A 57,671-nucleotide genomic window follows, 5' to 3' on the forward strand; every position below is an offset into this window, starting at 1 on the left:
TGTCCGTGCGTGCGGTCGTGCCGCCGTCCCGACGCTCGTAGAAAAGCGCGTTGCGCCGGACATAGCCGCGCCGGAACCGTTCGGTCGGACCGCGCCCTGCCGACGTTTCGGCAGAAGCCGACACGACCGGGAAAGACCCGGCGGACAAGGCGGTGATGGTGAAGCGGCCCGCGGCATTCGCCTGCCACGCCTCGCATCCGCGCACTTCTTCGCCATTCGCGACCGACACGTCGAGGATCGCGCCGGGCACCGGCCGCCCGTTTTCGTCACGCACCCGGCCCTCGAGGATCACGACCGACAGACCGCCGATCTTGTCGGCGAGGTCCAGATACGTCTCCATCGCGTCGCCGCCGCGTTGCACACCGGGGCCGAAGCCGCCCTCGAATGCGACGGAGGAGGCGGCGATGACCTTGGCCAGACTGTCGCCTCCGACCGCGAGGGGGCGGACCAGCGCCTCGGGCGTCTCACCCACCGCCGCGGCGGCGGCACCGACGATCTGGTCGAGCGAACAGCGTTCGCCGGGTGCGACGAGGGTGCGCAGCGCAGCCATACCACCCTCGATCTCGTCGACGATATCGCGCGCCTCCTCCATCAGGGCCAGCGGGCCACCGGGCGGCGAGGTGTTGTAGACCGACCCGATCAGGTTCACGTGACCGTCCGGGTCGCGCACGATGGGATAGCCAAGCTCGGCACCGGCGTCGATCAGGTCCATCGCCGCGAGAACGCCCGCGCGCCCCGTGCCGTTCGTGCCTTCGAGGAACGTCGTGCCGTTGTAGAAATAGTAGGTGGCGTCCTGCGCGCCCTGCGTGACGTAGATGTGCTTGAACGGCCATGTGCCGTATTTCATCGGGCAGGCGAGCAGGCCCTTGTCGTTGAAATACTGCGCCTTTGGGTCGCGCGACGGCACGCCGACCCCAAGGCAGAAGCCGTTGCGCTGGTTGATCTTCTGTTCGAGCGCCAGTGTGGCGGCCAGCAATTGCTCGGCCGCATCCACATAGGCGATGACGATGTCGCCCATGAACTGCGTCAGCGGCCCGCCGACGGTGCCGGCCACTTCGCCCCCGATCCGCATGAGGCCGAGAAAGCCCTGAACCTGACTGACCGGCTCGTTCGTGCCCACGGCGGAATAGATGACCGCCGCCGCTTGACCGAGCTGATAGGTCTCGTTGATCGCGCGCAATTGCCCTTCGTTCGCCTTGAACCGGTCCATCCATTCGCCGGACAGCCCGACCTTTTGCAAGGCGTCGGCGGTGGGCGTGTCTGGGGGCGAGGCGTCCAGTTCCTGCCCGGCGCGCAGCAGTTGGTTCACGCGGGTCTGCGCGGTATCCGCCAGACCGCGTAGCCCCGCGATGATTTCGGCGGACTGGCCGTTCGTCAGGTCGACATAGGTTTTCCATGCCGACAACAGCCATGCCCGGTCTTCTCCGGTCGTGAAATAGGCCAGCGCATAGGCCTGCGCTTCCGCCGGGGCGTCGTTCAGCCACTCGACCGCCATCGCGTCCATCTCGGGCGACCCCGGCGCGTATTTCGCCTGCGCCTCGGGCGGGAGGATCGCGTAGAGCTGTTCCGCGACGAATTTCCAGAACCCGCCGGTCAGTTCGGCCACCTGACGGTCGACGGACGCGTTGATCTGGGTCTGGACGTCGGTGATGGGGCCAGTGACGGCGTCGGTGATCTGGCCGACCCATTCGTCCTTCTTCTCGTTGCAGAAATGCAGGAAGAACGGCTCGGTATCCAGAACGCCGCCGTCGAACCGAAGCTCGGTCTCGGCCAGTCGCGACGACAGCGCGGCATACAAGTCGCCGCAGGGATCGACGGGGTAGCTGATCTTGACCGCGTTCGGTCGGCCCACGCCCTCCAGCACGCTCGCGAAACGGGTCTGCGCGGTCGCGGGCAGGCTTGCGCACAGGGACACCGCGAAGATGACGCAGGCAAACGCCGCCCGGATGACCGACCTAGAAATCATCGAGGCTACCTGCCCCCAGCAGGTCGTCGGCTTTGGTGTTGACGGTCGCGGCAGGCGCAGGGGTCGGTGCGGGTGTCGGCGTGGCTGCGGGCGGCGTGCCGCCGGGCGGTCCGATCATGTCGTTCATATCGATCAGATCCGCCGGGTTCGCGGCAGGGCGCGTCGCGGCGATGCGGCGGATCGCGGCCTGCGTGCCGCTGCCGATGATCCCGTCGATGGCCCCGGTGTAAAGGCCCATGCGCCTGAGCTCCATCTGGATGCCCTTGCAGAACTCGACCATATCGCGGCACTCCCCCCGTGCGGCACGCCCCTCGCCCGCCTGCGCGAGGATCGTGGGATCGGCCACGCGCTCATAGGCGCGCACGGCAAGGAACCCAGCGAAATGATCGAAGACGGGCTGGTTTCGGCGCTGGCCCTCGATCCGGAAAGAGCGGAGCAACTGCTGGGTCTGAAGCACATCGCCGTTCGACACCCGGTAGAGATACCAGTCCATCACGCCGGGGCGCTGATAGAAGGTGTCGTCGTCCAACGGCGCGCCGAGCGACTGCGCGACGCGGCGGATTTCGCCTTCGTCGTAGATCGCCGCGCTCGCCTGACCGGTCGCCGCGCCGGGGGCCGGATCGCCACCGAACCCCACGCAGTCGATGATGTCGTTCTCGAGCGCCATGTCGAGCATGTCGGGCGGCAGGAGTTGCGCTTGCCGGGAGGTGATCGACGTGAAGAACGACAGCGCGCGCGAGTTGTTGCGCGCCGCGACGACACGCCCCTGCATCTCGGATTTCGCACCCACGTAGTCCTTGCAATAGGCCACATAGGGCGTATTGCCCTGCCCCGCGTCGAACAGGATCCAGAACATCTGCCGGGTCGGCAGATACTGTTTGATCGCGGCCCGCGCGTCGCTCAACCCGGGGAAATCGCTGGGTTTGTTCTGTGCAACAAGCGGTGTCGAAAGCGTAAGGGCCCACGCCGCGACGACGAATGGCAAATGCCGAAGAACGGACGTCATACAATAATCCCCCTCGAGTCCCGACCCGAACCGTGAAAACGCACGGCAGGTTCAGGTTAGCACGGGATCGTTAAATGACGAAATCCGACGTAGGATTATCCGGGCACGGGGGCTGGCCCGGTCGTTGAAACCATAGGCAGGGCATCAGTTGAATAGGCGCAGGCGCGTTCCGGTCGCGACCAAAGGCCCCTATCCACGCCGGGCGAGCACCGCACGCAGAAGGCTGGTCTGACCGCCGCCCGCACCGAAATCGCGGAACCGTTTCAGGCGCTCGACGACCGTCGTGACGACGAAATCGTAAAGGCCATCGGTGATGTCGTACTCCACCTTGCCGGCGATCAGGTCTTCGATCAGCCGCGCATACCCCCGGATCTTGAGCCGGTTTATCATGGACGGATCCTCGAGATAGGCCAGCGGCAGGGATGCCATATGGTCCTCGACCGGATCGGACGGCAGGGGCGTTCCGTCGAGCGTCGTCGGCTGATACCAGCCCGACGGGTCTTGCGGAAAGCCAAGGACATGGCCGGTGCCTTCGCCGTCGAAGCCGGGATCGTTGGAAACCCATCCCGTCGTGCCGCTGACCGAGATGACCCCGTTGCCGTAGTCGCGCGGCATGATCGTGACGCAGCGCACGCCGTTGCCGGTCACGATGTCATAGGCGGCCTTGCCGTTCTTCGTGGTCGCTTTCATGGAGCGAAACCAGCGCGACCCCGCAAGCGCCCGCAACGTCGCAAGCCCGTGGTACCGATAACTCATCCTATCGAGCGTGATCCGTTTCGGGTCACCGATCGCGCCGCTGGCGACAAGATCGCGGATGGCGAGGATCGGCGACAGCTTGATCCAGTCTTCCCCGACAATGACCGATTTGAAGCCCCGGAACATGCGCGACTTGACGAGATCGGACAACCGCAGGGGCGGCGTGTCCATGACGACGGACATGGTCTTTTTCCCCGGCACCGCGTTCAAGGCGTCCAGCACATTTCGGATCGCTGCCGGTTTGACGGCGACGATGACGATATCGACGCCGTCGAAGTGTTTCGCCTCCAGCGACGTGATCGTCTGCACCTCGCTGCCGTCCGGCAGGGGCACGGCCCGCGGCTTGCGGGAATGGATGCCGGCCAACTCGACCATGTCGCCCAGCGCGAGAATGGCGGGAAGAACCGTCGACCTGACGCGCGTGCCTGCGCCCACGATAGCGATTTTCGGTGTCATAACAGCTTTTCCTTGAGGCGGTCCGCCAAACGAATGGACAGGGCCACGATTGTGAATGTCGGGTTGCCGAAGCCGCCGGTCGGAAACACCGAAGACCCGGCGATATGCAGGTTCGAAATACCATGCACGCGGCAATCCGGATCGACAACCGAGGTTTCGGGCCGCGCGCCCATCCGCGTCGTGCCCATGTGATGCGATGCACTCGAATAGGGCAGGTCCGCGGCCTCGGGCCTTTGCCCCGCCGTCCAGATGAGCGTACCCGCGCCGGTCTCCGCAAGCAGGGCCTGAAGCTCGTCGTGCAGTTCGAGGACCGAGTGCAATTCGACCTCAGACGCCTTCCACCGGACTTTCGCAAGGGGATGCCCGAGCGGATCGGGGGTGTCCGACAGCGTGACCCGGTTTTCGGGGTCCGGTGCCATTTCGATGTGATAATTGATCTGAAAGGTCCGGTCCGGCCCCCTGAGCCCCGCTTTCTTCGTCAGGAGGAACCAGAGATACCGCACCGCAAGGCCCTTTGGCACCTTGAAGACATCGCGCAAAAGCTCGCGATAGAGTTTCATCTGCGTCGGGCGATGGCGGATCAGCACGAGCGTGGAGAACAGCTTTCGGATATCGTCGGTCGGCACCACGTCGAGCGCCGGTCGCCAGACGAAATAGGCATTCACGAGCCGCCCCTTCTCGCGAATGCGCCGCGCCATGTAGGAGCCGATGTCCATCCGGTCGCGGCCATTCGACGGGATCGCCATGCCGAGATCGTCGGGAAAGGTCTTGCCAGGGGCCAGAACGACTTTCGCGACATTCCCGCTGGGGTGGTCCATGTAGAAGCGTCCCACGTTGTCGTGGGCATTCCCGACCCCGCCTTCGATCTGGCTTTTGGACGCCAGCAGAAGCCTTGCGTTTTCGATACCGCCCGATGCCAGAACATAATCGCGCGCAATCACCTGAAACGCGGTCTTGCCGTGCAGGGTCTGGGCCTTGAGCGCGGCGACACCCGAATGATCGTCGGTCAGAACGATTTCCGTCGCCGTGCAGTTCAGATAGACCGCGATCGTTTCGCTGTTCGCGGCGACCTTGCCGACGGTCTGGCCGAAATCGAGCTGGTTCTTCCCAAGCCAATAGACCGAAGCGGGCTTCAGCCGCCGCGCGTCCGCTTCGCCGTCAGTCGGGGCGGTCCATTGCGCGAAGTCCTCGGGCGCCGGACCCTTGTGACGGCGCGAGGCGCGCTCGTAATAGGGGGCCAACTCCTCCGGCGTGATTGGCCAGCCGCTCCGCTCGATCCACGCGGCACCTTTCAGGTCTTCGGGCATCAACGGAAGCCACTTGCCGGACCAGGCAGTCGTCGATCCGCCGAACTGCCGTATCCGCGCGTTGCGCGGCACGGCTTTCTCGACGCTTTCCGTATCCGAAAAGACCTGCGCGTCCTTGTCGCGGCCTATATCCCCCGTTTCGAGAATGGCGATCTTCAGGCCCGTCCCGGCAAGCTCGTCCGCTAGGGTCAGGCCCGCCGCGCCCGCTCCGACGATACAAAGGTCAACTTCGATGCTGGCCGGAACGTCGGCGGTGCTGGCTTGAAATATCATTGCAGGATCGGTTTTAGGTATGTTCCGGTTTCGGTCAACGGGGAAAACGTCGCGCTCGCCGGGACGCGTGCGGTCGCCGGCGTGGCAGGTGCGCAAGTGATGCCCGCGCAGGCAATCGCCCACCGGACAGGCGACGCTTGCATCCACGCAGAGCGCGCAAGTCCGGAACACGGGGCGCGCTGACTGATCTTTTACCCCCGGCAAACCGTCAGGCGTTCCGGCGACCGCTTGCTTGATCGAACCCGGTTATCGGGCCATAGTTACCGGATTGTTTCAGGCTATTGGAACGGAGCATTCGAGCCGGGGGGCCTATTGTCAGATTTAACGAGCCTGCGGGCTTTCGATACATTCGACATTTCATTTTCGAGCCTGGGGGGCGGCAACCTGTTCGCGGCACTGTCCGAGGCGGAATACAGGTTGGGTCTGGCCGACCTCATCGACCCGAGCTTCGATCTGTTCGACATCCCCGAAGGGTCCGGCCTCGTCAGCGGGTCCGCCACGGCCAGCTTCGATACCGGCGTCGTCTATACCCCGGCCTCGGCCCTGAACACGGGCGCCGTGAGTTACGACCTCAACCTGTTCTACCTCGGTGACCATGAACGGCTGAACGACGCCGATGTCACCTTCGCCTTCGGCAGCAACACCGCGGCGGCGCAGTTCACGGGCGAGGTGTTCACCTCGGATCTCAAGGCCGAACTCTACCTCGACGGTCAGGTCGATTATACCGACGTGAAGGCCCACCTCCCGTGGTTCGAGAACGGCGAAAGCTACGACATCGGCTCCGGCTCGGTCAGCCTTGCCGATGCGACCGGCAAGGAGTGGCGGCTGACGCTGTTCGACACCGCCGATTACCTGCCCGACATGGCCAGCAACACGCAGATCGTGGCGGTCGATGGGCTGATCGACATCATTCTGAACCCGCTCAACGCGACGCCGGTCGATGTAGCCTACGCACCGGGCGAGAGTGCCGGGACGTCGGGCGGCGCACCCGTCATCGACCTGACGGTCAAGTCCGGCCCGCTGATCGACGCGCAATTCGACCTCGACGCCCTCGCGCAGACCCTTGGCGCCTTCGTCGCCGCCACCGTGCCGACCGGCGGTATCGGGGGCGAGGCGCTGGCGAAATACGTGGAGCTTTTCGGGTTCATCGACGTGCTGGAGGTCGACGTCTTCGACACGACCCTCAGGCACCTCGCCATACCCGCGCGACTTCGCGACAAACTCAAGGACGCCTACGACGCCCTGCCGCTGGCCCCGAATGCCGAGGTGGTGGTCTTCGATTCCACCTTCAACCTCGGGCTGGAGCTGTTGCAGGATATCCGGTTCGAACCGGGCGAGATCGAGTATCAGGTGACGGTCGGTGACGTGACGCGGATCGCGACCCTGTCGGACCCGATGACCTTCACCGATGCTGAACTCGACGCGCTCGAACCCGGCGAACGCCCGACCGTGCAATTTAGCATGACGGGGACATTCACCAGCGATCTAAGGCTGGCCCCGGTCATGTCGCTAAGCGCGACCGCCGGGCAGGCGAAGTTCCAGATCAAGACGGTCTCGCTCAGTAACCCCGGCGAGGTGTTCTCGCCCGACGCCGTCATCTCGAACTTCGTCTCCGAGGCGCTCTGGGCCGAGCAGGTGCCGGACGGTGGACTGAACTTCCTCGACGTCATCAAGCTCGACAGTCAGAGCCGCGAGGTCACGCTGACGACCGGCCCGTTCGACCTGCCCTACCAGCTGACACTGATCCGGGAGGTGCCGGTGCCGGAGGGGTCGCCCGTGCTCGTCACGCTGGCCGACCCGGATGCGGAAGGCACGCCCGGAAATGACGAGATTCGGGTGCTCGGCGGCGATTTCTCGGGCTTCACGGCGGGCGACACGATCACCATGCGCGGCGGGCAAGGCGACGACATCCTGCGCGAAGCACCGGCGGTCGCGACCGTCGTGCAGGACGGCGGACCCGGCAACGATTACATCGAGGCGATCGGGACCGTGACCGGCGGCACGGGCGACGACACGATCGAGGTGGTGTTCCATAGCGCGGGCGCCATCGTGGACACGGGCGAGGACAACGACCGCGTGTTCACCGCGCTGTCAGGCGGCGGCACCGTCACAACGTTGCGCACCGGGGCGGGGTCAGACCGGGTGGAGGACGTGGGCGCGCCGATCTCATCCACGCCTTTCGATCCAATCAGCGGTGTCGGCCTCGTCGATCTGGGCGCGGACGACGACCGGATGCAGGGCGGCGGGGCGATGATGCTGGTCCTCGGCGACGGTGACGACATCGTGGCGCGCGGCACCAACGGGCTCACCGAAATCGGATGGGGACTGCTCGCGGGCGACGGCGACGATTCCGCGACCGTGCGCATCGCCGACAACGGGGTTTCGGGCAAGACGATCTCGGGCGGGATCGGGAACGACTGGCTCGAAGTCGTCGGAGATTTCTTCGACTTCCTACCGCCCGCCCAGCGCGGCGTGTCGATCTTCGGCGAGACCGGAAACGACATCCTCAAACTCACGCAATTCACCGGCGAGGCCTTTGGCGGTGACGGCGACGACGAGCTGATCGGTCAGGCCTTCTCGCGTCTGGACGGGGGCGCGGACGACGACCGGATCACGGTGAGCGAGGCGATCTGGCTCGACATTTTCCAGCCCGACTATGCCGCCGCCGTGGCGGCCTCGGCCCTGACCGAAGTCGCGGGCGGCACCGGGCATGACGTGATCCGCGTCGAATTGAGCGACGTGAACCTCGGACGGCAACGCGCGAGCGTCTGGGCCGAGGGCGGCGACGGCGAAGACATCATCATCGACCACTACTTCCGCGCCCATGACACCGCCTCGGGCTTCGACTTCATCGCCCAAAGCGACGACATGTTCGACGGGGGGGACGGCGACGATATCGTGGCCGCGGGCACGGGTGACGATACGGTCGACGGAGGAGCCGGCGCGGACCTGCTGACCAAGCTCGCGGGCAACCTGACGCTCGACGCGGGCGACGGCGACGACATCATCCATATCGCCACCAACAGGTATCTCGACCCGCAGAACTTCACCTCGGACGCGGTGATCGCCAATCGGGGCGGCATGGTCACGGGGCGCGTCGAAGGCGGCGCAGACACCGATACGCTGCGCGTCGATCTGAGCGGCCTCTTCCGCGCGTCACCGGATTTCATCGCCCCCGGCGATGTTCGGTCCGGCCTGCGCGACTATCTGTTCGCGGACGAGTTGGACAGCGGCGTTCGGGTCATTCCGGCACGCCTGAACGTGGTGTTCGACACCGAGACCGACGGCCGGATCGAGTATCTCGACACGGGCGGCGGCATCATCGGCACCCTCGAATTCGCGAGCATCGAGTCCTTCGTGTTCGAAGGCATGGGCGAGGATGGGGTGCATCGCTTTCTGTCGCGCGGTGCGGTCGATTTCGACTTTTCGGCACTGGGCGCGGTGGATGTCGCCGAAACCGCAAGCACGGTACGCAACGTCACGAGTTACTTCGACCCCAACTTCGGCGTGTCCGGCGCGCGCGGCGAACTCGTCAGCACGCTGCGCGACGTCGATCTCGTCGTCTCGGACAGCGCAGGCGCGATCCCACTCGACATATCTCTGCAAGACCTCGTCGTTCGCGAGCATCGCATCGCCTCGTCACAGATCCACGGCGCGACCGAGACCGAAACCGACTTCGACCCGGTGGGCACGAACCCCGCGCCGCGCCCTGCCCCGGACACGCTGACCCCGACCGTCACCGACCATGTCACGGCACCCGTGCTGGGGGCCGGGTCGGCAGCGGTCGGCGTGCTGGCGAACACCGGCATCATTCTGAGCGTCGGCGACATTCCCGTAACCGACAGCGACAGCGCGCCCGAGGACGTGTTTCTGCGCGTGGCGAACCGGCCCGAGATCGGGTTCATCGCCCTCGGCACCACGCTTCTGGATCAGGGCAGCGTCTTCAGCCTTGCCGATCTCGCCGCCGGACGGGTCGCCTATGTCCACACCTCGGGCAGCGCCGCGACCACGGATCAGGTGCGGTTGGAGGTCTACGACCGGGACCGCCAGTTCGCCCGATCCGACTTCGGCGAGGCGGGGATTTTCCTACTCGACGTGACGGTGGATCGTTCCCGCGCCGTGGGCGGCGTTTTGAGCAGCCCGGCGCCCGGGGTTTATGAGACCGGCGACACGCTCCTCGAAATCGTGCTGACGACGGACGCGCCCTCCGTGGGTCCGCAATTCGTCGATCTCGCCTTCACCGGGGCCGCCGCCCCTGCGTTCGACGACCTGTTCGCCCGCATCCACATCGCCCACGGCGAGACGGAAGGACGGGTCTACCTGCCGCCGGAACAGGCCATGTCGGTGGCTCAGGGCGCGCTGACGGTTGCGGTCGCCCATACCTCGCTCGGGATAGCGACGGGCGGTATCGCCGATCTGGTGCTCGACGTGGTGGCAGGGGACGGGCCGGCCAACCGGGTCGCGACCGCCAGCGAGGTCGAGAGCCTGACCCTCCTGCCGGGGCGCAACCTGATCGCGGGCACACTGGACACGCTGCTGGGCGACACGATCCCCGGCTTCGGCGCGGACGACGCCATCCTCATCACCGACCGCGCGTTCACCCGTGCGAACGTGTCGGTGGATATCGACGGCACCCTCATTATCGACGTCGATAGGGACGGGACACCCGAAGGGCGCATCACGCTCCCTCCGCTCGCGGATGGCGATTTTCTTGTCTCACGCGGCGCTGACGGCACCACGATCACCTTCGAGGCGCACCTTCCCGACCTGTCGGAAGGCGCGAGGGTGGACCCTGACGACATCAACGGCGTGACGGCCCCGGCGTTCTTTTCCGGGCACAATATCGGCGGCATGACGGTCACGTTCGAGGCGGGGGCGCTGTCCTCGGCCCGTAACAGCGTGGGCATCTACGAAATCGATCCGTCCGGCAATCTCGGCCATGTCGCAATTCTGGCCCGCGATGCCTGGACGGCCACCGGGCCGATTGCCCTGTCCGTCAGCACGCCCGAGAACGACATCGGGTTTTTCCTCGTCAAGGACGGCGCACGCCAGATCGAGGCCAGCGTGTTCGATGCCGACGCCTTCTCGTTCCAGCTAGATGGGTCGGGCGGCTTCCATCTTGCCAGTAACGGTGCCGCGCTCGACGGCCTTCGGGTGTTCTTCAGCCACGACCCGACGCTCAACCCGGATGGCGCGCACCATGTCGTCTCCGGCATTTCGTCGGATGGGCGGGGCGCGATCCGGATCGGCTTCGAAGATCAGCTGCGGCTGGGGTCGAGCGACGACGATTTTCAGGACGTCGTGCTCTACCTCGACATCGACCCGCTGTGAGCCCCGGCATCGGGTATCAGCCCGGCCCTCAAGCCTCGTCGCAGGTGACCCGGTCCACGAGAAGTTCGGCCCCGCCAAACACCACATGGCCGAAGAAATTCTTCGGATAGATCACGCCGGTCAATGTCACGGTCAACACCGGATCGCCCGGCACCGAACTGTCAACAGCGACGGAGGCCAGCGCGCCGTCGAAATCGACGCCGTCGACCTGATGCATGTCGCTGACGGACAGAAACCGGCCGTTCACCGACAGGTTCGCGCTGCCCCCCGCATCCACGCAGCGAAACGCGAGCCGGCTCAAGGTCACGTGGCGTGGCGCGGTGTAGACGAAGGCGAACCGGTTCGCTTCGGCATACTGGCCCTGCATCGACGGGTGATGCCCTGCCGGATGCATCTCTGCCTGCCCGTTCGTCACCGTCGTCCCGTTGCTGTCCACGAACCCGGTTCCGAAAACGGCCCCCTTGCCGGTCTTGTCCCAGATGTTCGCGGGGCTGCTGGACAGCATGAAATTGGTCAGCACCGATCCCGGTGCCCAGTCTGTGAAATCGAAGTCGTATGTCATTTTCGCCCCTACTCGGTCAGATAGAACCAGCTTTTGAAATCGCAGCTCGTCGCCGCATCGCCTGCCGCGATGTTCCCGTCCTCGTCGAGCCGGAAGCCGTGCCGCGCAGGGCTTCCGGTGAGTTCGGTCGACACCGACCCGTTCATATGCCGGGGCGCCGTCCCGGTCTTGTCGCTGGCATAGATGGTGGAGGCGTCGAGTTGCACGAGAACCCGGAACGAATTGGTTCCGGCGACCCATTCGAACCCGGCCTCTTTCATGACGCTTTCAAGGTTCGCCGCGTCCGCCTTGGGCGTCCAGATCAGAACGTGGCGGTCGATCTTTTCATGCGTCTCCTCGTCCTCCTTTTTCAGAAAGGCGAGTTCCCCGACCATGACGACTTCGAGCATCGGGGGCGCGCCGGTGCCTTGGGCGGCGTCGTTCGCCATCACGAGTTTCACCCAGCACGCGTATTGCGCTTCCACGCAGTTGCGGTCGAGCCGCTCGTTGAAGGTGAACCGAAGGCCGTCGTCCATGAAATCCTTGATCGTGACGAACCCGTCGTTGGGCCAGTTCACCGCGATGACGCGGGGAAGGTCCGGCGCGGCGACCGCGCGCTGACACAGGGCATCGATGGCCTCCTGCACCGTGCGCAGACCTTTTAGGTCCGGGCACACGGCATCGTCGTTACGGTAGAGCGTGCGTGCGGCGGTGTTCACATCGGCGGTGAACATCACCGACTGGCCCGGCCCCGCGCCGCCGTCCAAGGTGGCGCGCAGACCGTGCGGTTTTTCCGCGGCCCCGATGTCGAGGCTCCAAGTCACCTCCACCCGCCCCTGTTTATCGGCATAGGTCACCGCCGGGTCCGAGGGCTTGATACCCTGACCTTCGATCTGCCCGGCCGAGAAATCGTCGACCGACGACCACTCGATCCGGGCACCCGGCACTGGCTGCTCGCCGCGCATCACGGCAAGGCGCAGCTTGCCCGGTAAGGGCTGGAACCTGTCCTCGGTCTCGGGAAACAGGCTTTGGCCGTCACCGCCTTGATAGGCCAGTATCCGGTCGGACAGGGTCGGAAGGATGATCCGGCAATCCTCGACCTTGAAGGTGGGGTGGCCACTTCCGAAGATCCCGATCGGCGCATACTTGCGCCACGGGCCGTGCGGCACCTCGAACGCGCCTTCGGGCCAGTCGATACTGCCGTCCGCCCGTGCGGTGAAGGTCCAGAAATCGCCGCGCCGGAACACCGCATCCTCGCCCCCACCAAGGGTCAGCGACAGGCCGAGGCCGATGTCCAGCGGCTTGGACCGCCCGTCATTGTCGATATCTTCGACAACGACCACGCCCGCACCGTCCGGCATACGGTCCCAGAGCCTGAGGAACCAGTCGCCGTTGCCCAGCGCCCCGGTCGCCGCGATGTCGGCAGGGGTGGCGGCCAGCGTCACCCGATCCTCGGTCGCGCGCGTCACCGCGAAGAGCCGCCCGGCCCCACCCTCGACCGCCTGCGCGGCGGTCGGGTCGATGTCGTCCTGCGGCGTGACGATCTCGGCATAGGTGCCCGGCGCGAACCACGTCCTCGGGTCGCGGGCGGGCGGCGACACACGCAGTTCGGCCCCGGACATCTCGTCGATCCGCACGAGGGTCGAGGCATTGCGCCGGGACACTTTCAGCTTCAGCCCCTTCAGACCGTAAACCCGCCCGTCATCCGGCGCATGTTCGGCCAAGGGTTCGCCGCCATGCACCTCCACCCGGTACATCAGGTTCTCAAGCCCGGAAAAACCGCCCTCCGGCAGGATCGTGCAGGGGTCCGCCACCGTCGCCGCAGCGGCCACATCGACGGAAAGCCGCCCGGTGGAATGGCTCGCCATGCCGCGCCAGACGTCGGTGTGCATCAGACTGGCGCATTGTGTCTTGTCGGGCAGCGGCAGGATCAGGATCTGCCAGTCCTGCATCGCGCGCCCGGCGGCCTCGGCATCGCCAAGCGCCTTGTCGGCATAGGCCGCGTCCTCGACCGGATCGACGTAACGCTCCACCGTCTTGAGCACATAGGCGAAGGTATCGCCGGGGGCGGATTGCAGGTCGACAGGGTTCGGCTGCCCGCCAAGCGTGACGTCGTCGGGGTTCTCGATCCGCGTGCCGGCCAGATAGGCCGCGCCGCGCGAAAACTCTATGGACTGCCCCGACTTGCGCGGCTCGAACGCCCGCCCCGTCACCAAGAGCCGGTCATCGGGGCCCAGCGTCTCGGCCGTCTCCCGTTCGATCCTGTAGAGCGGCAACTCGGCGCTGTGCGACAGGTCGGTGTCCAGAAGCACCTGACCCTGACGCGGGACGACCCGGCGCGGGGCGCGCTTGTCCTCGGGCCGGAACAGGTGACGCGAAGCATCGTTGCGAATGGTCATGGGCGATGTCTCCAATACATTGCGGAGCTGGAAAGGCTGTCGTCGAAAATCTCGGCTTCGGCGCCGAAGGGCAGGTAACTGTCAAGCGCGCGGGTCAGGTTCGCGCGCCGGATCGGGGTGCCGGTCGGCGCAAAGGCCCCCATTTCCGTGTCCGCTTCGCCCCCCGCACGGATACCGGGGTCGGTCAACGGATGCAGAACCCCCACCATCGGTTCGCAAAGATCGGTGTCATAGAACACGGGCGCCAGCCCCAGCGCGATGGCCTCGGCCTGTGCTGCCGACACCGGCCCCTCGGATCGCGCCGCCTGTAACGCAAGGTCGGGCTGGCAAAGGAACCGTTTTGGAAGCGCCTGCGAGGTGGCGGAGTAGGAATACCGCATACAGCCGACCTGATGGCGGATCACCTTCAGGCTCCCCGCAAAGATCGTATTCGTCGCGTCCAGCGTGCCGACCTCGACATGGCCCAGAATCGTCGCGTCGCAGACCGTCACGTCGGCCTGAGGCGCTTTCAAATGTAGCGACTTCTCCGGCGAGCCCCCGACGATGGAACGCCGCAGCGTGAGCCGGCTCCCACGCGCATCGCCGTATTTGCTGGAGCTCCAGACGCGGGCATGGTCTATGAGCGAGTCCTCGATGGTCACGGAAATCGGCTGGCCCGGCCGAACATTCAGCGCGGCGCGCGTCGGTTTTGCCCGGATGCTGCAATGACGCAGGGCGAGCGCACTGACGGAATGCGGCGCGGTGGTGATGCCGCGTGTAAAGGCGATCCCGTCAAGCGTCAGTGTCCCGATTTCTTCCGCGTCGGAGCGGGTCGTGCCGGGCGCGCGGCTTGGCTCGACCTGAATGGCGGCGGCCAGCGTGAACATCCGCTCCCGCCGCACGAGATAGCCGTGGCGGTTCGCCTCCACCGGCACGCCGGGGCGCGCCACCTGCGGTCGCCATTGGGCGGCGACCAGCGTCAGTTCGGTGCCGGGGTGGGTCTTGATCGTCAGGTTCGCGGTGCGGGCATCGCGGTCGGATCGGGCCAGCACGATGACCCCGACGGTGCCGGGCCGGTCGCCATGTGCGCTCCAGTCGGCCAGCGCCTGTTGCAGGGTTTCGACCCGGCGCACGGCCTTGCCCGGCTCCGGTTCGCTCGCCCGAGATCCGTCGACGATGCGGATGAAATGGGTTCGCCCCGCGCCGTCCACCAGTTCGAACGGCACGTCCGGGGCGTTGCGTTCATGCGGTCCGGCCCCGATGGGCCGCCCGATCCCGGTGGCATAGGCGACACGCACCTCATCGGCCTCGACACCCACGGGCAGCACCAGCCGCCCCGTCACCGGATCGAAGGCCGCGGAAATCGGCGCGGCACCCGTGGAGGCGACCGTTTCGCCGGGTCGCACCCATTCGTAGGCCCGCTCCGGGGCGGGACGCTTTGCGGGCGCTTCGTCGAAGTTGGCGATCAGCACCTCCCGCGCCGGGATCTGACGAAACGTAGCCTGCCCCTTCGCCCGGATGAACAGCGTGAAAGCCGGGTTCAGCGGGTCGAACCACTGGCCCGCGACAGGCCACCCGCCCTCCCCTTGCGCATAGGCCAGGCGCAAGGCGTCGGTCTCACGGTGAAGCGGCAGGCGGCGCAGCCGGTCGGGCATCCGTTCGGGCCGAACGCTGCCACCCGTCGCCTCATCCCCGTCGCTGCGGCGGTCGGGGTTGAACAGGCGGATCGGTTCGCCCGGCATCGGGGCGAGTTGAAAATACCCGGCCTTTTGCGTGGGAGGTTCACCCACCGGCCAAGGCTGCATCGGGGGGAGCGCGGCGACGTCTTCGGCGGGCAACGCATCACGGTCGAGGCCGCGTGTGTCCGGGGCGGCGAAGACCGGGACGACCGGGCGGAGAAGGTGCAGCCCCACAGACGGCACGAAGCCGCGCCCCCCGGCGCGCGAGATCGACCGGAGGTCCGAAACGCGCGGCAGCGCATCCTGCGCCGTGCCGACCCGCGCCCGCGCCTCGCCGTCGACAAGCGAGGCAAGGCCGGGACGATCGCCGCGCAGGTCCGCCAGATGCTGCAACCGGACCAGCCGCCGGAACACCTCGACCGCCTGAGCGCCTTCGCCCGTGATATCGGCGGCCAGCGCGGCCAGAACCCGCGCCGTGCCCTTGCCACGGCGATAGCGGATCGTATTCGCGATGAATGCCCGCGCATTCCAGCCGGCACCCTTTGGCAAGGGGTTCATCGGTTCCGCCGCGACCAGCGCGCCCAGTTCGGTCAAAGCGTCCTCCGGGGCCGTCTCGACGAACAGCGCGTCATGGAGGCGATCAAGCTCGCGGTCGATCTCGGCGCTGCCTTGCGCGAGGACAGCGATGAACGCCTCGAGCGCCCGGCCCTGCGCCGCGTCTTCGGCCCGGATGTCGGCCGGAAGCAGGGCGTAAAGCCGCGCAGCCACATCGTCGCGCCGCTCCTGCGTGATCTCGGGGGACCGGGTGGAGGTCATGGCACCATCTCCTCGAACGTGATCGTGTCGGCGGTGAAGTAAAGCAGCCCGCCTCGCCGGAACGACCGCCCTTCGAACCGGGGAACCGGACAGGGCAGCCGCGCCTGCGCCGGGCTGAACCCGCCGGGCGCCGCCGAGGTCAGCGTGACGACCCGCAACGCGACCACACCCTCAACGGCCTGCGCGGCGGCCAGAACCTCGGACGCGTGGAGCGCGGCGCCAAAGGCGCGTGCGGCGGGCGAAAACGCCTGTGCCAGCTTGGCGCGGATCGCCGCCTCCACAGTCTCGCGGTCCAGCGCGGGATCATGGGCAAGGGCGAGCGTCACGGACACCTCAAGCGCATCGAAACCCTCGATCCTGATGGCCCGTCCGGGCGGTCCGGCGGCCCGCAACGCCGCGCCCAGATCGGTGGGCAGGGCCGAACCGGGCACGGGCGGCGCGATCTCGGTCGTCGCGATGGTGATGACCATGACCTCGCGCATCCCGTCGCGCAGCACCGTCGCCATCGCTTTTCCGACACCGCGATAGTCGCCTGCGAAGGCCTCATAATCCCCGCGCGAGACGACCCGGTCCAAGGCCCGCACCGAGGCGGGGGCCGCGACCCGGATGTCTTCGATGCCCTCACGGTCCGACCCGCCGGTCGCGGGGATCGGGTTCGTCGCGGATTTCAGGCCCAGAACCGGCGTCATGATCGTTTCGATCCGCCCGGCATCCACATTGCCCGCGATCCCGCCCCCGGTGCGATAGGCGGCGGTCACCGCCTGCCCCCCGCCCGGCAATCGTCCGGCGAACTGCACCTCGGACGTGCCGCGCCCACCGGGCTTTGGCGGATGAACCCGGTAGGTCCGGTCCGCCCCGGTCTTGCCGAGGAGCGTGTCGCTTTCGTCGAAAAGCCGCCCTCCGACGCGGATGTCGAGCGCGGGGGCGTATCCGCGCGCGCCCGGCGCAGGCACATGGGCCAGCGGTCCGGTGCCAAGCGCGAACCGTTGCAGGGTACGGGCCGGGTTCGCGGTGCCCAGCGTCTCGGTCGCCGGGATCGTGGTTTCGCCCTGAGACGCGGACACGCAATTGCCGCGCAGCCGCAGCCCGGCGGCGTGGAAGGTGTTGGCGAGCGGCGCGGTGAACACCAGCGTCGTCATCCCCGGCCCCGGTTCGACCCGTGCCAGAACCGCGACTTCGGCCCCATGTGAACCGGCGCCGAAAAGCGTGCCTTCGAGGATGATCCGCCGCCCCGGTGACAGGCCCTCCAGAACGCCCTGAACCTCGATCCGGTCACGCGCGCCGTCGCGCGGCAGCCCCTCGTCCTTCAGGCCGACCACCATCGCTTCGCGCCCGGTCTCAAGCCGGATCGTCGTGTCGCGCAGCCGGTCGCGGAAGCTGAACTCCGCCGTGCTCAGATCGACGCCCTCGACCGCGATCTCGGTGACCTCCGAGGCCATCGCGAAATCGCTGCGTGCGCGCTCGCGGGTCGAGGCGATGCGCGTCAGCCGTTCGTGCCGGGGGGCGTGAACGTCGTAGCCCTCCGGCACATCCGGGTTGGCTTCGGGGCGCCGCCCGTCGGTGCCGGGAAGGTAGGGCGTGCCATCCTGCGCGATGCGGACCTTGTTGGGGTAAGAGAAGAGCGCCAGCCCTTCGGCCCGGACCTTGGCGTAGGCCGCGTTCAGATCCACCGATCCCCCCGTCGCGGCCCCGTCTCGTGACAGGACGAAATTCTTCCACTCGGTCGCGTCCTTCTCGCCCGTGTCGCCCTTTGCCTTGCGCACCTCATCGGACATCAGGGCGATGTCGGGCGCGCTTGCGCCGAACCCGGTCGCCTTTTCGCCGAGGACCACGACCGTCAAAGGGTCGGCACCGATGCCCGCCGCGTCTTCGGCGATCACGCGGCGCTGATTGCCCAGCGTGAGGATGGCCACCGCAGGCGTCATCTCACCCGGCGCGCCCCCGTCCAGTGGCGTCGGCGCGGGTCGCTCGACCTCGGTCACGCTTGCGACCAACCAGTTGGACGGCGTGATCTGGGCGGCCACGATGTCGCCCGCGCGAACGCCGCTCGCCGTGCCCGCGAGCACGAGCGTTTCGGTCTCGGCGGTGACCACAGGCATTTCGGGCGTGCGCACCGGCCACAGGGTGTTGAGACTTCGGAGCGCCAAGACATCCTCGTCCGCCTCGAAGGTCACGGGCATCTCGTCCTGCCCCGGCACGGTCGCGAATTTCAGCCCCCTCGGCACCGTCACGCGGTCCGGCGCCCCCTCGGTCTCGTCCACCGTCAACGCCAGCGTCGTCACGGCGGAGATCGCCGGGCGCGGCGTATAGCCGACCAATCCGGCCAATGCGACCAACGCGTCACGATCGGTCGTCAGTCTCAGGCAGCCGTCCTGCCACAGGCGGTTCGCGTTCCAAGCAAGGTTCGACAACCCGACCGCGAAGGCGTCGATAAGGGCGATAGCGGGGTCGGCGGGGTCGCGGGTGGTGAGCGGCGCAAGCGGTGCGGCGGTGCCGATGCGCACCCGACCGATGCGGTCCTCCATACGCTCCCGGATGGCCCCGTGGCGAAAGACGGTCGGATCGCCCACGGGCATCGAGGTGGCCGCCCCCTCGGAGCAACCGCAGCCCATATCGCCACAGGCGCAACGCTCGGTCATCGTCCGCCTCCCATGTTCAGGGTCAGCCGCCCGCGTTCGGGGAAATTCGGGTCGTCCGCCAGTTCGAGGATTTCCGCTTCGGCGGGCCGGATGACCCCGGCGCGCAACTCGCCTGCGTCGCGGCGGCCCAGACGTTGAAAGCGGCGCGGCGTCACGCTGGCGACGTCCTTGACCGCCATCACCGTCGCGACCAGCACCGACAGGTAGAGCGGCGTGCCGAAGGTCAGCCGGTCCGGATGGAAAAATCCGGGCGAGCCATCTGTCGGGCCTGTGGGCCGCAGCGCCGCGCGCACCGCCATGGCCACCTCGGACCGCAGCGCCGAGGGTGTCACGCAGATCTCGAGGTGGATGTCGAGCGGTGCGGGACGCGGAGCGCGGACCGCCACGTCGCAGCCGATCATCCGGTAGCGGTCGAGGAAGTCTTCGACTTCGCGCCTGAAACCCGGATCGACCTGTCGTCCCTCTGCGCGGTCGACGTAGATCAGCATGGTCTGCCAAGCGCCGGTCCAACGGGCAATGGCGGTCGCGTTGACGACATCGGGGTGGCGCATGGCGACCTCGGCGTAATCCTCGGGCGTGATGGCCCGGTCCTGCACCCGGAACGCCTCGGGCGCGCTGGCGCGGATCGTGGCGGCATCGGCGGGATCGGCCCCGCCGGATGCCGCGAGCGGGTTGGTGATCGTGATGGCCGCGCTTTCGAGCGGCACGGGTAGGACGCTGTGCGCCAGCGCGCCCGGCCCGATGTTTCCGCGTGTCCCGACCCCGATCCGAGCCGTCGCCCGGATCGTCGACCCCGGCGCCGGTTCCAGCCCGTTCACGCCGTCGCCGAAGCGCAGAGCCGCCCGCCCGTCGATGGTCGTCTCGACCACGAAGCCGCGCTCGAACGCGCCTGCGGACACCAGATCGCGCCGCGTCCGCCAGATCGAGAAATCGTCGTGCAGGTCGAGCGCGGGCAATGCCGCCTCGGGCGTAACCGTCATCAAGGCGGCGGCGGGCGCCGTGTCGGGGGGCGCTGTCAGGTCCACGGGCGCGATCCGCGACAGATCGGCCCGGTCCAGCTTGGGCCGCCAGACGAACCCCGGCTCGGGCTCAGGCGGGGTCAGGACCGGGCGAAGGCTGTCGGCGGTCGCGGACAGGGTCGCCTCCGCAGGCACGTCCACACTCTGCGCCACGTCGGTCAGATGCTCCGGCGGCGGCAGCGATGCGCCGTGATCGGCCAGCGTCACATTGCCCAGCACCGCAGCGCAGGCCACCGCCCCCCGCGCCGCGTTCGCCCCGTCGGGTCGGGCCGACAACACGAGGTCGAAGGGGAGCGCGTCTGCCGCCCCCCATGTCACGGTGACCAGTCGCAACGAGGGGGCGAGCAGGTCTTCCTCTGGCTCGGCGCGGGTCACGCGCACCATGTGCCGACGCTGCGGATCGGCATCGGCGGCAAGCCCGGTGTCCGGCGCCACCGTTTCGACCAGAACGAGCAGGTCACCCGCCCGGATCGGCCCGGCGCCGCCCCCGGTATCGACCAGCGTCGCCCGCGTCGCCCCGCGCGGCAACAGGCAGGCGTCATCGGACCACGTGTGAAACCCGATCGCGTTGCGCCACGACCAGAGCGGCAGATCCGCCAACGTCTCGAACACCACCGGCACCGCGCCCTGAAGTCGCGCGGCATAGGCACCGATCCCCAACACCGGCGGCGCGTCGCCTTGGCGGACGAGCATAGGAGTCCGGGCGGGCATCACCGCGCCCTCCGGCCCGCCAGAGCCGAGCGTCACCGCGACGGGCACCCGTGCGCTGGCCCCCTGCGGCGGGACGTAATCGACCAGCCGTGCGTGGCGCACCAGCGACCTTGGCTCGCGCGCCGTGCTGGGCAAAGCTTCGGTCCCGATCCAATCCAGCCGGTAGCTTTGCTGATCCAGCCGATAGGCCAACGCCTCGACCAGCGTGGTCGTGAAATCCGCGGCCTCGGCCCCCGTGAACCCCGGCACCAGTTCGGCCATCCGGTCCAGAAGCTGCCGCCGGAGCGCGGGCCAGTCGCGTGCGGTGCGGTCGATGGTGAGCGCCTCGATGGCGAAACTCTGCGGCGGGGTGCCGTCCTCGGGCGCGCAATCGAAGTCGGTCGGGCAATCGCGTTTGAACGAAATCTCGACCGAGGAGAGACGCGGATCGAAGCCGTTCGGGGGACGGCGCGCGCCCGCCGCCCGGACGATGGAGAGCGAATAGGTCGAGAAATCGGTGGGTTGCCCGCCCGGCAGGGTCAGGCGGTAGCCAAGGACGCTTTGTTGGTTCTTCAACGCCTCGACAGCCGGGGCCACAACGGGCGCAGGGAACCGCATACCCCCGGTGATCGCGAAATTCTGACCGGTCAGCGCAGGTCCGGGCAATGGGAGCGGCGAGACCAGTCTGACGCGGATCTCCGTCGGGTCCGCCACGGTCCGCCCGACCGCCACCTCGACATAGTCGATACCCGTCAGACCTTCGGTGGCCGCCACCGCCGCCCGGCGCCCCGGGTCGCAACAGGTATAGCGTGCGCCGATCATGGAAGCGCCTTCGACACGGTCAAGGTGTCGCTCGCCCCGGTCGCGCGTAGCCGATAGGCCAGATCCACGTCGAGCCGGGCCGCGTCGCCGTCGAAGGTCGCGCTCAGGCGCTCGATCACGATCAGGTGCCCCAGTTCCTGCTGAAGCCCGGCCTCCAGCGCGGCGGCCAGCGCCTCGGTCGCGATCCCGCCACCGCCGGAGAACAGCATCTGGCGCACGGGCGAGCCGAAGGCGGGCCGCATGACCCGTTCGCCCGGCATGGTCAGGATCAAGAGCCGCAGCATGTCGCGCACATGGGCGGCGCTGCCCGGCATATGCGTCGCCGCACGGCCCTCGGCGCTGGGACCGAAGGGAAAGGCCAGACGGGTCATTGTGCGACCACCCGCGTCTGCGAGCCGGAAATGATCGGCGGCCCGCCGGGGATCTGCTCGGCCGACAGGCACAGGGCCGAGAGGGGATTGATGAGCACGGGCTGGCCCAGCGAGGTGACGCGCGTGGACGCCGCGATCCACCGCGTCGTGATGCAGGGCTGGGGCTTGCCGTTGGGCAGGGTAAAGGCGCAGCCCGCCACCATCCCCGGATCGGTCAGCACCGCGACCGGCTGCCCGGAAACGGTGACCCGCGGGCTTTTCGGCAGGATCGTCAGCGTGCCCCCGTGCGGGCAGGTGGCGATCGTGTTGGCGTGAAGTATCGGTCCCAGCATGTTCCCTTCCCCCGTCTTCAGGTCACGACAAGCGCGCCGTTGTTGATGATGACCGAAGGGCCGGACATCACGATGGTCGCCCCCTGCCCGTTCGAAATCGTGGTGCCCGCCGCCCCCATCATGAAGAGCGCCCCCGTCGCGGTCTTGATGAGGACCTGCTGCGCGGGATTGTCCGACAGCGTGACCGATGTTCCGGTCGTGGTCTGGAAATGGATGTTGGGCGTCACCGGAGACGCACCGGCCAGCGCCAGCGCCGGGAAACCGCCGATCTCGGGGAAGAAGCCCCCCGACCAGATCGGGTAGTCGGGATCGCCCGCCTCGAACTCGACCCAGACGCCTGCGCCCAATTGCGGCAGCGCGACCATCCCCGCCATCGCCTTGGCCGCGAAGGGAAAGGAGGGCATCGCCCAGGTGGACGGGAACGCACCATACTTGTCGCCGAGCTGAACCATGATCCGGCCCTGGTTCTGCGGGTCGATGTTGTTCAGAACCGTCGCACGGTACTTGCCGAAATACTTGGGTCCGTCGGTCATGGGGTCACCGTCTCTTTCTGTGGCATCAGGCCCTCGCGGGCGAGTTGGAACGACTGGCGCCATGCGCCGCGGGTGAGCGAGTGGGTGACGGATGAGACATACCAGACCCCGTCATGCGCCCGCCCGGCCCCGCGCAGGCCTACCAGCTGCCGGGCGTTGAGCGGCTGGCCATAACGCGCGAGGTCGATGGTTCCGTTCGCCAGCACCGGATCGCCCTTGGCGGTGCCGGACAGGATCATCCCGGCCACTTCGGGTGCACTCAGCCGTTCGGTTTCCAGAAGCCGGGTCTTGCCGGGCACGACCGGACGCCCGGCCAGCGGCGGCTTCAATATGCCCACCGGCGGCGCCGGGACCGGAACCGAGAAATTGCCGGCCTTTACGAACCCGAAGGCAAGCTCGGCGACGTTGGCATCGACGCTGAAGCTCATCTCGTCGAGGTTGGACATCTGGTCGAAATCGAGCGTCAGCGCCGGTTGTGCCGTGCCCACCCGCACTTCGGGGCCCCAATAGGCGGTGTTGGTCCCGACCTCCGGCCCCGGCTTCATGTAAAAGACATAGCCCGCGTCCGAGGCCAGTTTGGACACATAGGCGAAGTCCGACCCCTGCTGCTGCGCGATCTTGTCGGTGGGGGACGCGACCACCGAGAACGGCGAGGGGATCACCATGGGGATGACGCCATACATCGCGTATTTCGCGACGATCAGCGCGACGCGGGCGAAGGGCGGCATCGCCGGGAACGGAAACCCGGTGAAGTCGATCAGGTCCATGTAGCCCGTGATATCCTCGCCCGTCAGCGTCAGGCGGTTCTGCCCCGGCTGGCGCGTGGCGGTGATGTCGTGGCGCTTGATCGGCCCGTCGGCAAGCACCCGCGACACCCCGTCGAGCGTCGCGACGAGGATCACGCGGTTCATCGGATCGAGCATACCGGACGGCAGGTATTCCGTCGCGATGGGCGAGGTTTTTCCATAGGTGAAGGTGATCTGGTATCCCGACCGCCGCCCCGTCGCCTCGGTCACTTCGGCGCTTTCCAAGGCCGCGGTCAATGGCTCGGGCGCAAGCGATGTGGCGAGCGGCCCGATCCTGAGCGAGAGGGAGACGCCCTTAAGTGTCGCCATCGCCGGACGCCTCCAGTGGCAGGGGCAGCATCAGCCGTTTGCGCGGCTCGGAGGTGACCCGCGCCGGGTCGTCGGCCCCGTCCGCATCCACGATGCGCCAGTAAAGCAGCGGGTCGCCCATCCGCTCGGCCGCGAGCGCGTCGATCCGCTCGTCGCCCGCAAGATCGACATGGCCCAAAGGCACGAACCGATCACGCGCGGGGATGATCCGCCGGCCCAGAAACGGCACGCCATCCCCGCCTTCGCCGTCCTCGATGCGAACGGGCGTGGTGTAGTAACGGCTGGTCGGCAGAACCGGATCGCTCATGCGTTCTCTCCCCTCATGGCGTTCCCGACAGGCCGAGCGCCGACAATGCGCCGCCCTTCCCCTCGGCCCGCTTTTCGCGCCGCGCCAGCGCCGCCATGTAAAGCTCGGCCCCTTTCGTTCCCCAGGCCAGATCGTCCACCGTCAGAACCGAGGTGCCGATGGACAGACGCGCGCGGATCGGGTCGAGGTTGGTGTCGAACGCTTCCTCGGTCACCGACACATCCGTGATCCTGACCGGCAGCACCCGGTTCGGTCCCAGCACCAGAAGCACCAGCGGAGAAGGCAGGGGCAGGATTTCCAACGCCCCGCGCATCGCCATCTCGTGCCCCGCCACCATGTCGTCCACCTTGGGCGAGATCAGCACTTCGAGAAGGGCGAGATCGGCGGTGATCCCTTCCTCGCCCGGTGCCAGAACGGGACCACCCGGGGCGACCGAGCTGTCGGTCGCGTCCAGTTCGATCTCGAAGGTCAGGGTTTCCTGCGGCGGGCCGGTCAGGCGCAGCGCCGCGGTTCCTTCGGCACCGGACTGCGCCCCCGCGGGCGTCAGTCGCCGCGTCAGGCTGTCGGGGTTGAACTGGAACACGATGGTTCGGATCACCGCCTTGCCGTCGCCGTCCATCACGACGAAGCCACCTTTCAGCGCACGGGGGGATTGGGACAACGCGACCATCTGCTACTCCAACGTCGAAAAGCCGAGGCCGCTGGGGCCGGCCACCGCCCGGCCCTTCGCCTCTTCCAGCCCACGCTTGAGCCGTTCGGTCGCATCCGGCACCTTTTCGGTGACCGTGACCTTGTTCTGGCCGGTGCCTTCGGCGGTGAACTGTTTCATGAACGCCTTGGGGTCGATGGCGGGATCGATGCGGATTTCGGACAGGCTGGGCGGCGTGATGGTGCCGTCCTTCGCCCGCGACAGCGTGCCCAGATGCAGCGTCAATTCTGGCCCGATGTTCACCGGGCCGTATTCCGCGATTTTCTCGCGGATCTCGTGGCTCATCAGGCCGTAGGCCGCATAGCCCTCGATCGCGGCTTCGAACCCCACGGTTCCGGTGATCGCCAGCTTCGCCTGTGCGGCGACGGACAGGGCCAGCCCGTCCTTGTCGTAATCGGCCAAAAACGGCGTGGAGGCATCGAGGTTCAGATGCAGTCCCGGCACGACCGCCAGCTTGCCCTTCACCCCCACGGCCCCCTTCGCAAGTTCCGCCCCGATCGACCCTTCGACGACGCCTTCGAGGTTCAGAGAGCCCGGCAATGTGATCTTGCCGCTCAAGGCTGCCTTGACTTCCATCTCGGCCTCGAAGGGATAGAGCGATCCCTCGAACGTCACCTCCTTCAACGCGATGGGGCCTAGCTGGTAGCCGAAGCGCACCGCGCCGCTGATCCCCGCCGTCGCGTTGATGAAGGTAAGGGGTGGCGGCAGGGGAAACGGCATCTCGACCCCGGCCTCAAACAGCGTGTTCAGCGCCTTGCCATCCTTGGGCCACGCCGGGCTTAGTGGAATGTCGTCCACGCTCACCCCGCCCTTCAGCTTCACCCGACCGCTGCGCTCCAGTTCGACGCCGAGTTCGGGGCGGAGGTGATCGTTGAGTTGATAGGCGATCAGCCCCGTGCCCGAGATGACGCCATCCGGGTGCAGCGTCACGGTGATCGTCCCGGTCGCCTTGCCCGCCTTGACCTGGGTCGTGCCGATGCCGCTGAACGCGCCCTCTTCGCCGTCCTTGCGGCGATAGGTCATTTCCAGCCCGGCATTCACGCCCCGGACCTCGACCCCGGCGTTTCCGGTCAGGACGACCTCGCCCTCGGAATAGGTGCCGTGAAAGGCGACCGAATTCACGAGCGGCACGGGGTCGGTGACCGTCGCGCCGCCGGAATAGACCAGCCGTTCGTCCGCGTAGTCCAGTTTCATGTCGACCGACGCGCCGCCGAGCCCGAAACTCAGACCGCCGGTGGCGAAGACGGCGATGCCGCCATCGCCCTCCCGAAACCCGATCTCGGCATCGACGCGCGCGCCCCTGATCTTCGACGATTTGGCCTTGAGCGATCCGGCCCAGCCCGCGCCCGAGGTGTAGCTTACGTTGCCTTCGGCGGCGTCGATCCCCGGAAGCCCCATCGCGGGAACCAGCGATCCGGTCACGTTGAACGCCCCACCGATCAGGCCCGCCTCCAGCTTGCCGGTCGCGATTGGGTTTTCGGCAGGGCCGATCTCGAACCCGATGGCCCCGCGCGGCACGAACTCCGGCATCAGGTCCAGTGCCAGCGCCCCCTGGGTGAAGCGAAAGAGCTTGCCGGGCGCCGTCAGCGCGTCCTTCCCAAGAGCGCTGACGACCGCCAGTTTCTCGCCACCGTCCTGTGTCGCCGAATATTCCACGGCGATGTCGCCCAGCATCGGCACGGTCGATTTGATCGTTCCTTTAGCCTGTAATCCGCCTTTCGCGTCGAGCGGCGCGAAGCTCAGGTATCCCGGCGACAGATAGGGGTAGTAGAACTCGATCTTTTCATTTGCGCCGGGCGTCAGCCTGAGGTTGCGCATCTCGCCTGCGGCGACACTGTCGGGCACCGGTCCGGTCGCAATCTCGGCGATCAGGTCGACTTCCGGCGTGTCCGCGCCCGACCGTTTCTTGGCGAGTGAATCCAGATGCCCCGAGACCTTGTCCGATTTGGACCATGCGCCCTCGGCCCCGCGTTCGTAGGACTTGATCCGCACACCGGGGATCAGGCGCTTGGCGGAATTGTCGATGGGCGTGACGCCGGTTTCGGCCACCCGGATCACCTCGGTCACACCCCCGGCCACCAGAGCCAGAGGGCTGCCCGCGGTCGCGATTTCGGGCATCGTGCCATTGATCCGGCCCGCCCGCAGCATGTCTTCGATATGGAAACTCGGGTCGTCGGTTCCCGTGGGAACGGTCACATGGCCAAGCCGGATCTGGATGTTGCGCACCTCGCTGCCGCGCATATCGGGCGCCCGGATCGCATCCACGACCTCCAAAAGCTTGTTGAACGTATTGCTCCCGGACTCCCGGTTCTTGGTCGCATCGAGGATCTGAAGGTTCGAGGGAACCGATGTGCCGCCCATCTGCTTCTCGACGATGTGGTCGATGTCGCAGCCGGATTTTCCAAGCCCTTTGCCGAGGTTCCTGACCGTCTTGTCCACCCCCTTGGCCTTCAGCGCGGTCGCTACCACCGGATCGCTCTCGCCTGCCTTCAGAAACGCGTCGGACAGCGCCTTTTCCGAGGAGAAGCCGAAGTTGTTCAGCCAGATCTTCTTGTATTTCTCGCTGCCTTCCTTGAAGGCCGAAACACGCTCCGGATCGGTGCCGTTGAAAAGGGGCGTGAAGACCAGCCGCCCGGCGCCGCCCGCAAGGTCGTGCGCGTCCTTGACCCAAGGCCCGATGCCCTTTTCGAGCGGCAGGGCGAAGCTGTCCAGTTGCACCACCAGCTCGTCACGGCCATCGCCGAAAGGCACGTCGCGCACCACCTTCATCCCCGGCGGGAGACGCACGGGGGCCTGCGCTGCCGGGCTGTCCGTGATGGGCGCTGGGGCCTCACCTTCCGGCTGGCGCTGGATCGTGCCGGGGTGCGCGGCGCCGAGCGGGGGCATGGGCCGCCCCGCGGCAAAGGCAGCGGCGGCGCCGTCCGCGGCCTGTTCGAGCGCCAGTGTTTCACCATCTGTCGGGGTCGGCCCGCCGCTGGCGAGCGGACGGTTGGCCTGCTGCACCACATGCGCCACCTCATGCGCGATCAGCGCCGTGCCCCTGCGCGTGTCGGGGCGATACCGTCCGGCCCCGAACACGATGTCCGAGCCGGTCGCAAAGGCATTGGCGCCCAAGGCCCGCGCCGCATCATGGGCGCGCGCGTCGTCATGGACGCGCACATGCCCGAGATCCCGTCCGAACGCCGCCTCCAGCCGTCCGCGCAGGTCGGCACCGATCGTCTGCCCGCCGCCCGCGCGGGCCGGGGCGAATGCGGCCATCGGCGGCGCGGATCGGACCTCGGTGGGAGCCACATGGGGCTTGGCCGGCACGGGGCGCGCGACCGGGTCCATCCGCCGCCCGCTCATGTCTCGCCCTCCGGCAGGGTCAGGCCCGCGCGCGACAGGGCCGAACGCACCGCGCCCGCCACCGCAGCGACCGCCGGGTCACGAGGCAGGCCCGCCGCCGTCGCCTGCAAGAGCGCCGGAGCAAGATCGCGCGCCAGACACCCGGCGATGCGGTCGGCCTCGCGCCGCGTCACGATGCCCGATGCGCCGTGGACGGTCAGTCGCCCGATGCGGATGGTGAGGGGGGCGTCGCTCATTGCACGATATCCCCCCAGCGGATGACCGGGGCGGGCTTGCCCTCTTTCGCCAGTTCCGCCGCCAGTTCCGCTTCGATCATGGTTTCGGTGATCGCCGCGCCCTGATCCGCCGCCGCGAAGGCCGATTTGAGCGCGACATTGCGAATGGCCCCGCCCGAAAGCGGCAGGTCGGCGAGCGCATGAAGGTTGATCCGGGCGGTCGGCGCGGCCGGGGGAAACGCCTTTTGCCACAGCGTCAGCCGTTCGGTGGCCGACGGCAGCGGGAAATCCAACGCGAACCTGAAACGGCGACGAAACGCGGGGTCGATGGACTCGCGCATGTTCGTCGTGACCACGGTGAAGCCCTGAAACGCCTCGATCCGGGCCAGAAGGTCGCCCGTCTCGGCGTTCACGTGCCGGTCCGTGGCCGACCCCACCTGCCCGCGTGCGCCCCAGACGGAATCGCCCTCGTCCCAGACCATGACCGCGCCGCTCCGTTCGGCTTCGGCAAATGCGGCGGCAATGTTCTTGGAGGTCTCGCCGATGTATTTCGAGATGATCTGGCTCAGGTCGATCACCATCAGCCTGAGGTCGAGCGCGCTGGCCAGAACCTCGGCGGCCATCGTCTTGCCGGTGCCCGACAGGCCCGAGAACAGAACCGCGACACCCCGGCCGCGCCCCCCCATGCTGCGCCCGAAACCCCAATCGTCAAACACGTCGGTCGCATGGCGCACATGGGCGGTGATCCGGCGCATCTCGCCCTCGATCTGGCGGGGGAGCACGATGTCGTCCCAAGTAAAGACCGGCTCGCGCAGCGATGTGCCCGGAAGGGGCCGCACCTGATGCGCCCGCGCCGAATGGTGCCAGAGCCGTGCCGCTGCGCCGTCGTCACCTTGGGCCGCGTCGATCTCGCCCGCCGCGCGCGCGACCACGGTGCGTATGTCGGCATCGCCCAGCGCGAAATGCCCGGCCACGCGGGCCAGGGCGCGCGATCCCACCCGGTCGGCCCGCTCTGGCCCGAGGGCGGCGGCCCAGACCATCGCGTCTGCCCGGCGCGGCGCGCTGTCGGGCAGAACCATCACCGCACGGGTGAACCCATCGGCATGAACCGGCCCGGTGACGACCACCTGCCCCGCGATCCGGTCGCAAAAGGCTTGCAGCCCGGCGCGCGCGCCTTCGCCCGCCTGCACGATCAACGCCCGACGGTCGAGCGCGGCCTCGCGGCTCCAAACCCGCGCAAGCCGATCCCGTGCGCCGGGATCGTCGGGGATGTCGGATGCCGACAGGGCCCAGGGGTCGAGACCCAGCCCGGAAAGCCCATCGGCCACCCGCCCGGTCTCGATCACTCCGGCGAGCACCACGGGCGGCATCCCATCCGGCCCGCGCCGCAACAGACACGACCGCAAGCCAGCCAATGCGCCCCCAGACCGGCCTGCGCCGACCGGAGACATCCGTGCCGCGATGAGCGTGTCGCGCACAGGCGCGCCGATCAGCCGGTCGAGCACAGGGTCAGCCAGCGTCAGCCGCGCCGCCGCGCGCGCCCCCTCGCTCAACTCGACGATCTCGAACCGGCGCAGCGCGTGGCTGGCAGAAAGCGCCTCGGGCGCGAGATCCCCGATCAACGCGCCGGCCAGCCAGACCGGGCAACCGCTCAACCCGCCTGCGGCCTCAGCCACCTCGCGCGCGACCGGGGCCGATGTCGCGCAGGCCAGAAGGACGGCGACGAGCTCCAGTTCGCCCGGCGCAAGATCGAAGGTCTCGGCAAGATCGGCCAGCGCCGCCCCCTCTCCCGCCTCCAATGCCGCATGGAGCGGCGCGAAACCGGGAAGCGCTTCGCCCTTGGTCGATGCGGCCAGCGCGTCGGCAGTCAGCCGCCCGGCGAGAGGCACGAGGGCGCTCATTGTTTGCCCCACTGTGCCGCCCGAACCGGGTCCGGCACCACTGCGATATTCACCTCGTCCACGGTGTTGGGGTCGGGAAAGGCCTCATCCGGCACGAGGAAGACCGCCTGAACCCTGTAGAAGGCGGACGGTCGAAGCGGGGACTGAAGCGCAGACCAGAGCTTGGTGGCTTGATCCACGTCCACCGGCTCCTGCGAGATCGAGATTTCCTCGGGCTGGCTTTCGGCCGTGTCGAGCGGCTCGGCGTAAAGGCCATCCATGAAGCTGCCGGACTCCGAGGCCGCAACGCCATGAAGGACCGAGGCGATCAGAGGGCGCGACAAAATCCCGACGTTGTGAAGCGCGAACATGCCGGTGCCGAGCAGCACCTCACGCTCCAGCCCCGATCCTGTGGCCGCCAGCATGTAGTGGAGGTCGAGGACAAGTGGCGAAGGGGCGCGCCGTGCCCCCTGCGAGGTCACATGGGGTTCGAACTGGTTGCGGTAGGCGGTATTCGGTCCGGCCTGATATAGGTAGAGGATCAGCCCCGCCGCTTCGGCGGGCGTCGTGCCGTTCACCGCATTGGTGGCCGCCGGGCGGGGCGGCGGCGCGATCGTGACCGGCGGCGGCGTATGGCTGCCATAGGTCGTTTTCAACCGCGCTTCGATCAGCCCCTTCAAGACGAAGGTCGTGGCGGGGACGGCGAAAGGCACGCTCATCGCCGCCCCCGAGTCTCGAGGTAATCGTCGAGCGCGACGGGGGAATGCGTCGTCGGGCGCGGGGTCCGCGCGGGTCCGGGTTTCGCGGCGGGATCGGTCAGGCGAATGTCGATCTGTCCGATTTCGACGATGACGGGTTCGGGGGCCGCCTGCGCCTCGGCCAGCGGCGAAGGGGCTGGGCTGACACCCTCGGCAGCAGGGGGAACGAACAGCGTTCCAAGCTGCTCGAGCAAGGCCGTGAACAGGTCACCCTCGTCGGTTTCGTGGGTCGGAGTAGGTTCGTCTTGGGCGTGCGGCTCTTCGCGCGGGGGAGCCGAGGCTTCGGTCGGTTTTGCAACGTCCTGCGCGGCGGGTGCGGATTCGGTCGGGCTTTCCGGTTCCGGTGCTGCTTCGGCCTCTGCCGCAGGCATTGGCGGCGTGGAGGCGGACCAATGTTCATTCTGATCTGGCTTTGTCGGAACTGACGCCTCCTGCGGCACCACTTCGGTTTCGACGGCCTGCGGGGACACCGGAGCTGCAACCGTCTCCGCTGCCTGAACCGATGGCGCGATCTCGTCGGTTGGCTCATGCGTAAAGGTCTGCGGCGGGGCTTGGCTTCCAGCCTCCCCGACCGTGTGGGCGGCCGTCGTCTTGAGTGCAGGCGGCGCGGGCGCGTCCGGGCCGATGTCCTCGTCCGCTTCCTCGGTGAACTGCATCCCGTCGGGGCCACCCCGGTCGATGCCCCCTTCGAACCGGGACGGCACGCGCGGCGCGGCGTCGCCGGGCCGACCTGTCGCGGCACGGCGCAATGCATTGAAATACCCGCTCACCCCAGAACCCTCCGGCCCGGCACCCGCGCCTGCGCCGCACGGGCCGTCACAATGGCGACATAGGCGCGCCGCCGGTCGGTTGGCAGCGACAGGACTTCGCCCTCGGTCCACCCATAGGCGCGCGCCAGACAATCGACTTCGGTCAGGAGCGCGCGGTAAAGCCGGTCGATGCCAGCCGCGACGAAGCCCGCCGGTTCGACGCTCGCCTCCGTCTCGGCCCCGCATTCGGGACAGGCCGTGTCGATGCGAATGTCCCCCGCCGGATCGTGGGACGCGAAAGCCGCCTCCAGCGCGGGCAGACCCGTTTCGGGAAACGGCGTATCGTCCAGCGCACAGCGCCGGGTCAGATCCAGCGCATCCCCTGCGGCATCGAGGTCGGCCATGGTCGGCACACGGAACCGATGCACCTGACCGTCGACTGTGACCGCGACGACCGTGTCCGGGCGCGGCACCGAGGCTGACAAGATCGCGTCCTCGGGAACCGCGAATTCGATCTCGGTCCCGCAGGACAAGCAGGTCAGACGGGCCTCCAGCGCATCGCCCAGAAGGGCGCGGCCCAGCCGGATCACGCGCTGGTTGCGCGCGCCCAGCGTGTCGGTCCTGAGCGTGTCGCCCGGCACGAACACGGCCATCAACCGCGCCAAACGCAGATGGGGCGGGGCCGGATCGCCGATGCGCCAGGCGTCCAGAACATCGGCCGCAGTCAGATCACGTCGGGTCATGGCGTTGCGAAGGTCGGCTCCTTCGGCTCGACCACCGCGCGGTCACGCGCCCACCCTTCATGCTCCAGCTTGATTTTCGCGATGGCCACCGCGTTCGCATTCGCGTCCAGGTCCGGCAACGCCTCGTATTCCGAAACCCAGGCCCGGAACACGTTGTAGGTCATGACGACCTGCCCCGCCTCGTTCATCAGTTCGATGATGATGTCCTTTCGGAAATCATCCAGCGACACCTCGCCCCCCGGCTTGGTGCCATAAGCCCAGACCTTGTTCGCCCAGGCTTCGAACCGGCGGTCATGGGTGACCCCCTGTTCCAGCGTGATCGGCTCATACTCCGTGCGTCCGGGCGCCTTGAACGAGGTCGATGGATCGCCGCCGGAGCGGTGCTTGATGACCTCGGTCGACCGCTTCAGGGTCGAAACCTTGGACACCCCGGCGACGTAGTCGCCATCCCATTTCACGCGGAACTTGAAGTTCTTGTAGGGGTCGAGACGCCGCGCGTTTACCGAAAATTGTGCCATGCCGTCCGCTCCTTATTCCGCTGCCTGGACCATCTGTTGAAGTGAGATCACGACGAATTCCGCCGGTTTCAGCGGCGCGAACCCGACCACCACGTTGACGATGCCAATGTCGATGTCGCTCTGCGGCGTCGTCGATGCGTCGCAGGCCACGAAGAACGCCTCCTGCGCGGTGACGCCCTTGAAGGCGCCCGCGCGAAACAGCCGTTGCATGAAGGCATTCACGTTCACCCGGATCTGCGACCACAATTCGTCGCCGTTGGGCTGATGGACCGCCCAGCGCAGCCCCTCGGACAGCGAGCGCAGGATATGATTCGCGGTGCGCCGAACGGGGATGTATTTGTATTCGCTCCCTTTCGCATCGGCGCCGTCCACTGTGCGCGACCCGAATGCGACCGTTCCGTAGATCGGGAATTTGCGGATCACGTTCAGGCCGACGGGGTTGAGAACGCCGTGGTGGCTGTCGGACAGGTCCACCGCCGGGCCGTAGACGCCGGTCAGAACCGCGTTGGTCCCGGCAGGTGCCTGCCAGACGCCCGCCTCCGCATCGGTGCGGGCATAAAGCCCCGCAATCGCGCCCGACGGCGGATGCGTCCGGATGCTGCCGGGCACGAGCGGTTCATCCACCCGGATGTTCGGGAAATAGGCGGCCGCATGTTCCGAAGCGAAAGTGAAACGCCCGCTTTTCCAGGCCTCGGCCCCCACATAGGTGGTCACGTCGGGCGGCGGGTCGATCAGGAGAAAGGCGAATTTCTTGTCGCAGATGCGCGCGGCCTCGCCATAGACCGCGCCGTAGTTGGAATGCTGCGGCGCGTTGGGGTCGCCCGGGCTAGGTCGCACGATGTCGGGCAGGCAGAGGATGTTGAAGAACGGGTCGGGCTCCTCCAACGCCGTGATCGCGGACTTGAAGTCGTCCGACGTCGGCTGCCCGTGGCTTTGCCCGGTCGCGCCGGGAACCAGCCCGCTCACATTCACATGGGCCGCCGGGTATTTCGCGCCGAGTTGGTAGCGCGACGGACCTTCGGTCTTGGCGTCGAGCCCGTAGGTCGCGATCAGGTTGGTGCCGGATGTCGGCGCGGAAAGGGTGACGGTCCCATCCGTGCGCCGGGCCTGCGTGGCCGAGCCGACCGGGGCACTCAGCATCAGGCGCAGGAACGCGCCGCCCTCCTCCGCCATCGCGACCACCGCGTAGTCGCCCATTTTCGCCTTGAGGGGTTCGTCCTCGGCAATCGCTCCGGCGATGGCGGCGGTCAGTTTCTTGGCGAGTTCCAGTGGCGTGGCGGGCTGGGCCTTGCCCGAAAGAAACACCGTGATTTCGTGCCCGTCGATCGAGGCCGCCGGATCAGGGGTGCCGTCGGCTTTCGGGAAGGTGACCGACAGCTTGACCCTGACGTCCGCACCGAACGTGCCCGGGGTCGGGGCGGTCCCGATCGCATAGACCGACCCGGTCGTTTCGGGCGCTGCATTGTCGATCCCGTTCACCTCGACGCTGACGATTTGCGAGCCGAGGCCCGCGTCGTTCACCACGAGCGGTGCGAAGCGGGCCGAAGACGACGAGGTCGAGATGTCGCCAAATCGTTCGACGCGCCCGGTGGCCCGGTCGGTGATCGTCATGTTGAACCGCTTGGCATCCCCGTCTTCGCCGAAGGGGTCGGCTTCGATCCCGAAGGCGTCGAAAGCCACGAAAATCTCGTTCGAGGCCGCGCCGGAGGACAGGGCGGTGACGGTGAGAGAGGTCTGGGTGTCCGTATCCGCCCGTTTGAACCCGCTTGAGGCCGCGACGGCCCCCTCCGGCGGCACCCGCAGGACGTAGGCCTCGGACCCGCCGTTGGCGAAGAAGTGGAGCACGGAATAGGACAGGTTCGAGGTCTGGCTGAGGCCCCCGAACGCGCGCTCGAAATCCGCGAAGCTGAAGATACGGATCGGCCTGTTGTCGATCCCGGTCACCGTGGGGCCGACGAACAGCGCGACCGAGGTGGACGCGCCCGTGATGGGCCGCACGCCGCTTGGCAGTTCCTGAGTGTAGACGCCCGGATGTTTGAGTTGCAGCATGGCCGCCATACCTCCTGAAATTCGTTTTCCCGGGTCGCGCGACATGCGCGGACCGGACCGCAATCAATCAAGTCATGAGCCACAGAGAGACCACCACGAGAGCCGCCCTGTCCGGGTGGCCGCCGTCAAAATACTTAGCGATTCCTCGTGGTTCGCCTTCACGCTGCGCTAGAACCGATTGGCGAGTCAACACTCGCGCGTCCGGCCGGGCGGGCGCGACGGCCCGTTCGATTTCGAACTCCGACGCGAGCCGATCGGGCGGCGCGCGACGCAAGATTTTGAAATCAAGCGTGAATTTGACGCCGCTGGGTGTTGCCTTGCGGGCTCGCAAGAAATGGCCGCGCGGGTCGAACATCCGGCGAACGTCGCCTGCCGGTTGTGCGTGCCGACTGCCCGGACTTGGGGCGATGGCGGCCTTGAAATAAAGCGGTTTCGACGTGTCCTGGAACAGGGTGGCCGCAGGGCTGCCCAAGATGAAAACGGACTGTTGCGCGCAGGATCACCGCCAATCCGATGAACCGCGCAAATCCGCAGGGGTCATAGCGGTCCGGTCAGTAGGGTTCTGCGCGTCCTTGCCGGCTGAGATGCGGGACGACAGCCAGCAAAGCGGGCACGATATCGCGCCCCAGTCCGCGCGCCCGTTGCGGGAGCCACCCCTGCCCCGCCATCGGGTGCAAGGTGGTATCCTTCGTGGCTTGTTCCAAGAGAACCGAAAGGGATTTGGGGAACGCCGCGCCGACCCAGTTCCATGCCATGCCCAGATCGGCCACGGCAGGCGCCGCACCGCCCGGATAGGGGTGGCCGGTTTCATAGTCGGGCGATGCCGCGTCCAGCGCCGTCTCGAAAGTCCGGAAGATGTCCCAACGGTCGGGCGTCCATGTCGGAACATTCTCCGACGGCCAGATGAAATTGCAGCGCAACTCGTTGTCGGAATGACCGTCGAGGAAGAAATCCAGACCGCGTGCAAGCATCTGCTCACGGATCGCCACCACTTCCGGGGCGCGTTCGGGGTCCGGGCTTTCCCATTCCCGGTTGAGGTTCGCGCCCGCCGCATTGGCCCGCGACAGCCCAAGCGCGTTTCCGTCGGGGTTCGCATTCGGCACGATGTAGAGCACCGCTTGTTCCCGCAGCACCCGTGCGGCGGCGTCATAGGGGTCGAGCAGACGGTCGAACAGGCCCTCAAGGAAGAACCCGCCCTGCGTCTCGGACGGGTGCTGGCGCGTGGTGATCCAGAGGTTCGGCTTGTCGGGGCCGGGCGTGCCGAAGGTCAGGAGGTCGATGGGGCGGCCCTGCACCGACTGTCCGATCACCTCGAGCCGCACATCGGGGTCTTTGAGCGCCCGGTAGGTCAGCGCCTGATCGCGTTCGGGGCCGAAGGGCGGAAACTCGGCGAAGGTGACGAGGTCGCCCTTGGGCGTGTAGCTGAATGTCCATGTCTCGCCATCCGAAACGGCAGGCACGCGAAACCAGGTCTCGCCATCCTCGCTGACCAGCGGGCCGGTGTTGGTCCAGGCGTCCTCCACATCGTCGCGGTTGTCCATGCGGTTCGCCACGCTCGCGCCGATGTCCTCGAACACGAAGGTCAGCGGCACGCCGCGCGCGCCGGAGACGCGGAAATTATACCACGCGAAGAACGGGGTTCCGGGGTCTTTCGGCAGAGACAGCCGGATGTTGGACGAGTCCGAGGCGTCGATCACGTTGATGCGCCCCTGCGGGATGTTGCCGCTGATCGAAAGGGTCATGTCAGGCCTCGTTCAGATTGTATTTCATGATCCGGCCATGGCGGCCGTCTCGGTCGCGCTCGACGTCGTAGACGTCGCCATCGACCACGTCGTGACGGTCGAGCTCGGCCTCGATCCGGGCGAGATCGTCGTCGTCGAGCGCGATGTCGAACACGCGCGCGTGGCGGCCGAGGTGGCCGTCATGGCGCACGCCCACGATGATCGCCGTCACTTGCGGCTCCAGCAGCATGGCGCGCATCGCGATGGAGGCGATGTCGGTGTCGTGCTTGTCCGCGATGTCGCGCAGCAGGCGCAGAAGCGACTGGAACACGTCCCACCCGCCGATGTCCTCGATGATGAGCTTGTATTTGGTGAGCGAACGGTTTTCGAGCGCCCCGGTCGGCTCGTCCACGCCAAGCCATTTGTCCGAAAGGAACCCGCCCGCGACGGTGCCGTAGCACAAGAGGTTGATGCCCTTGGCGGCACAGAAATCGACCATGCGTTTCCGCGGGCGGCGGTCGATCAACGAGTACTGAAGCTGGATCGAAGTCATGTCGAACCCGGCACCGTCCAGCGCGATCATGCAGTCCGTGTTGTAGTTCGTGGTGCCAAGCCGGTCGATCTTGCCCGCCGCCTGCATCTCGGACAGCCACGAGGCCACTTCGAGGTAACGCGGCACGTCCAGATCCCACCAATGAAACTGCACGAGATCGAGCCGCTCGGCATCCAGACGGCGAAGCGAGCGGTCGATGGTCGTCTCCACATCCGCCTTGCGAATGGTGGCGAGCTTGTCGAGGTCCGGCACGCATTTGGTATGGACCTTGAGCCTGTCCAGCAGGTCGGTCCGCCCGTTCGCCTTGGCATCACGGCGGAACGCGCCGATCAGGTCTTCGACACCGGTATAGATGTCGGCGCAATCGAAGGCGGTGATCCTGGCGTCCATGTAGGCATACATCTCGCGCACGGCCTGCGCCTCGTCGATCCTTCCGTGGCCGCCTGCCAGATGCCAGCCGCCCTTGATGAGGCGGCTGATCGAATATCCATCGCCCATCTCGGCGCGTTCCATGTCACTCATGTTCACTCCTCGGTCTCGGTCAGCGGCACGGCGGTCGTCGCGGCATGGCTGAATGTGCGTTTTCCGATCCGGGTGATGCGCAGCCGGGTCGGGCAATTCGGGTCGGGACAGGCACAGGCGGCATCCGTGCTCATCCAGTCGTTCGGGTGGGTTTCGCGTTGCTTGGCGGCGAGCAGCGGCAGGACGGCGGACAGGGAGTAGATCGAGAACCCCTGTCCCTCGGGCAGATGCAGCATCTCGCCGCGCAGTTCGAAATAGTCGCCTTCCTGCCCGCAATAGATTTGGCCGGGGCCGGAGCGGACGACTTCGACGCGCAGGTCGTAAAGTTCGAATGTATCGTCTGTCATACGGTCTCCTCCGTCAGTCCGTCGGCACGGTCGGCAGCGTCGGCTTCCGGGTCGCGCCGGGCGGCATCGCCATAACCCGCGCCCCCCGCCGTCTCGACCCGCACCCGGTCGCCGGGTTCGACGCGCGTGCGCCATGTGCCGATGCGCCTCTCGCGGTCCGTGCCGGGGAAATAGGTGAAACGGGTCGGCTCCGGCTCGCCCCCGCCATTCAGGCCCCAGGGCCGAGTCAGCGTCTTTTTGGCAATCGACAGGAATTCGCCCGGCGCGGTGAAGGTGATGTCGCGGGTGATCCCCGGCCCGCCACGATACTCGCCGTCGCCAAAGCTGCGCGCACGCAGTTCCAGCCGTTCGACGCGCATCGCTGTGCGCGTCTCCATGATCTCGACAGGCGTGTTGCGCACGACGGTCTGGGTCAGGTGGCTGCCCGCCACCTTGCCGTCATGGGTCGCCGTCGCGCCCCAGCCGACGCCTTCGTTGTTGGACAGCGCGAACGGCTGGCCGGTGTCCGGGTGCGTGCCGATCATCATGAACCCCGGCACGTCGCCGCCAGAGGACGCCTGAACGCGGTCCGGCATCCCCTTGGCAAGCGCGGCGTAGATCAGTTCCAGCGCGATTAGCCCGGTCCACTGGGTATAGGTCGGCGCGGGGTATTCGGCGTGAAAGATCGTGCCCGGTTCCGCGATCACATCGAGCGGGCGCATGTGGCCCGCGTTGGTGGGCATTCCCGGCGAGGTCAGCGCCTTGAACGCCACCTTGGCCGTGGCCATCGTGGACCCGAGCGGCAGGTTCACGGGGCCTTTGGCGGTCGGCGCGGAGCCGGAGAAATCCATGGTCATGCGACCGTTCCGGTGCGTGACGCGAACCTTCATCAGGATCGGGTCGTCGGTGATCCCGTCGCCCTCCATCCAGTCCTCAGCCTCCCACTCACCTTCCGGCAGATCGGCAAGCGCCCGGCGCGCCACGTCTTCGCCATAGGCGATGAGTTTGGCGATCCCGGCCTCGACCCGGTCCACGCCGAAGTTGCCCACCAGTGCGACGAGCCGCCGCTCGCCCACCTTCAACGCGCCAAGCTGCGCCTCGATATCGCCCATAAGCACGTCCGGCATCCGGCTGTTGAAGCGGATCAGCTCGAACAATTCCCGGTCGGGCACGCCGCCCTTGACCAGTTTCAGCCCCGGAAGGATCAGCCCCTCCTGATGCATGTCCGTCGAGTCGAGCACGTAGCCCGCGTCCTTGGCCCCCATGTCGATCCAGTGCGCCCGCACGCAAAGATAGGCGAAGGGCGCATCGCGCCCCGGCACGAAGACCGGCGCGATCAGGCTGACGTCCGAGACGTGGGCGGCGTTCCAGTAAGGATAATTCGCGACCACGACGTCGCCGGGGTTCAGCGTGTCCGCGCCGACGTGGCGGATCACGGTCGGCACGGCGAAATCGTTGGCACCAAGGAACCGCGCCAGCCCCGGCGCTTCCGCGATCAGGTCGAGGTTCGCGTCATAGACGCTGATCCCGAAGTCGAGCACCTCGTAGATCACCGGGGAGAACGCGGTGCGCTTGAGCGTCGTGCGCATCTCCTCGGCGACCGAGCCAAGGCGGGCGCGCAGGATTTCCACCTCGGCCCCGTCGATATCGCGGGCGGGATCAGGCATCCGGCTCATACCCATAGTCACGCTTGGCCGCTGCAAGGGTCACGTAGCCCTCGGCAATGTCTGCCGCGATGGCCTCGCGGGAACGTCCAGCAGGGTCGCCATGACCGCCGCCGCCCGCCGACATGACCCGGATACGGTCGCCCGCCTTGACCGGCGTGCGTTGGGTGGACACGTCGCGTTCGCGGTCGGTGCCGGGGAACAGCGTCACGCGGTTCGCCGCAGGCTGCACCCCGCCATTCAGCGCCCATGGCGGGCTTTTCGTCTTTTTCACAACGGTCAGGAATTCGCCGTCATCCAGGAACCGGATCACCCGTGTCACGCCAGCGCCGCCGCGATGCGTCCCCGCCCCGCCGCTGTCGGGGGTCAGTTCCACCCGCTCCATGAGCATGGTTGTCTTGGTCTCCATCACCTCGAGCGGGGTGGTGCGCACGATGGCCTCGGACAGGTGCAAAAGCCCGCTTGCCCCGTCGTGATCTGGACTTGCGCCCCAACCGCAGGCTTCGTTGTTCGAGATCGCGAACATCTGGCCCGTGTCCGGGTGCGTGCCGATCATCATGAAGCCGGGCACGTCGCCGCCGGACGAGGCGGCCAGCCGATCCGGGATCGCCTTGGCAATGGCCTTGAACACAAGCTCCAGCGCGACGATCCCGGTCCAGAGCGTATAGGTCGGCGCGGGGTATTTCGCGTGGAACAGCGTGCCTTCCTCGGCCTTGACCTTGAGCGCGCGCATCTGGCCCGCGTTCGAGACGTGGTGCGGCGTGGTCAGCGATTTGAACACCGTCTTGCAGATCGCCTGCGTCGCGCCGAAAGGCATGTTGATCGGCCCCTTGGCCGCACCCGACGAGCCATCGAAGTCGATCGTAAAGTCGTCGTCGGTGATCGTGACCGTGACCTTCATCGGCACCGGATTGTCCCCGATCCCGTCGTCGTCCAGAATGTCCTCGGCGCTCCAGCTTCCCTTTGGCAGCGATTTCAGCGCCTCCGCCGTCATCGTCTCGCCGTGGGTCTGGATCGCGGCAATCGCGGCTTCCAGATCGGCGCGCCCGAATTTCTTGAGGATCTCGTGCAGCCGCCGCTCGCCCGTGCGCAGCGCTGCAACCTGAGCGTTCAGGTCGCCCAGCACGTGCTCGGGCATCCGGCTGTTGAACTTGATAAGCTCGATGATCTCCTGCACGGGCTTGCCGTCCGAGAAGACCTTGGTGCCGGGGAACACCAGCCCCTCCTGGTGCATGTCGGTGGAATCCAGCACGTATCCGGGGTCTTTTGCCCCAAGGTCCATCCAGTGCGCCCGGATCAGCATGACGGAAAACAGCTTGCCATGCTCGTCGAACACTGGGGCCATGAGCGTTGCATCCGCCGCGTGCGCCCCGTTCCAGTAGGGGTAGTTCGAGATCAGGACATCGCCCTCTTTCAGGTTCTCGCGCCCGTAGTAGTCCAGCACCCGGCGAACCGCGTAATCGTTCGCGCCAAGGAAGAACGTCAGCCCCGGCGCTTCCGCGATCAGGTCGAGCTTGTCGTCATAGACACTGATCCCGAAGTCCAGCACCTCGTAGATCACCGGGTTGAAGCTGGTGCGCACAAGCGTGGCCTTCATCTCGTTCGCCGCAGCCGAAAGGTAGCTCTGGACGATCTCGGTGAAAGCGCCGTCTACCGTGGTCATGCCGCGTCTCCTTCCTGCGTGATGACGAGGTGGCCGTAGGCGTTCACCTCGACCGCCTGATCCGAGTGGATGACGGTGACGGAGGTGCCTTCGTCCACCAGCGCGGGGCCGTGGAAGGCCGCGAAGGCCGGGAGCGTGTCGCGCGCGTAGACCGCGAAATCGACCATTTCGCGCCGGGCGAAGCAGTAGGCCGGGCGCGTGGCGGTCGGGGCGGGCATCGCGGGGGACGTCGCGGGCGCGTCGGCCTTGACCATCGTCGGCTTGCGGGTCCGCCCGATCCCGCGCACGCGGGTCGTCAGCACCTGCACCGGGCTTTCCATCGCGTGACCGTAGAGTGCGCGGTGGGCGTCCGCGAAACGGGCGGTCAGGTCGGCCTCGTCCAGCGTGGCCCCGACCGTGAGGGTCAGCGCGTGTTCTTGGCCCAGATAGCGAAGCTCCAGTTGACGCTCCATCAGCGCGTCGCCCGCGCCCACGCCCTGCGCTTCGAGCGAGGCTGCGGCTTCCGCCTCCATCTGCGCGAACTTATCGGCAACGGTGGACAGGTCGCCCTGCCCCAGCACGGTCAGGTCGGTCTGGGCGAAATCGTCGACAATGTCGGCCCCCAGCATCCCCCAGGCCGAGAAGCCCGAGGGCAGCAACGGCACGATGCATTCGGCCAACCCCATCTCACGCGCGACGAGCGGCGCGATGAGCGGGCCAGCGCCGCCGAAGGCCAGCAGCGAGAAATCGGCGGGGTCGCGGCCCCGTTCCACGGTCAACTGCCGCACGGCCCCGATGTTCTTGGCGACCATCACGTCATAGATCCGCGCGGCGGCCTGCGTTGCGTCCAGCCCCAGCGGCCCGGCGATCTGCGCTTCGATGCCCTCACGCGCGCCGTCCGCGTCAAGGGTCATGCGGCCACCCAGAAAGCTTTCGGGGTCCATATAGCCCAGCACCAGCGCCGCGTCGGTCACAGTCGGCTCGGTCCCGCCGCGCCGGTAGCAGATCGGCCCCGGAACGGCGGAGGCGGACCGCGGCCCGACCTTGAGCAGCCCAGCCTCCATCGCAGCGATTGACCCGCCGCCCGCACCGATTGTGCGGATGTCATAGGTCGGAATGAGGAGCGGCAGGTTCTCAAGCGCGGCCTCATGCGCGATCTGCGGCACCGCGCCTTCGATCAGGCACACGTCGAGCGACGTGCCGCCCACGTCGAAGGTCACGAGGTCGGGCCGCTCAAGGATTTCCGCGATCAGCGCGCCGCCGACCAGCCCGCCCGCCGGGCCGGACAGCACCGTCTGCGTGGGCGAGGTCTTGGCGGCCTGCGCCGACATCGCCCCGCCGCCGGAACGCATGATCGCGAACCGACCTTCGAAGTCGCGGGTGCTCAGCGCCGCGCGCAGCTCGTCGATGTAGCGTTCGAAAATCGGGCGGATGTAGGCGTCGAGCACGGTTGTGGACGTGCGCTCATATTCGCGGTGCTCGCGGGTGATGTCGGACGAGACCGAGACTTTCACCTGCGGATACATCGCCCGGATGATTTCGGCGGACCGCTGTTCATGCGCCGGGTTGCGGAAGGAAAAGAGATAGGCGACCGCGATGGCCTCGACCCCGTGATCCTGGACCAGAAGCCGCGCGGCTTCGCGCACGCCATCCTCGTCCAATGGCGTAATCTCGCGCCCCTTGTAGTCGAGCCGCCCGACGACACCGGCAATCCGGCGACGGGGGACAAGGCTTTCGGGCCGCTGGTATTGGAAGTCATACATATGGGCGTCCGGCACGTTGCCCCGGCCCACGAGGAAGATGTCGCGGAACCCGTCGTTCGTGATGATCCCGGTCTTGGCCCCGCGCCGCTCCAACACGGCGTTCAGGCCCAGCGTGGTGCCGTGGATGAACATCGACACGTCCGACAGGCTTTCGCGCAGGCGGCCAACGGCGTCCAGCACGCCCTCGGCAGGGGCGGCGGGCGTGGTCGGCGCCTTCTCGAAGCGGAAGGCACCCGTGGCCATGTCCAGTTCGACCGCGTCCACGAAGGTGCCGCCAATGTCGACGGCGATCCGGTAGTCAGTGCTCATGCGTCTTCCTTTGGTCTATCGGCAAGATGCGGCGCGGCGTCCAGCAGCGCCCGCGTCTTGGGGGATTTCGGATCGGTGAAAATCTGTTCGGTCGGGCCGTCCTCGACGATGCGTCCGGCGTCGACCACGACCACCCGGTCGCAAAGCGCGCGCACGGTGGCGAGGTCATGGGACACCATCACATAGGCCCGGTCGCGCCGTTCGGTCAGACGGCGGATCAACGTCAGGATCTGAGCCTGCACGGTGACGTCCAGCGCCGATGTCGGTTCGTCCAGCACCACGAGGTCCGGGTCGATGGCGAGCGCACGGGCCAGACCTACGCGCTGCGCCTGCCCCCCGGATAATTCGTGCGGCAGGCGGGTGCGGAAGGACGGGTCCAAACCCACTTCCGTCAGGGCGCGGTCGATCAGCGCCGACCGCCGCATGGCGTCGCGTTCGACAAGGCGCAGAGGGTCGGAGACGATATCCTCGACACTCATGCGCGGATTGAGCGCATCCAGCGGGTCTTGACAGACCATCTGCATATGCCGGCGCAGGCCACGTTTCCGCCCGAAGGACAGCCGCGCGATGTCGGTGCCGCGAAAATCGACGCGGCCCGTAGTCGGCTTCAGCATTCCCATGATGGTGCGCGATAGGGTGGATTTGCCCGAGCCGCTCTCACCCACGATAGCGATGGTGTCGCCCTTGCGGATTTCAAGGTTCACACCAGCCAGCGCCGGTTTGCGATTGCGCCCGAACCGGCCCTGATAGGTCACGCCGACTTCGGACAGAACCATCAGGGTTTCGCCGCGCTTTTCGTCCGTCACGGCACGTTTCCGGCGGATGTCCGGCACCGCGTCGATCAGGCGGCGAGTGTAGTTGCTTTTCGGAGCGTGGATCACCGTCTGCGTGGGACCATCCTCGACGATCCGGCCCGCTTCGATGACGATCAGCCGGTCGCAGACTTTCGACAGCGCCGCGATGTCGTGGGAGATGATGAGAACCCCGCGTCCATCCCGCGCCTGCGCTGCGATCAGGTCGAGGATTTCTCCGGTCAGGGTGACGTCCAGCCCCGTGGTCGGCTCGTCCGCGATCAGCACGCGCGGCGAACAGGCGAGCGCAAGCGCGATCATCACGCGCTGGCACATGCCGCCCGACAGTTCGTGCGGGAAGCGGTCGATCTGGCGCTCAGGCTCGCGCAGACCGACAGCCTTGAACGCCTCGACCGCTCGGGCGCGCAGGTCGCCGCCGGGGGCATGGGCGCGAAAGCGGTCGGCCATCTGCTTGCCCACGGTGCGCGTGGGGCTGAGGGCCGAGCGTGGGGATTGGAAGCAAAGCGCCACGTCGCCGCCGCGAAAGGCTTGCAAGGCCGCGCCGGTGAGCGTGGTCACGTCGCGCCCGTCCAGTTCGATCCCGCCGGTCATCCGCGCGGCCCCCGGCAGCATATGCGTCACCGCCCGCGCGATCATCGACTTGCCGCCGCCGCTTTCGCCGACGATGCCGACGACTTCGTTCTGCGCCAGCGACAGCGACACGCCGCGCAGCGCCTGCACTTCGGCATCGGCTGTCGGGATGGTCACGGCGAGGTCGCGGATATCCAGAAGCGTGTTCATCGTTTCACGCCCTGTTCCTGCAAGCCCTCGCCGACAAGGTTGAAGCCCAGCACGGTGATGAACAGGGCGATGCCCGGGAAGGTCGCGGTCCACCAGCGCCCGCCGACGATGTCCGCCGCGCCCGCCGAAATCATCGCGCCCCATTCCGCCCCCGGCACCGGGACGCCGAGGCCGACGAAGGACAGCGAGGCCAGCATCAGGATCGCCCAGCCACAGTTGAGCGGCGCGATGACGAGGATCGGGGTCAGCGCGTTCGGCAGGAGGTGCCGAAACAGCATCGAGATATGCGAATTGCCCGCCGCCTCGGCGGCTTCGACGAAGGTGCGGTTGCGCAGGGACAGCACCTCGGCCCGGATCAGGCGCGCATAGGGCGGCGCATTGATGAAGCCGATGGTCAGGATCAGGTTGATCATCGAATTGCCAAGGATCGCGGCGACGGCAAGGGCGAGGATGAACACGGGGAACGCCTGAAACATGTCGAGCACGCGCATTCCGACGTGATCGACCCAGCCGCCCGCATATCCGAAGATCAGGCCGACGAGCGTGCCGAGCGTCACGGCGATGGCGACGGCGGCGATCGCCACGCCAAGATCGATGCGCGCGCCGTGCAGGATTCGGCTCAGCACGTCCATGCCGTTCGCATCGGTGCCGAGCCAGTGACCGGGCATCGGACCTTCGAGGAAATACATCATGTCCATCTCCTCGGGCCCCCAGCCGGTGAGCCACGGGGCAAAGACGGCGGCGAACGCGACCAGCGTAAGGATCGTGAGACCCACGAGGACCATGGACGGCAGCCGGACGATCCGGCGCGGGAGGGCGAGGATCGCGCTCACATCTTCACCCGCGGATCGAGCGCGGCCTGAATGACATCGGCCAGCAGGAAGATGAGGACGTAGGTGGTCGCGGCGACGAGGACGAAGGCCTGAATGACCGGGTAGTCGCGCACCTGCATGCCGCGCAGCGCCCATTGCCCAAGCCCCTGCCACGAGAAGACGTATTCGATCAGGACGGACCCGCCCAGAAGGTTGCCGAAGACGATGGCCGACAGGGCGGGCAGCCGGGTCAGCGTCTGGCGCATCAGGTAGCGTTGGCGCAGAACGCGGGGGGCAAGCCCGTGGGCAGCGGCGCAGCGGTAATTGTCGCTCGCCAGCACCTCGAGCGCCGAGGCGCGGACAGAGCGCAGCAGCGGCGCGGTCACCGTGATCGCGAGCGTGGCGACCGGGAGCATCAGGTGATGCAGTGCCGACAGAAACGCCTTTCCGTTCCCGGCGATCAGCGTGTCGATCAGGATAAAGCCTGTGTGCGTAGGGACGGCGAGGTCCATATCTACGCGGCCCGACGGCGGCGGGGCGACGTGCAGCCCTTGGTAGAAGAGCAGAATGAGCATGAGGCCGAGCCAGAACTCCGGCACCGAGTTGCCAAAGAGCGCGGCGAACCGCAGCACCTTGTCAGGCAGTTTGTGCCAGTGCCGTGCCGCCGCCACGCCGCCGATCACGGCGAGCACCAGCGCCACGGCCATGGAGTAGATCAGAAGCTCAAGCGTAAGCGGGATGCGCTGCGCCAGATCGGCGGAGATCGAGCGGTTCGTGGTGATCGACGTCCCGAAATCCCCCGTCAGCGCGCCGCCGACGTAGCTCAGATACTGCGTCAGGATCGGCTGGTCCAAACCCAGCCGTTCACGCGCCGCCGCAATGTCCGCCTCGGTCGCCGTTTCGGGGACGATCAGAAGCACCGGATCGCCCGGGAGCAGGCGGATCAGGAAAAAGGCGATCAGACTGACCCCGATGAGAACCGGGATCAGCAACAGAAGCCTTTTCAGGACGTAAGCGGCGACGCGCATGGGTCTGGATCAGGCCGTCAGGTAACGCAGGCGGAACAGACCATCGACGGGCTGCACCCAGCCTTCGACGCCTTCCGTCACCGGCAGCATGAAGTTCGGCTGCGCCAACACCAGCCACGGCACGTCTTCGGCCAGAACCGATTGCACTTCGTCGATGATGCCCATCCGCGTTTCTTCGTCCAGAACACCGGCCAGCGAGCCGAGCAGTTCGGCAATTCTCTCGCTGTTGTAGTTGGCGTAGTTGAGGAAGCCCGTCGGGCTGAGCGCCGTGGCCCCGAGGTATTCGAAGTCATTGACCCAGAACTGTCCTGCGGCGACCTGAAGCGGCGCGGATTTCTCCTGACGACGGGTCTGCATGGTGGCCGGATCGACGTTTTCGATGTTCAGCGTGACGCCGACCTGACCGAAGGCGTTCTGAAGCAGGACTGCGATCCGCTCGGCTTCGGTGTCGCCGGACACGATGACGATCGAGGTTTCGAACCCGTCCGGAAAGCCCGCTTCGGCCAGCTCGGATTTGGCGGCCTCGAAATCGGTGTCGAAGGGGTAGCCCGCCTCCGAATAACCCGGCATTTCCAGCGGCAGAACGCTTTTCACGCGGCGCGCCTCGTCGAAATAGACCGACTTGATGAGCGCATCATAAGGCACCGCCTTGGCCATCGCCTTGCGCACCGCCGGATTGTCGAAGGGCGTGATGGTGGTGTTCATCGGCACGAAGACAAGCTGGTTGTTCGGGGCCGACAGCAGCTTGACGCCCTCGGCTTCGGACATGTCCATCACGTCGCGCAGCGGCAGCGCGAGCGCCACGTCCACGTCGCCGTTCTGGAGCAGAAGACGGCGGTTGGCGGCGGACGGGATGACCTGCAACCGGATGGTCTTCACGCCCGGTGCTTCGCCGGGGAATTCCGGGTTGGCCTCGAGCACGATTTCCTCGCCCGGACGATATTCGGTCACGTTGTAGGCGCCGCCGTCGATCGGGTTCACGTTGGCCCATTCCTTGGCCCACGGGTCTTCGTCCGTCGCATGGGATTTCAGAAGCTCGCTGTCGTAGACGTAAAGCGAGATGATCTGAATCTGCGTCGACATGGCCGAGGCGGTGCCTTGGGTGAACTCGACGGTGTAGTCGTCGACGACTTTCACCTGATCCGGCTCGGTCAGACCGAGAATGCGGTAGATACCGGCGACGTTGGCCTGTGCGGCGAAGGCGCGGTCCTTGGACCATTTCACATCCGCGGCGGTCAGTTCGTTGCCCGAGGGGAACTTGATCCCCTGCTTGAGTTTGAGCGTCCAGACCGTCCCGTCTTCGTTCGGCTCGAAGCTTTCGGCATAAAGCGGCAGAACGCCTTCGGTTTCAAAGACCTGCCCCCCTTCCAGATCCATGACCGGGTAGTCGATCATGTAGGGATAGGTGTTCTTCATCACGGCGAGGCCGATGGTGTCGAAGGCGAGAAAATCCTGGTCCCAACCGCCGAGGTCGGCCGGAATCGCGACCGTCAGCGTATCGGCGCCTTGCGCGAAGGCACGGCCCGCGGGCAGCGTCAGGACGAGCCCCACCCCTGCCCCGAGTTGAAGGAAGGTGCGCCGGTTCAGGCCGCCGGGCGCCGAAGTGTCGTGTCGTGTCTCAGTCATGTCAGTTTACCTCTCTGGGTGAAAAGAATGTCGCCTTGGGGCGATCTGTTATTGCTCTACCCCCCGCTCCCGGTGTCACCGAGACCATGGGTCAATAGGAGGTCCATCGCCTGCCCGATGTCGGCGACGATCGCCGCTTCAGCGGCGTCCGCGTCGCGGGCGCGAAGGGCCTCGACGATTTCGCGATGATACTTGTCACCCGCCCCGATCTTGCCGCCCGCCAGTTGCCCGGCACGTGGCAGATAGGGACCGAACTGAAGCCAGAGGCTCCCGATCAGGGGCAGCAGCACCTGACTTTGCGAGGCCGCATAGATGGCGAAATGGAACCGCTGGTTTCTGGACGCATCGGGCGATCCGGCCCCGTCCGAGGTTTCCGCCAGAATGGCTTCGATCTGGGCGAGTTCGTGGGGTTTCCAGCGTTCGGCGGCCAGACGCGCGGCGAGTCCTTCGACACCTTCCCGAATGGTTTTCAGATCATGCAGTTTGGCGTGGTTGAGCCGTGGGACGGCCACGGAGCGGTTTCCGTTGGCGACCTCGAGCGCGCGTTCGGCGACAAGCTGGCGCAGGGCGTCGCGCACCGGCATCGGGCTGACGTCCAGTTGCTCGGCCAGCTTGCGGTGCGTCAGGATTTCGCCCGGCGCAAGTTCGCCCCGCATCAGGCGGGTTCTGAGGTCACGGACGATCCGTTCGTTGACCGGCCCCGGACCGGATAGTTTGGCCTCGGATGTCGTCTGATCGTCCATCACCGCAACCTCCGCCTGACGGCATCTATGGCATCGAGCATCGACCGCCCCAGATCGGCACTTCGCGCCGGGCTCCAACCCATTTCCGGGTCGGAGTCGCGATGGGTGTCCTTGAACGGCATTTCCAGAAGGATCGACAGGCAGTCGAATTCCTCGGCAATCGCGTTCCACGCCATGCGCAGATCGGCGGTTTCCGGTGCGCCGCCCGGATAAGGGTCATCCATGCTGTAAGCCGGGCAGGACCGCTCCAATGCCTGTCCGAAGTCATTGAACAGCGTATCGAGACGCGACGAGCGCGACGGAATCTCAAGGGGACCGCCGAGGAAGACATAGGGCAATTCTTCATCCCCATGGGCATCAAGGCAGAAATCCACCCCCTCCGCACGCATCCGGGTCAGGATCATCGCGACCTCGGGCGCGGTTTCGGGATCGGTCCCGTCCCACGCCCGGTTCAGGTTCATGCCGCGCGCGTTCAGCCGGGTGTTGCCCATGGCGCATCCGTCCGGATTGACGGTCGGCACGACGAAGATGTCGAGGGCGTCGCACAGTGCGCGGCCCAAAGCGTCGGACGGGTCCAGAAGCCGGGCAAGCAGCCCTTCGACGAAGAAGCCCGCCATCGTTTCCGAGGGATGCTGGCGGCCCATGATCCAGACCTTCGGCTTGCCCGGCCCCGGCGTTCCGATCCGAAGCAGGTCGAGATCGCGGCCCTGCGGCGTCACCCCAAGGCGTTCGAGCCGACATCGCCCATCCGAGACCGCAGCCGCGATCATCGCGTCGTGTCGGTCCATCGGGAATGGCGGGTAATAGGCGACCCAGACCGTATCCGCGACGGCGGGGGTCTTGATGGTAAAGACGCCGTCCGCGTAGTCCGCATCGCATCGGGTCCAGTCGCGCCGGTTCGCGGAGACGAAAGGCCGATACCCGGTCCAGCAGTCCGGCACCTCGTCCCGCCCAGCAAGGCGCGACAAGTCCGATGCGTTCTCGATCACGACCCGAAGCTCACGCCCGGCTGCGCCCGATATGCGGAAATAGAACCAGTTCATGTCCCGCCCGGCCGCATCGGCGCGCAGACGGATGCGTAGGGTCTCGCCGCTCACGCTGACGGGAAGCGCGCTGCCGCCCTCGAAACCCGTGGAAAGTGTGAGCGTTCCCTGTGACATGATTCCCCAAACTGCGATCTCATTTTATGTAATGCGATCACGGTTTGATGCGTCAAACGGTTTTTCCCCTCCGTCACCGGGGGAATGCCCCCGGACAAGCGCAGAACGCGCGACGACGGAACGCGGTGCACGCCATGCACGCACGCCTGCGTAAAATCGCGGCATTTCGAGAAGTTTCGGGCCGGGCGGCACCCTCGACCGGGCGTCACGTCGGTTGCGTCAATCCGTGAAAAGCTGCGCGCTGTCCGAGATTTCCGCAAAGCTTTGGGCGACCGACCTGAGGCCTGCGACATGGCCGTCGACCGTGGGCGCGGACACCAGATCGTGCGGCATCCACGTCGCGAAATCGCGCCCCATCGCGGAACGGATCGTGCTTTCGCAACAGATATTGGTGGCGGTCCCGACGACGACCACGCCGTCGACCCCATCGTCGCGCAAACGCTCGTCCAGGCCGGTCTTCAGGAACGCGTCGAAGCGCGGTTTGTCGACGATCCAGTCCCCTGACTGGACGGTCATGCGCGGGTCGAGGTCTTGCGACTCGCTGCCCGGCAACAGGGCCTCGACCGCCGGGCCGCGGTTCTGCGGACCCACGAAATGATCGAGGTAGGTCGACCAATAGTCATCCGCGCCAATCGGTCCCGTCATGGTCCGAAGCCAGACGATCTTCGCCCCGCGGTCCCGCGCACGCGTCGCGAAGTCGTTCACCTGAAGGAAAAAGCAGTCGTCTTGTCCGGGAAGTAGCCGATAGAACGGCTCGGTCGGCACCGTCCAGCACCTTTGCATGTTGCAGACAAGGACCGCCGTGCTGTCCCAGTTCGGGGCTCCATAGACACGTGCGCCATCGCGGCGGTAGGTCGCCTGTGCGAGGATGTCTTCGATGTCTTTCATCGGTGTTTCCGTCTTCATAGGCAGGGCGACCTGCCGTTTCATCTTGGTTCCGCCGAAGCCTGAAGCCGAAGCAAACTTTGACCAAGACCCCTCCGCCCGGCCGCGGCCACGGCGTGTTCATCGCCCTGTATACGGCGCAAAGACAGAGCCACTCAATCCGGGCCGTGACGCGGACGGTGCGAAACGGGCGCGCGGGATCGAAGCGTCGGTCGGGTCCGGCGCAGACGCAATCCGGCGACCCAACCTCTCCACTTAAAGTTTCCTGACGCCCCGTTCCGGGACGTGCAGCCGAGGAAAGATGTGTTGACATCACAACTCGAAATCGACAAGGTGCACTTGTTGACATCGCAACAGATCGCTAGTCTCGAGTCGAACTGGTCACGAGATGCGATACGATGTCGGGCCAAGAGGGAGGATACCATGGCACAGAAAGATACGGGGCAGTCGCTTTCCGACCTGCTCGAAACCATTCCCAACGTCACCGATCATCTGTTTCGCAATGCGCCCAAGGCGGCGATGACGATCTACAGCCAGATGATGCCGGGCGACGGCGTGCGGCCCGAATTCACCACGTGGCGCGACGAACAATGGGCATGGCGCAACACCATCGCGGTGCACGACCAGAGCTACCACATGAACTCGACCCATGTGCGCGGCCCCGATGCGCTGGCCTTCACGCAATACTTGTCGGTCAACAGCTTCAAGACCTTCGAAATCGGCGCGGCCAAGCAACTCGTCTGCTGCTCGCCCGAAGGTTACCTGATCGGTGACGCGATCCTCTACCGGATGGGCGAAGACGACTACATGGTCGTGGGCAACCCGGCGACGACCGAATGGGTCGAATACAACGCCGAAGTGCTGGATTTCGACGTGACGACCGAGAGCGACCCGATGTGGACATTGAACAAGGCGAAGCGGCGCGAGTTCTACCGTTTTCAGGTCGAAGGCCCGAAGGCGTGGGAACTGCTGGAAGAGCTGAACGGCGGCCCTCTGCCCGAGATCAAGTTCTTCAAATCCGCCGAGATCAAGCTAGGCGACTACACCGCGCGCGGCATGCGTCACTCGATGGGCGGGATGCCGGGGCTGGAGATTTCCGGGCCTTGGGACGATTACCGCGCCGTGAAGAAGCTCCTGATGACGGCGGGCGAGAAATACGGTCTGCGTATGGTCGGCTCCATCGCCTATTTCACCACGGTGATCGAAAGCGGCTGGTGGGCGGTTCCCGTATCCGCCGTCTATACCGGACAAGGCACCAAGGGCTATCGCGACTGGATGAGCGCCAAGAACGCTTCGATGCGGATGTCGCTCGGCGGGTCGCTCTATTCCGAGAATATCGAGGACTACTACCTCACGCCGTATGACGTGAATTACGGCCACATCATCAAGTTCGACCATGATTTCATCGGGCGCGACGCGCTGGAGGCGATGGGGACCGAGCAGAAACGCCGCAAGGTGACGCTGGTGTGGAACGCCGAGGATGTGATGGGCGTGCAGCAGTCGATGCTCGAGGATACCGGCGAGGTGAACCCGCTTCCCATCACCATGCCCTTGGCCGCCATCGCACGGATGCATTACGACCGCGTCGAAGACACCGACGGTAACCTGATCGGCCTTGCGACCTATCCCGGCTACACCACCAACGAACGCGCGATGATGTCGATCGCTTCCGTTGACGTGGCCTTTGCCGAACCCGGCACCGAGGTCGTGCTGGTCTGGGGTGAGGACGGTGGCGGTTCGCGCTCGGCGGGCAACATCGAACCGCATCGGCAGGTCCGCATCCGTGCGACCGTGGCCCCCAGCCCGATCTCGAAAGCGGCACAAAGCTACCGCTCCGACATCGGGATCAAGCGCGGGTCGCTCGAAGAAGCGTGAGCCATGGGCTCCGGCGGCGGGAGGGCCGCCGGAGCCTTTCGTCAGGGAGGATGACATGACGCACCCAAGCGCCCGCGCGGACGAGACGCGCAAGACATGGAAAGCCGTGCTCGAGACGTATCACGAGGATCGCTCGACACCGGTCACGCCGGAATACTGGTCGGACAAGGACACGTGGTCGCGCGACCGGATCGAAGCGGTCCAGAACGAAAAGATCGCCGCTGTCGCGCCGTTTCTTTATGAAAACAGCGCCTTTTACCGTCGCCGTTTCGACAAGCTGGGCGTGGCCCCCACGGACCTGAAAGACGGCGACAGCCTGATCGCCAACTGGCCCATCGTCACCAAGCAGGAGATGATGGAGGACGCGACCGAACATCCGCCCTACGGCACCTATACCACCTGTTCGGACGAGGACTGGGCCGACCGCGGCTGGATGCTGTTTTCGTCTTCGGGGTCGACAGGTGTGCCCCGCGTGTTCCGCTACACCCATTTCGACCGCCAGTATTGGGAACAGGCCAACGCCCGCGCGCTTTATTCCGGCGGGCTGCGTCAGGGCGACAGCGCGATCCCGATGGTCGGCTTCGGCCCGCATGTGTTCGCCTGGGGCGTTCAATACACACTGGCCAAGATGGGGCTTCCCGTCGTGCCGGGTGGCGGTGTGGACGGCCACGCGCGCGCGTCGTTCATCGACCGCTTCAAACCCACCGTCCTCGTCTGCACCCCGTCCTACGCCCTGTATCTAGGCCGCGTGATGCAGGACATGGGGATGGACCCGGCGGCCACGTCAATCAAGTGGATGGTCACGGGGGGCGAGCCGTTCTCAGGCGTTTCCGGCACGCTCGAACGGCTGCAAGACCTGTGGGCGGCCAAAGCGGTGGAGTTCTACGGCTGCACCGAAGCCTCCCCCCATTGCGGTGGCTACTCCTGCCCCGAATATCAGGAAGGCGACGAGCCGTTCATTCACTTCATGGAAGACATCCAGCTTTGGGAAACCGTCGATGCCGATACCCTCAGCCCCGTTGCCGACGGCGAGCGCGGGCTGACGGTCTGCACCAACCTCAACTCGGAAAGCTCCGCACAGCTTCGCTTCCTCGTGGGCGACTATACCCGCCTCAGCCGTGAACCCTGTGCTTGCGGCCGCAATCACGTTCGCGGGCTGGGGTGCATGACCGGCCGTTCCGACGACCTCATCAACCTGCGCGGCATCAAGTTCTTCCCGGTCCAGATCGAAGAGGCGGTGCGCGCCGTTCCCGGTACCGGCGACGAGTTCCAGATCCGACTGACGACGCAGGACGACGGCCTCGACGTCATGCGCGTGCTGGTCGAACACGAAAGCGACGTGGCCGACCGTGTGGCCAAGGAAATCCGCTCGCGTTGCGAAATCCGCTGCGCGGTCGAGGTGGTGACGCCGAACACCCTGCCGAAATCCGAAATGAAGGCGAAACGCGTCTTCGACGAAAGGAACAAATGATGCTGTCGAACACCCTCAAGCGCCGTGTGGAATGGGGCGATTGCGACCCGGCGGGCATCGTGTTCAACCCGCAGTTCTTCCGCTGGTTCGACCACGGCACCTCGATGCTCTACGAAGCCGCAGGGTGGCCCAAGCAGGAGATGCTGGCGAAATTCGGCGCGGCGGGCTGCCCCCTCGTCGACACCCGTGCGACGTTCAAGGCACCGTGCAGTTACGGTGACGATATCGAGATCACGACGGAAGTGGCCGAAGTGAAGGACCGTAGCTTCGACATTCGTCATACGCTTACGAAGAACGGCAAGGTCTGTGTCGAAGGGGTCGAAACCCGCGTCTGGACCGTGAAAGACCCGGAGCGCGGCCTGAAATCGGCGCCGATCCCCGAGGAGCTTGTCCGGCGTTTCCGGGCGGAGTGAGACCGGAAGGCCGGGCCTGTCCCCGCCGTGCGGCCTAGAGGTCGTCGACGTTGCGCCGCATGATGCGGATCACGCGCAGGAAAGCCTCCAGATCGTCCGGGTCCACGCCCGCGATCAGCTTGCGCTCGCGCTCCAGCGCGGCGGCGAGGATCGTGTCGTGGATCTCGTACCCTGCCTCGCTCAACGTCCATTTCCGGCGGCGCGGATCGTTCTCGAACGTCTCGAAAGTGACCATACCGACCTCGGCCAGCTTGGCGAGCGACCGGCTCGTCGCGCCCTTGTCGAGCGACACGACCGAGCAGATGCGGGAGGCCGGAATGCCCGGTTCGATGGCGAGCATCGAGATCACGCGCCAATCGACGATACCGATCCCGTAGTCGCGCAGGTATTGGGCCGACGCGCCCGACGAGAGCGCGTTGTTCACCGACGACAGGAAGTAGGGAATGTAGGTGTTGATGTCGATGACGCGATGACCGGCCTTGCCCAGCCGCGTCGGGCTGGAAATCCGTGCTTCCGGGCAGCGGCCCGCTCCGTCTTTGGATTTGTCGTCTTTCGCCATGCACCGGCCCCGCGTAGATCGTCACCTCGAACTGTCCAATGGCGGGCCGACTGTCAAGGGCGACAGGTTCAGTCCGCCAGCATCCCGACCCCGACGTGGCGTTCGACCCGTGCGGGATCTGCCCGGAGCGCCTCGGCGGTCGCATCCTCGACCACCGCGCCCGCGTCGAGGATCACGACACGTTCCGCGAAGTCCAGCGCCAGCTCCGTGTGCTGTTCGACCAGTAGAACGGTATGTGTGCCGTCCGCCGCAATCCGTTCGAACGTCTCCATGAGCATGTCGCAGATCACCGGGGCCAGACCTTCGAGCGGCTCGTCCAGCATCAGCAGGCGCGGCTGACCGAGAAGCGTGCGCGCGATGGCGAGCATCTGCTGCTCACCGCCGGAAAGCTGGGCGCCGCCGTTGCTGCGCCGTTCCGCAAGACGCGGAAACATCTCATACGCCTCGTCGATCCGTGCATCGCCGCGCAAGCCCGCGAGCAGGTTTTCTTCCACCGTCAGCGAGGGGAAGATGTCGCGGGTCTGGGGCACAAGCCCAAGACCGGCCCCCACCCGTTTGTGCGGCGCAAGGGTCGAGACATCGACGCCCGCCGACATGACCCGGCCCGCGTGCAGCCGGGTCAGGCCCATGACGGTGGACAGGAGCGTGGTTTTTCCCACGCCGTTGCGGCCGATGATCGCCACCCGCTCGCCCTGCCCCACCGTCAGGTCGATCCCGTGCAACACCGTGGTATCGCCATACCCCGACACGACGCCTTCGAGCTTGAGCACCGGATCAGCCATGATGCGCCCCCAGATACAGGTCGCGCACCCGCTGGTCCGCTGCGATGTCTTCCGGCGCGCCCTGTGTCAGGATGCGCCCGTTCACCAGAACGATGATCGACCGCGCGACGCGGAACACCAGCTTCATGTCATGTTCGATGATGAGCACGGCGAGGTCGTCGGGTAGCCGTTCGATCGCATCCGTGATCAGGTGGCTGTCGGACGACGGAACCCCGGCCGCCGGCTCGTCCAAGATCAGGACGCGTGGCTTGAGCATCAGGGTCATCGCCATTTCCACCAACCGCTGCTGGCCATAGGCAAGGTCGGAGACGCGCTTGTCGCCCAAGGGGGCGAGCCGGAAGGCCGCAAGCTGCGCGGCGATCTCGTCCTCGACATCGGCCCAGCTGTCGGCGCGTCGGAACCAAGCCCGCGCCCGCCCATCGCGTTCCTGCGCGGCAAGACGAAGGTTGTCGCGCACCGTGAGGTCGCGAAACAGCGTGGTGATCTGGAACGTCTTGGCGATGCCCGCCCGCACCCGCTCGGCCTCGCCCATGGGGCGGATGTCGCGCCCGTCCAGCGTGATCTCGCCCGCGCTGGGGGTCAGCTTGCCCGTGATGAGGCTGGAAAAGGTCGTTTTGCCCGCCCCGTTCGGTCCGATCAGCGCGACGCGGGCGCCGGATGGCAGGTCGACGTTGATGTCGTCGGCCACCACGATCCCGCCGAACCGTTTCTGAAGCCCGCGCACCTGAAGCCCGGTGGTCATGAGCGCCTCCCCAACCGCATGAGCGCCGCCGGAAGCCGGATCATCCCGCCCGGCAGGAAAAAGACGACGCCGAGGACGAGGAACCCGATCAGGAACAGCCAGTTGAACGGATCGGCACTGGCCGCGACATGATGCACGGTCATGAACAGGACGGTGCCCACGATCGCGCCCCACAGCCGC

At 66.6% G+C, this 57,671-nt stretch carries 45 protein-coding genes (2 of these 45 running past the window's edge); 4 read left to right on the forward strand and 41 right to left on the reverse strand.

Annotated elements, in window-relative coordinates:
* The 4 genes from RB2654_RS06985 to RB2654_RS07000 form a co-directional block, all read right to left on the reverse strand.
* Nucleotides 1–1,966 carry the 5' portion of a hypothetical protein gene (locus tag RB2654_RS06985; RefSeq protein ID WP_040884524.1) on the reverse strand. Its footprint begins 2,012 nt before the window's first position, so 1,966 of the gene's 3,978 nt are visible here — the first part of the coding sequence; it begins with the start codon at nucleotides 1,964–1,966; its stop codon lies beyond the left edge, outside the window.
* Nucleotides 1,956–2,870 (reverse strand): peptidoglycan-binding domain-containing protein, encoded by a 915-nt coding sequence (locus tag RB2654_RS06990; RefSeq protein WP_148912479.1) that lies wholly within the window; start codon nucleotides 2,868–2,870, stop codon nucleotides 1,956–1,958. Before RB2654_RS06990 ends, RB2654_RS06985 begins: the two co-directional genes overlap by 11 nt.
* A 291-nt stretch (nucleotides 2,871–3,161) precedes the next feature.
* Nucleotides 3,162–4,184: a Gfo/Idh/MocA family oxidoreductase gene (locus RB2654_RS06995; RefSeq protein ID WP_008329978.1), complete on the reverse strand. Its 1,023-nt coding sequence runs from the start codon at nucleotides 4,182–4,184 to the stop codon at nucleotides 3,162–3,164.
* Nucleotides 4,181–5,764, reverse strand: a complete 1,584-nt coding sequence (locus RB2654_RS07000; protein WP_008329979.1) for a GMC oxidoreductase — start codon at nucleotides 5,762–5,764, stop codon at nucleotides 4,181–4,183. Before RB2654_RS07000 ends, RB2654_RS06995 begins: the two co-directional genes overlap by 4 nt.
* Nucleotides 5,765–6,076: 312 nt before the next feature.
* Between RB2654_RS07000 and RB2654_RS07005 the strand changes: the two genes are divergently transcribed.
* Entirely contained in the window at nucleotides 6,077–11,095 is a 5,019-nt protein-coding gene (locus RB2654_RS07005) for a cadherin-like domain-containing protein (RefSeq protein WP_008329980.1), read from the forward strand.
* A 28-nt stretch (nucleotides 11,096–11,123) separates the two neighbouring features.
* Here RB2654_RS07005 and RB2654_RS07010 read toward each other — a convergent pair whose 3' ends face one another.
* The 33 genes from RB2654_RS07010 to RB2654_RS22325 all read right to left on the reverse strand — a co-directional run bounded on the left by RB2654_RS07010 (nucleotide 11,124) and on the right by RB2654_RS22325 (nucleotide 51,652).
* Nucleotides 11,124–11,657, reverse strand: coding sequence for a hypothetical protein (locus tag RB2654_RS07010; RefSeq protein ID WP_008329981.1), 534 nt, complete (start codon nucleotides 11,655–11,657; stop codon nucleotides 11,124–11,126).
* Nucleotides 11,658–11,665: 8 nt separating this feature from the next.
* Entirely contained in the window at nucleotides 11,666–14,035 is a 2,370-nt protein-coding gene (locus tag RB2654_RS07015) for a DUF6519 domain-containing protein (RefSeq protein WP_008329982.1), read from the reverse strand.
* Nucleotides 14,032–16,509: a hypothetical protein gene (locus RB2654_RS07020; RefSeq protein WP_008329983.1), complete on the reverse strand. Its 2,478-nt coding sequence runs from the start codon at nucleotides 16,507–16,509 to the stop codon at nucleotides 14,032–14,034. Before RB2654_RS07020 ends, RB2654_RS07015 begins: the two co-directional genes overlap by 4 nt.
* Nucleotides 16,506–19,148 (reverse strand): baseplate J/gp47 family protein, encoded by a 2,643-nt coding sequence (locus RB2654_RS07025; protein WP_008329984.1) that lies wholly within the window; start codon nucleotides 19,146–19,148, stop codon nucleotides 16,506–16,508. The genes RB2654_RS07020 and RB2654_RS07025 overlap by 4 nt, the downstream gene beginning before the upstream one ends.
* Nucleotides 19,145–21,679, reverse strand: a complete 2,535-nt coding sequence (locus tag RB2654_RS07030) for a baseplate J/gp47 family protein (RefSeq protein WP_008329985.1) — start codon at nucleotides 21,677–21,679, stop codon at nucleotides 19,145–19,147. The genes RB2654_RS07025 and RB2654_RS07030 overlap by 4 nt, the downstream gene beginning before the upstream one ends.
* Entirely contained in the window at nucleotides 21,676–22,050 is a 375-nt protein-coding gene (locus tag RB2654_RS07035; RefSeq protein ID WP_008329986.1) for a GPW/gp25 family protein, read from the reverse strand. The genes RB2654_RS07030 and RB2654_RS07035 overlap by 4 nt, the downstream gene beginning before the upstream one ends.
* Nucleotides 22,047–22,382, reverse strand: a complete 336-nt coding sequence (locus RB2654_RS07040; RefSeq protein ID WP_008329987.1) for a hypothetical protein — start codon at nucleotides 22,380–22,382, stop codon at nucleotides 22,047–22,049. The genes RB2654_RS07035 and RB2654_RS07040 overlap by 4 nt, the downstream gene beginning before the upstream one ends.
* A 17-nt stretch (nucleotides 22,383–22,399) precedes the next feature.
* Entirely contained in the window at nucleotides 22,400–22,915 is a 516-nt protein-coding gene (locus RB2654_RS07045; protein ID WP_008329988.1) for a phage baseplate assembly protein V, read from the reverse strand.
* Complete coding sequence (locus RB2654_RS07050; protein ID WP_040884526.1) at nucleotides 22,912–24,030, reverse strand: hypothetical protein; 1,119 nt, start codon at nucleotides 24,028–24,030, stop codon at nucleotides 22,912–22,914. Before RB2654_RS07050 ends, RB2654_RS07045 begins: the two co-directional genes overlap by 4 nt.
* Nucleotides 24,017–24,337, reverse strand: coding sequence for a hypothetical protein (locus RB2654_RS07055; RefSeq protein ID WP_008329997.1), 321 nt, complete (start codon nucleotides 24,335–24,337; stop codon nucleotides 24,017–24,019). Before RB2654_RS07055 ends, RB2654_RS07050 begins: the two co-directional genes overlap by 14 nt.
* 13 nt (nucleotides 24,338–24,350) lie before the next feature.
* Complete coding sequence (locus RB2654_RS07060) at nucleotides 24,351–25,007, reverse strand: hypothetical protein (protein ID WP_008329999.1); 657 nt, start codon at nucleotides 25,005–25,007, stop codon at nucleotides 24,351–24,353.
* 3 nt (nucleotides 25,008–25,010) lie between these two features.
* The gene (locus RB2654_RS22320; protein WP_008330000.1) at nucleotides 25,011–28,391 is read right to left on the reverse strand and encodes an eCIS core domain-containing protein; all 3,381 of its coding nucleotides are present in this window, start codon (nucleotides 28,389–28,391) and stop codon (nucleotides 25,011–25,013) included.
* Complete coding sequence (locus RB2654_RS07070) at nucleotides 28,388–28,627, reverse strand: hypothetical protein (protein WP_008330003.1); 240 nt, start codon at nucleotides 28,625–28,627, stop codon at nucleotides 28,388–28,390. The genes RB2654_RS22320 and RB2654_RS07070 overlap by 4 nt, the downstream gene beginning before the upstream one ends.
* Complete coding sequence (locus tag RB2654_RS07075; protein ID WP_008330005.1) at nucleotides 28,624–30,507, reverse strand: ATP-binding protein; 1,884 nt, start codon at nucleotides 30,505–30,507, stop codon at nucleotides 28,624–28,626. Before RB2654_RS07075 ends, RB2654_RS07070 begins: the two co-directional genes overlap by 4 nt.
* Nucleotides 30,504–31,205: a Pvc16 family protein gene (locus tag RB2654_RS07080; protein ID WP_008330007.1), complete on the reverse strand. Its 702-nt coding sequence runs from the start codon at nucleotides 31,203–31,205 to the stop codon at nucleotides 30,504–30,506. The genes RB2654_RS07075 and RB2654_RS07080 overlap by 4 nt, the downstream gene beginning before the upstream one ends.
* Nucleotides 31,202–32,014, reverse strand: a complete 813-nt coding sequence (locus RB2654_RS07085; protein WP_040884529.1) for a hypothetical protein — start codon at nucleotides 32,012–32,014, stop codon at nucleotides 31,202–31,204. The genes RB2654_RS07080 and RB2654_RS07085 overlap by 4 nt, the downstream gene beginning before the upstream one ends.
* Complete coding sequence (locus tag RB2654_RS07090; RefSeq protein WP_008330011.1) at nucleotides 32,011–32,736, reverse strand: hypothetical protein; 726 nt, start codon at nucleotides 32,734–32,736, stop codon at nucleotides 32,011–32,013. The genes RB2654_RS07085 and RB2654_RS07090 overlap by 4 nt, the downstream gene beginning before the upstream one ends.
* On the reverse strand, nucleotides 32,733–33,254 hold the full coding sequence (locus RB2654_RS07095; RefSeq protein ID WP_008330013.1) for a phage tail protein: 522 nt from the start codon (nucleotides 33,252–33,254) through the stop codon (nucleotides 32,733–32,735). Before RB2654_RS07095 ends, RB2654_RS07090 begins: the two co-directional genes overlap by 4 nt.
* A 12-nt stretch (nucleotides 33,255–33,266) precedes the next feature.
* Nucleotides 33,267–35,303, reverse strand: coding sequence for a phage tail sheath C-terminal domain-containing protein (locus RB2654_RS07100; protein ID WP_161600681.1), 2,037 nt, complete (start codon nucleotides 35,301–35,303; stop codon nucleotides 33,267–33,269).
* A 67-nt stretch (nucleotides 35,304–35,370) separates the two neighbouring features.
* Nucleotides 35,371–35,658, reverse strand: a complete 288-nt coding sequence (locus RB2654_RS07105) for a hypothetical protein (RefSeq protein ID WP_040884532.1) — start codon at nucleotides 35,656–35,658, stop codon at nucleotides 35,371–35,373.
* Between the two features lie 196 nt (nucleotides 35,659–35,854).
* Complete coding sequence (locus RB2654_RS07110) at nucleotides 35,855–37,045, reverse strand: M14 family metallopeptidase (RefSeq protein ID WP_008330017.1); 1,191 nt, start codon at nucleotides 37,043–37,045, stop codon at nucleotides 35,855–35,857.
* A 1-nt stretch (nucleotide 37,046) separates the two neighbouring features.
* On the reverse strand, nucleotides 37,047–38,099 hold the full coding sequence (locus RB2654_RS07115) for an aldo/keto reductase (protein ID WP_202795873.1): 1,053 nt from the start codon (nucleotides 38,097–38,099) through the stop codon (nucleotides 37,047–37,049).
* 2 nt (nucleotides 38,100–38,101) lie between these two features.
* Nucleotides 38,102–38,446, reverse strand: a complete 345-nt coding sequence (locus RB2654_RS07120; RefSeq protein WP_008330019.1) for a TIGR04076 family protein — start codon at nucleotides 38,444–38,446, stop codon at nucleotides 38,102–38,104.
* Nucleotides 38,443–40,092, reverse strand: coding sequence for a hydantoinase B/oxoprolinase family protein (locus RB2654_RS07125; protein ID WP_148912478.1), 1,650 nt, complete (start codon nucleotides 40,090–40,092; stop codon nucleotides 38,443–38,445). The genes RB2654_RS07120 and RB2654_RS07125 overlap by 4 nt, the downstream gene beginning before the upstream one ends.
* Nucleotides 40,085–41,752: a hydantoinase B/oxoprolinase family protein gene (locus tag RB2654_RS07130; RefSeq protein ID WP_008330021.1), complete on the reverse strand. Its 1,668-nt coding sequence runs from the start codon at nucleotides 41,750–41,752 to the stop codon at nucleotides 40,085–40,087. The genes RB2654_RS07125 and RB2654_RS07130 overlap by 8 nt, the downstream gene beginning before the upstream one ends.
* Nucleotides 41,749–43,803 carry a hydantoinase/oxoprolinase family protein gene (locus RB2654_RS07135; RefSeq protein ID WP_008330022.1) on the reverse strand — a complete coding sequence of 685 codons (2,055 nt, stop codon included), beginning with the start codon at nucleotides 43,801–43,803 and terminating at the stop codon, nucleotides 41,749–41,751. Before RB2654_RS07135 ends, RB2654_RS07130 begins: the two co-directional genes overlap by 4 nt.
* Nucleotides 43,800–45,395 carry a nickel ABC transporter ATP-binding protein NikE gene (gene nikE / locus RB2654_RS07140; protein ID WP_008330024.1) on the reverse strand — a complete coding sequence of 532 codons (1,596 nt, stop codon included), beginning with the start codon at nucleotides 45,393–45,395 and terminating at the stop codon, nucleotides 43,800–43,802. Before nikE ends, RB2654_RS07135 begins: the two co-directional genes overlap by 4 nt.
* The gene (locus RB2654_RS07145) at nucleotides 45,392–46,228 is read right to left on the reverse strand and encodes an ABC transporter permease (protein WP_008330025.1); all 837 of its coding nucleotides are present in this window, start codon (nucleotides 46,226–46,228) and stop codon (nucleotides 45,392–45,394) included. Before RB2654_RS07145 ends, nikE begins: the two co-directional genes overlap by 4 nt.
* On the reverse strand, nucleotides 46,225–47,235 hold the full coding sequence (locus RB2654_RS07150) for an ABC transporter permease (protein WP_008330026.1): 1,011 nt from the start codon (nucleotides 47,233–47,235) through the stop codon (nucleotides 46,225–46,227). Before RB2654_RS07150 ends, RB2654_RS07145 begins: the two co-directional genes overlap by 4 nt.
* A gap of 9 nt (nucleotides 47,236–47,244) precedes the next feature.
* A complete protein-coding gene (locus RB2654_RS07155; RefSeq protein WP_008330027.1) occupies nucleotides 47,245–48,861 on the reverse strand; it encodes an ABC transporter substrate-binding protein in 1,617 nt (538 codons plus the stop codon).
* A 56-nt stretch (nucleotides 48,862–48,917) separates the two neighbouring features.
* Complete coding sequence (locus tag RB2654_RS07160) at nucleotides 48,918–49,604, reverse strand: GntR family transcriptional regulator (RefSeq protein ID WP_008330028.1); 687 nt, start codon at nucleotides 49,602–49,604, stop codon at nucleotides 48,918–48,920.
* Nucleotides 49,604–50,764 carry a M14 family metallopeptidase gene (locus RB2654_RS07165; RefSeq protein WP_008330029.1) on the reverse strand — a complete coding sequence of 387 codons (1,161 nt, stop codon included), beginning with the start codon at nucleotides 50,762–50,764 and terminating at the stop codon, nucleotides 49,604–49,606. Before RB2654_RS07165 ends, RB2654_RS07160 begins: the two co-directional genes overlap by 1 nt.
* A gap of 219 nt (nucleotides 50,765–50,983) precedes the next feature.
* Nucleotides 50,984–51,652 carry a cysteine hydrolase family protein gene (locus RB2654_RS22325; protein ID WP_161600682.1) on the reverse strand — a complete coding sequence of 223 codons (669 nt, stop codon included), beginning with the start codon at nucleotides 51,650–51,652 and terminating at the stop codon, nucleotides 50,984–50,986.
* A gap of 420 nt (nucleotides 51,653–52,072) precedes the next feature.
* Between RB2654_RS22325 and RB2654_RS07175 the strand changes: the two genes are divergently transcribed.
* The 3 genes from RB2654_RS07175 to RB2654_RS07185 are packed head-to-tail and all read left to right on the forward strand — an operon-like array spanning nucleotide 52,073 to nucleotide 55,408.
* Complete coding sequence (locus tag RB2654_RS07175) at nucleotides 52,073–53,524, forward strand: aminomethyltransferase family protein (protein WP_008330031.1); 1,452 nt, start codon at nucleotides 52,073–52,075, stop codon at nucleotides 53,522–53,524.
* 55 nt (nucleotides 53,525–53,579) lie between these two features.
* A complete protein-coding gene (locus tag RB2654_RS07180) occupies nucleotides 53,580–54,995 on the forward strand; it encodes a phenylacetate--CoA ligase family protein (protein ID WP_008330032.1) in 1,416 nt (471 codons plus the stop codon).
* Nucleotides 54,995–55,408: an acyl-CoA thioesterase gene (locus RB2654_RS07185; protein ID WP_040884534.1), complete on the forward strand. Its 414-nt coding sequence runs from the start codon at nucleotides 54,995–54,997 to the stop codon at nucleotides 55,406–55,408. The genes RB2654_RS07180 and RB2654_RS07185 overlap by 1 nt, the downstream gene beginning before the upstream one ends.
* 34 nt (nucleotides 55,409–55,442) lie before the next feature.
* Here the strand turns inward: RB2654_RS07185 and RB2654_RS07190 are convergent, their stop codons facing one another.
* From RB2654_RS07190 to RB2654_RS07205, 4 genes are all read right to left on the reverse strand, one after another.
* Complete coding sequence (locus tag RB2654_RS07190; RefSeq protein WP_008330034.1) at nucleotides 55,443–55,967, reverse strand: MarR family winged helix-turn-helix transcriptional regulator; 525 nt, start codon at nucleotides 55,965–55,967, stop codon at nucleotides 55,443–55,445.
* A 68-nt stretch (nucleotides 55,968–56,035) separates the two neighbouring features.
* Nucleotides 56,036–56,749: an ABC transporter ATP-binding protein gene (locus RB2654_RS07195; protein WP_008330035.1), complete on the reverse strand. Its 714-nt coding sequence runs from the start codon at nucleotides 56,747–56,749 to the stop codon at nucleotides 56,036–56,038.
* Nucleotides 56,742–57,491: an ABC transporter ATP-binding protein gene (locus tag RB2654_RS07200; protein WP_008330036.1), complete on the reverse strand. Its 750-nt coding sequence runs from the start codon at nucleotides 57,489–57,491 to the stop codon at nucleotides 56,742–56,744. Before RB2654_RS07200 ends, RB2654_RS07195 begins: the two co-directional genes overlap by 8 nt.
* A protein-coding gene (locus tag RB2654_RS07205; protein ID WP_008330037.1) for a branched-chain amino acid ABC transporter permease crosses the window boundary here: on the reverse strand, nucleotides 57,488–57,671 show its end. It continues 770 nt past the right edge of the window; only the last 184 of its 954 coding nucleotides appear in the window; its start codon lies beyond the right edge, outside the window; the stop codon is at nucleotides 57,488–57,490. Before RB2654_RS07205 ends, RB2654_RS07200 begins: the two co-directional genes overlap by 4 nt.

The organism is Maritimibacter alkaliphilus HTCC2654, assembly GCF_000152805.1.
GTDB lineage: Bacteria > Pseudomonadota > Alphaproteobacteria > Rhodobacterales > Rhodobacteraceae > Maritimibacter > Maritimibacter alkaliphilus.

Coding starts and splice junctions, on each gene's coding strand:
- RB2654_RS06995 (WP_008329978.1), bottom strand. CDS start 4,184: ATGACACCGAAAATCGCTATCGTGGGCGCAGGCACGCGCGTCAGGTCG.
- RB2654_RS07000 (WP_008329979.1), bottom strand. CDS start 5,764: ATGATATTTCAAGCCAGCACCGCCGACGTTCCGGCCAGCATCGAAGTT.
- RB2654_RS07010 (WP_008329981.1), bottom strand. CDS start 11,657: ATGACATACGACTTCGATTTCACAGACTGGGCACCGGGATCGGTGCTG.
- RB2654_RS07015 (WP_008329982.1), bottom strand. CDS start 14,035: ATGACCATTCGCAACGATGCTTCGCGTCACCTGTTCCGGCCCGAGGAC.
- RB2654_RS07020 (WP_008329983.1), bottom strand. CDS start 16,509: ATGACCTCCACCCGGTCCCCCGAGATCACGCAGGAGCGGCGCGACGAT.
- RB2654_RS07025 (WP_008329984.1), bottom strand. CDS start 19,148: ATGACCGAGCGTTGCGCCTGTGGCGATATGGGCTGCGGTTGCTCCGAG.
- RB2654_RS07030 (WP_008329985.1), bottom strand. CDS start 21,679: ATGATCGGCGCACGCTATACCTGTTGCGACCCGGGGCGCCGGGCGGCG.
- RB2654_RS07035 (WP_008329986.1), bottom strand. CDS start 22,050: ATGACCCGTCTGGCCTTTCCCTTCGGTCCCAGCGCCGAGGGCCGTGCG.
- RB2654_RS07040 (WP_008329987.1), bottom strand. CDS start 22,382: ATGCTGGGACCGATACTTCACGCCAACACGATCGCCACCTGCCCGCAC.
- RB2654_RS07045 (WP_008329988.1), bottom strand. CDS start 22,915: ATGACCGACGGACCCAAGTATTTCGGCAAGTACCGTGCGACGGTTCTG.
- RB2654_RS07050 (WP_040884526.1), bottom strand. CDS start 24,030: ATGGCGACACTTAAGGGCGTCTCCCTCTCGCTCAGGATCGGGCCGCTC.
- RB2654_RS07055 (WP_008329997.1), bottom strand. CDS start 24,337: ATGAGCGATCCGGTTCTGCCGACCAGCCGTTACTACACCACGCCCGTT.
- RB2654_RS07060 (WP_008329999.1), bottom strand. CDS start 25,007: ATGGTCGCGTTGTCCCAATCCCCCCGTGCGCTGAAAGGTGGCTTCGTC.
- RB2654_RS22320 (WP_008330000.1), bottom strand. CDS start 28,391: ATGAGCGGGCGGCGGATGGACCCGGTCGCGCGCCCCGTGCCGGCCAAG.
- RB2654_RS07070 (WP_008330003.1), bottom strand. CDS start 28,627: ATGAGCGACGCCCCCCTCACCATCCGCATCGGGCGACTGACCGTCCAC.
- RB2654_RS07075 (WP_008330005.1), bottom strand. CDS start 30,507: ATGAGCGCCCTCGTGCCTCTCGCCGGGCGGCTGACTGCCGACGCGCTG.
- RB2654_RS07080 (WP_008330007.1), bottom strand. CDS start 31,205: ATGAGCGTGCCTTTCGCCGTCCCCGCCACGACCTTCGTCTTGAAGGGG.
- RB2654_RS07090 (WP_008330011.1), bottom strand. CDS start 32,736: ATGACCCGACGTGATCTGACTGCGGCCGATGTTCTGGACGCCTGGCGC.
- RB2654_RS07095 (WP_008330013.1), bottom strand. CDS start 33,254: ATGGCACAATTTTCGGTAAACGCGCGGCGTCTCGACCCCTACAAGAAC.
- RB2654_RS07100 (WP_161600681.1), bottom strand. CDS start 35,303: ATGCTGCAACTCAAACATCCGGGCGTCTACACTCAGGAACTGCCAAGC.
- RB2654_RS07105 (WP_040884532.1), bottom strand. CDS start 35,658: ATGTTCGACCCGCGCGGCCATTTCTTGCGAGCCCGCAAGGCAACACCC.
- RB2654_RS07110 (WP_008330017.1), bottom strand. CDS start 37,045: ATGACCCTTTCGATCAGCGGCAACATCCCGCAGGGGCGCATCAACGTG.
- RB2654_RS07115 (WP_202795873.1), bottom strand. CDS start 38,099: ATGAGTGACATGGAACGCGCCGAGATGGGCGATGGATATTCGATCAGC.
- RB2654_RS07120 (WP_008330019.1), bottom strand. CDS start 38,446: ATGACAGACGATACATTCGAACTTTACGACCTGCGCGTCGAAGTCGTC.
- RB2654_RS07125 (WP_148912478.1), bottom strand. CDS start 40,092: ATGCCTGATCCCGCCCGCGATATCGACGGGGCCGAGGTGGAAATCCTG.
- RB2654_RS07130 (WP_008330021.1), bottom strand. CDS start 41,752: ATGACCACGGTAGACGGCGCTTTCACCGAGATCGTCCAGAGCTACCTT.
- RB2654_RS07135 (WP_008330022.1), bottom strand. CDS start 43,803: ATGAGCACTGACTACCGGATCGCCGTCGACATTGGCGGCACCTTCGTG.
- nikE (WP_008330024.1), bottom strand. CDS start 45,395: ATGAACACGCTTCTGGATATCCGCGACCTCGCCGTGACCATCCCGACA.
- RB2654_RS07150 (WP_008330026.1), bottom strand. CDS start 47,235: ATGCGCGTCGCCGCTTACGTCCTGAAAAGGCTTCTGTTGCTGATCCCG.
- RB2654_RS07155 (WP_008330027.1), bottom strand. CDS start 48,861: ATGACTGAGACACGACACGACACTTCGGCGCCCGGCGGCCTGAACCGG.
- RB2654_RS07160 (WP_008330028.1), bottom strand. CDS start 49,604: ATGGACGATCAGACGACATCCGAGGCCAAACTATCCGGTCCGGGGCCG.
- RB2654_RS07165 (WP_008330029.1), bottom strand. CDS start 50,764: ATGTCACAGGGAACGCTCACACTTTCCACGGGTTTCGAGGGCGGCAGC.
- RB2654_RS22325 (WP_161600682.1), bottom strand. CDS start 51,652: ATGAAAGACATCGAAGACATCCTCGCACAGGCGACCTACCGCCGCGAT.
- RB2654_RS07175 (WP_008330031.1), top strand. CDS start 52,073: ATGGCACAGAAAGATACGGGGCAGTCGCTTTCCGACCTGCTCGAAACC.
- RB2654_RS07180 (WP_008330032.1), top strand. CDS start 53,580: ATGACGCACCCAAGCGCCCGCGCGGACGAGACGCGCAAGACATGGAAA.
- RB2654_RS07185 (WP_040884534.1), top strand. CDS start 54,995: ATGCTGTCGAACACCCTCAAGCGCCGTGTGGAATGGGGCGATTGCGAC.
- RB2654_RS07190 (WP_008330034.1), bottom strand. CDS start 55,967: ATGGCGAAAGACGACAAATCCAAAGACGGAGCGGGCCGCTGCCCGGAA.
- RB2654_RS07195 (WP_008330035.1), bottom strand. CDS start 56,749: ATGGCTGATCCGGTGCTCAAGCTCGAAGGCGTCGTGTCGGGGTATGGC.
- RB2654_RS07200 (WP_008330036.1), bottom strand. CDS start 57,491: ATGACCACCGGGCTTCAGGTGCGCGGGCTTCAGAAACGGTTCGGCGGG.